The 55,628-nt window shown below is 71.3% G+C and carries 53 protein-coding genes (2 of these 53 cut by a window edge); 30 read left to right on the forward strand and 23 right to left on the reverse strand.

Translation table 11 applies throughout. From position 1 onward, the window contains the following. Positions 1–537, reverse strand: the 5' portion of a protein-coding gene (locus ACH4TV_RS11680; protein ID WP_398396804.1) for a DUF305 domain-containing protein. It extends 123 nt beyond the left edge of the window; the window shows 537 of its 660 coding nt (coding positions 1–537); the start codon lies at positions 535–537; its stop codon lies beyond the left edge, outside the window. Positions 538–729: 192 nt separating this feature from the next. On the opposite strand from ACH4TV_RS11680, the gene ACH4TV_RS11685 reads away from it, so the two are divergent. After that, the gene (locus ACH4TV_RS11685; RefSeq protein WP_398396806.1) at positions 730–2,232 is read left to right on the forward strand and encodes an LVIVD repeat-containing protein; all 1,503 of its coding nucleotides are present in this window, start codon (positions 730–732) and stop codon (positions 2,230–2,232) included. Between the two features lie 233 nt (positions 2,233–2,465). Here the strand turns inward: ACH4TV_RS11685 and ACH4TV_RS11690 are convergent, their stop codons facing one another. From ACH4TV_RS11690 to ACH4TV_RS11705, 4 genes are all read right to left on the reverse strand, one after another. Beyond that, a complete protein-coding gene (locus ACH4TV_RS11690; RefSeq protein WP_398396808.1) occupies positions 2,466–3,176 on the reverse strand; it encodes an HAD family hydrolase in 711 nt (236 codons plus the stop codon). A gap of 10 nt (positions 3,177–3,186) precedes the next feature. Continuing rightward, on the reverse strand, positions 3,187–3,897 hold the full coding sequence (locus ACH4TV_RS11695) for a phosphatase PAP2 family protein (protein WP_398396810.1): 711 nt from the start codon (positions 3,895–3,897) through the stop codon (positions 3,187–3,189). Between the two features lie 69 nt (positions 3,898–3,966). Continuing rightward, positions 3,967–4,902: a M56 family metallopeptidase gene (locus ACH4TV_RS11700; RefSeq protein ID WP_398396812.1), complete on the reverse strand. Its 936-nt coding sequence runs from the start codon at positions 4,900–4,902 to the stop codon at positions 3,967–3,969. 104 nt (positions 4,903–5,006) lie between these two features. Then, positions 5,007–5,582, reverse strand: coding sequence for a DUF5134 domain-containing protein (locus ACH4TV_RS11705; protein ID WP_398396814.1), 576 nt, complete (start codon positions 5,580–5,582; stop codon positions 5,007–5,009). A gap of 431 nt (positions 5,583–6,013) precedes the next feature. Between ACH4TV_RS11705 and ACH4TV_RS11710 the strand changes: the two genes are divergently transcribed. After that, positions 6,014–6,583: a MarR family winged helix-turn-helix transcriptional regulator gene (locus ACH4TV_RS11710; RefSeq protein WP_398396816.1), complete on the forward strand. Its 570-nt coding sequence runs from the start codon at positions 6,014–6,016 to the stop codon at positions 6,581–6,583. A gap of 39 nt (positions 6,584–6,622) precedes the next feature. Here ACH4TV_RS11710 and ACH4TV_RS11715 read toward each other — a convergent pair whose 3' ends face one another. After that, entirely contained in the window at positions 6,623–7,384 is a 762-nt protein-coding gene (locus ACH4TV_RS11715; protein WP_398396818.1) for a VOC family protein, read from the reverse strand. Positions 7,385–7,816: 432 nt separating this feature from the next. Here ACH4TV_RS11715 and ACH4TV_RS11720 point away from each other — a divergent pair, with 432 nt between their 5' ends. Beyond that, the gene (locus ACH4TV_RS11720; protein WP_398396820.1) at positions 7,817–8,356 is read left to right on the forward strand and encodes a GNAT family N-acetyltransferase; all 540 of its coding nucleotides are present in this window, start codon (positions 7,817–7,819) and stop codon (positions 8,354–8,356) included. Between the two features lie 27 nt (positions 8,357–8,383). On the opposite strand, the gene ACH4TV_RS11725 is transcribed toward ACH4TV_RS11720, so the two are convergent. Continuing rightward, on the reverse strand, positions 8,384–9,067 hold the full coding sequence (locus ACH4TV_RS11725; protein WP_398397755.1) for a glycerophosphodiester phosphodiesterase: 684 nt from the start codon (positions 9,065–9,067) through the stop codon (positions 8,384–8,386). 289 nt (positions 9,068–9,356) lie between these two features. Here ACH4TV_RS11725 and ACH4TV_RS11730 point away from each other — a divergent pair, with 289 nt between their 5' ends. The 5 genes from ACH4TV_RS11730 (at position 9,357) to ACH4TV_RS11750 (ending at position 13,989) form a co-directional block, all read left to right on the forward strand. Beyond that, complete coding sequence (locus ACH4TV_RS11730; RefSeq protein ID WP_398396822.1) at positions 9,357–10,754, forward strand: DUF6421 family protein; 1,398 nt, start codon at positions 9,357–9,359, stop codon at positions 10,752–10,754. Positions 10,755–10,795: 41 nt separating this feature from the next. Continuing rightward, entirely contained in the window at positions 10,796–11,551 is a 756-nt protein-coding gene (locus ACH4TV_RS11735; protein WP_398396824.1) for an SDR family NAD(P)-dependent oxidoreductase, read from the forward strand. Further along, entirely contained in the window at positions 11,548–12,618 is a 1,071-nt protein-coding gene (locus ACH4TV_RS11740; protein ID WP_398396826.1) for a threonine aldolase family protein, read from the forward strand. The genes ACH4TV_RS11735 and ACH4TV_RS11740 overlap by 4 nt, the downstream gene beginning before the upstream one ends. A 78-nt stretch (positions 12,619–12,696) precedes the next feature. Next, positions 12,697–13,290 carry a transglutaminase domain-containing protein gene (locus ACH4TV_RS11745; RefSeq protein ID WP_398396828.1) on the forward strand — a complete coding sequence of 198 codons (594 nt, stop codon included), beginning with the start codon at positions 12,697–12,699 and terminating at the stop codon, positions 13,288–13,290. Between the two features lie 9 nt (positions 13,291–13,299). Next, positions 13,300–13,989, forward strand: coding sequence for a B3/4 domain-containing protein (locus ACH4TV_RS11750; protein ID WP_398396830.1), 690 nt, complete (start codon positions 13,300–13,302; stop codon positions 13,987–13,989). A 133-nt stretch (positions 13,990–14,122) separates the two neighbouring features. Here the strand turns inward: ACH4TV_RS11750 and ACH4TV_RS11755 are convergent, their stop codons facing one another. Next, positions 14,123–14,851, reverse strand: coding sequence for a lysophospholipid acyltransferase family protein (locus ACH4TV_RS11755; protein WP_398396832.1), 729 nt, complete (start codon positions 14,849–14,851; stop codon positions 14,123–14,125). A 190-nt stretch (positions 14,852–15,041) separates the two neighbouring features. Then, complete coding sequence (locus tag ACH4TV_RS11760; protein ID WP_398396834.1) at positions 15,042–15,458, reverse strand: DUF4395 domain-containing protein; 417 nt, start codon at positions 15,456–15,458, stop codon at positions 15,042–15,044. A 75-nt stretch (positions 15,459–15,533) separates the two neighbouring features. On the opposite strand from ACH4TV_RS11760, the gene ACH4TV_RS11765 reads away from it, so the two are divergent. The 4 genes from ACH4TV_RS11765 to ACH4TV_RS11780 all read left to right on the forward strand — a co-directional run bounded on the left by ACH4TV_RS11765 (position 15,534) and on the right by ACH4TV_RS11780 (position 18,755). Then, positions 15,534–15,947: a TlpA family protein disulfide reductase gene (locus ACH4TV_RS11765; protein ID WP_398396836.1), complete on the forward strand. Its 414-nt coding sequence runs from the start codon at positions 15,534–15,536 to the stop codon at positions 15,945–15,947. Between the two features lie 232 nt (positions 15,948–16,179). After that, entirely contained in the window at positions 16,180–16,698 is a 519-nt protein-coding gene (locus ACH4TV_RS11770; protein WP_398396838.1) for a flavin reductase family protein, read from the forward strand. Positions 16,699–16,930: 232 nt separating this feature from the next. Further along, complete coding sequence (locus ACH4TV_RS11775) at positions 16,931–17,716, forward strand: electron transfer flavoprotein subunit beta/FixA family protein (protein ID WP_398396840.1); 786 nt, start codon at positions 16,931–16,933, stop codon at positions 17,714–17,716. A gap of 76 nt (positions 17,717–17,792) precedes the next feature. Next, positions 17,793–18,755, forward strand: a complete 963-nt coding sequence (locus ACH4TV_RS11780; RefSeq protein WP_398396842.1) for an electron transfer flavoprotein subunit alpha/FixB family protein — start codon at positions 17,793–17,795, stop codon at positions 18,753–18,755. Positions 18,756–18,811: 56 nt separating this feature from the next. Here ACH4TV_RS11780 and ACH4TV_RS11785 read toward each other — a convergent pair whose 3' ends face one another. Next, a complete protein-coding gene (locus ACH4TV_RS11785; RefSeq protein WP_398396844.1) occupies positions 18,812–19,717 on the reverse strand; it encodes an endonuclease/exonuclease/phosphatase family protein in 906 nt (301 codons plus the stop codon). A 216-nt stretch (positions 19,718–19,933) separates the two neighbouring features. Between ACH4TV_RS11785 and ACH4TV_RS11790 the strand changes: the two genes are divergently transcribed. Both ACH4TV_RS11790 and ACH4TV_RS11795 read left to right on the forward strand, forming a co-directional pair. Further along, a complete protein-coding gene (locus ACH4TV_RS11790; protein ID WP_398396846.1) occupies positions 19,934–21,223 on the forward strand; it encodes a DUF6986 family protein in 1,290 nt (429 codons plus the stop codon). A gap of 111 nt (positions 21,224–21,334) precedes the next feature. Next, on the forward strand, positions 21,335–23,287 hold the full coding sequence (locus ACH4TV_RS11795; protein ID WP_398397757.1) for a protein kinase: 1,953 nt from the start codon (positions 21,335–21,337) through the stop codon (positions 23,285–23,287). Here the strand turns inward: ACH4TV_RS11795 and ACH4TV_RS11800 are convergent. Together ACH4TV_RS11800 and ACH4TV_RS11805 are read right to left on the reverse strand one after the other, a co-directional pair. Then, the gene (locus tag ACH4TV_RS11800) at positions 23,233–24,027 is read right to left on the reverse strand and encodes a hypothetical protein (RefSeq protein ID WP_398396848.1); all 795 of its coding nucleotides are present in this window, start codon (positions 24,025–24,027) and stop codon (positions 23,233–23,235) included. The two genes, ACH4TV_RS11795 and ACH4TV_RS11800, sit on opposite strands and share 55 nt — an antisense overlap. Positions 24,028–24,034: 7 nt before the next feature. Continuing rightward, on the reverse strand, positions 24,035–25,099 hold the full coding sequence (locus tag ACH4TV_RS11805) for a LacI family DNA-binding transcriptional regulator (protein WP_398396850.1): 1,065 nt from the start codon (positions 25,097–25,099) through the stop codon (positions 24,035–24,037). 230 nt (positions 25,100–25,329) lie between these two features. Between ACH4TV_RS11805 and ACH4TV_RS11810 the strand changes: the two genes are divergently transcribed. The 3 genes from ACH4TV_RS11810 (at position 25,330) to ACH4TV_RS11820 (ending at position 27,802) form a co-directional block, all read left to right on the forward strand. Next, positions 25,330–26,283: an ROK family protein gene (locus tag ACH4TV_RS11810; RefSeq protein WP_398396852.1), complete on the forward strand. Its 954-nt coding sequence runs from the start codon at positions 25,330–25,332 to the stop codon at positions 26,281–26,283. 114 nt (positions 26,284–26,397) lie between these two features. Next, on the forward strand, positions 26,398–26,601 hold the full coding sequence (locus ACH4TV_RS11815) for a hypothetical protein (RefSeq protein WP_398396854.1): 204 nt from the start codon (positions 26,398–26,400) through the stop codon (positions 26,599–26,601). Between the two features lie 142 nt (positions 26,602–26,743). Further along, positions 26,744–27,802 (forward strand): NUDIX domain-containing protein, encoded by a 1,059-nt coding sequence (locus tag ACH4TV_RS11820; protein ID WP_398396856.1) that lies wholly within the window; start codon positions 26,744–26,746, stop codon positions 27,800–27,802. 13 nt (positions 27,803–27,815) lie between these two features. Here the strand turns inward: ACH4TV_RS11820 and ACH4TV_RS11825 are convergent, their stop codons facing one another. Further along, positions 27,816–29,171, reverse strand: a complete 1,356-nt coding sequence (locus tag ACH4TV_RS11825; RefSeq protein ID WP_398396858.1) for a dipeptidase — start codon at positions 29,169–29,171, stop codon at positions 27,816–27,818. Between the two features lie 135 nt (positions 29,172–29,306). On the opposite strand from ACH4TV_RS11825, the gene ACH4TV_RS11830 reads away from it, so the two are divergent. Beyond that, complete coding sequence (locus tag ACH4TV_RS11830; protein ID WP_398396860.1) at positions 29,307–30,512, forward strand: geranylgeranyl reductase family protein; 1,206 nt, start codon at positions 29,307–29,309, stop codon at positions 30,510–30,512. A 22-nt stretch (positions 30,513–30,534) separates the two neighbouring features. On the opposite strand, the gene ACH4TV_RS11835 is transcribed toward ACH4TV_RS11830, so the two are convergent. Continuing rightward, a complete protein-coding gene (locus tag ACH4TV_RS11835) occupies positions 30,535–30,990 on the reverse strand; it encodes a nitroreductase family deazaflavin-dependent oxidoreductase (protein ID WP_398396861.1) in 456 nt (151 codons plus the stop codon). Between the two features lie 155 nt (positions 30,991–31,145). Here ACH4TV_RS11835 and ACH4TV_RS11840 point away from each other — a divergent pair, with 155 nt between their 5' ends. The 3 genes from ACH4TV_RS11840 (at position 31,146) to ACH4TV_RS11850 (ending at position 33,868) form a co-directional block, all read left to right on the forward strand. Beyond that, on the forward strand, positions 31,146–31,865 hold the full coding sequence (locus ACH4TV_RS11840) for a TetR/AcrR family transcriptional regulator (RefSeq protein ID WP_398396863.1): 720 nt from the start codon (positions 31,146–31,148) through the stop codon (positions 31,863–31,865). A gap of 96 nt (positions 31,866–31,961) precedes the next feature. After that, positions 31,962–33,206 (forward strand): sensor histidine kinase, encoded by a 1,245-nt coding sequence (locus tag ACH4TV_RS11845; protein ID WP_398396865.1) that lies wholly within the window; start codon positions 31,962–31,964, stop codon positions 33,204–33,206. Continuing rightward, the gene (locus ACH4TV_RS11850) at positions 33,203–33,868 is read left to right on the forward strand and encodes a response regulator (protein ID WP_398396867.1); all 666 of its coding nucleotides are present in this window, start codon (positions 33,203–33,205) and stop codon (positions 33,866–33,868) included. Before ACH4TV_RS11845 ends, ACH4TV_RS11850 begins: the two co-directional genes overlap by 4 nt. On the opposite strand, the gene ACH4TV_RS11855 is transcribed toward ACH4TV_RS11850, so the two are convergent. Together ACH4TV_RS11855 and ACH4TV_RS11860 are read right to left on the reverse strand one after the other, a co-directional pair. Next, complete coding sequence (locus tag ACH4TV_RS11855) at positions 33,829–34,152, reverse strand: DUF6332 family protein (RefSeq protein WP_398396869.1); 324 nt, start codon at positions 34,150–34,152, stop codon at positions 33,829–33,831. The two genes, ACH4TV_RS11850 and ACH4TV_RS11855, sit on opposite strands and share 40 nt — an antisense overlap. A gap of 72 nt (positions 34,153–34,224) precedes the next feature. After that, entirely contained in the window at positions 34,225–35,715 is a 1,491-nt protein-coding gene (locus ACH4TV_RS11860; protein ID WP_398396871.1) for an MFS transporter, read from the reverse strand. Positions 35,716–35,800: 85 nt separating this feature from the next. On the opposite strand from ACH4TV_RS11860, the gene ACH4TV_RS11865 reads away from it, so the two are divergent. Continuing rightward, entirely contained in the window at positions 35,801–36,226 is a 426-nt protein-coding gene (locus ACH4TV_RS11865; RefSeq protein ID WP_398396873.1) for a MarR family winged helix-turn-helix transcriptional regulator, read from the forward strand. A gap of 21 nt (positions 36,227–36,247) precedes the next feature. Here the strand turns inward: ACH4TV_RS11865 and ACH4TV_RS11870 are convergent, their stop codons facing one another. Together ACH4TV_RS11870 and ACH4TV_RS11875 are read right to left on the reverse strand one after the other, a co-directional pair. Continuing rightward, positions 36,248–37,006 (reverse strand): maleylpyruvate isomerase family mycothiol-dependent enzyme, encoded by a 759-nt coding sequence (locus ACH4TV_RS11870; protein WP_398396875.1) that lies wholly within the window; start codon positions 37,004–37,006, stop codon positions 36,248–36,250. Positions 37,007–37,134: 128 nt separating this feature from the next. Continuing rightward, on the reverse strand, positions 37,135–38,034 hold the full coding sequence (locus tag ACH4TV_RS11875; RefSeq protein ID WP_398396878.1) for an alpha/beta fold hydrolase: 900 nt from the start codon (positions 38,032–38,034) through the stop codon (positions 37,135–37,137). A 229-nt stretch (positions 38,035–38,263) separates the two neighbouring features. Here ACH4TV_RS11875 and ACH4TV_RS11880 point away from each other — a divergent pair, with 229 nt between their 5' ends. Together ACH4TV_RS11880 and ACH4TV_RS11885 are read left to right on the forward strand one after the other, a co-directional pair. Beyond that, positions 38,264–39,898, forward strand: coding sequence for a family 43 glycosylhydrolase (locus tag ACH4TV_RS11880; RefSeq protein WP_398396880.1), 1,635 nt, complete (start codon positions 38,264–38,266; stop codon positions 39,896–39,898). Between the two features lie 485 nt (positions 39,899–40,383). Continuing rightward, positions 40,384–41,184: a VOC family protein gene (locus ACH4TV_RS11885; protein WP_398396882.1), complete on the forward strand. Its 801-nt coding sequence runs from the start codon at positions 40,384–40,386 to the stop codon at positions 41,182–41,184. A 50-nt stretch (positions 41,185–41,234) separates the two neighbouring features. On the opposite strand, the gene ACH4TV_RS11890 is transcribed toward ACH4TV_RS11885, so the two are convergent. After that, positions 41,235–42,398, reverse strand: a complete 1,164-nt coding sequence (locus ACH4TV_RS11890; protein ID WP_398396884.1) for an MFS transporter — start codon at positions 42,396–42,398, stop codon at positions 41,235–41,237. Positions 42,399–42,667: 269 nt separating this feature from the next. Here ACH4TV_RS11890 and ACH4TV_RS11895 point away from each other — a divergent pair, with 269 nt between their 5' ends. Continuing rightward, positions 42,668–43,594, forward strand: coding sequence for an expansin EXLX1 family cellulose-binding protein (locus tag ACH4TV_RS11895; RefSeq protein ID WP_398396885.1), 927 nt, complete (start codon positions 42,668–42,670; stop codon positions 43,592–43,594). Between the two features lie 16 nt (positions 43,595–43,610). On the opposite strand, the gene ACH4TV_RS11900 is transcribed toward ACH4TV_RS11895, so the two are convergent. The 4 genes from ACH4TV_RS11900 to ACH4TV_RS11915 all read right to left on the reverse strand — a co-directional run bounded on the left by ACH4TV_RS11900 (position 43,611) and on the right by ACH4TV_RS11915 (position 47,441). Further along, positions 43,611–44,753: a hypothetical protein gene (locus ACH4TV_RS11900; RefSeq protein ID WP_398396887.1), complete on the reverse strand. Its 1,143-nt coding sequence runs from the start codon at positions 44,751–44,753 to the stop codon at positions 43,611–43,613. A gap of 137 nt (positions 44,754–44,890) precedes the next feature. Further along, positions 44,891–45,247, reverse strand: coding sequence for a hypothetical protein (locus ACH4TV_RS11905; protein WP_398396889.1), 357 nt, complete (start codon positions 45,245–45,247; stop codon positions 44,891–44,893). Then, positions 45,244–45,882 (reverse strand): sigma-70 family RNA polymerase sigma factor, encoded by a 639-nt coding sequence (locus tag ACH4TV_RS11910; protein ID WP_398396891.1) that lies wholly within the window; start codon positions 45,880–45,882, stop codon positions 45,244–45,246. Before ACH4TV_RS11910 ends, ACH4TV_RS11905 begins: the two co-directional genes overlap by 4 nt. Continuing rightward, positions 45,879–47,441, reverse strand: coding sequence for a sodium:solute symporter (locus ACH4TV_RS11915; protein ID WP_398396893.1), 1,563 nt, complete (start codon positions 47,439–47,441; stop codon positions 45,879–45,881). Before ACH4TV_RS11915 ends, ACH4TV_RS11910 begins: the two co-directional genes overlap by 4 nt. A 169-nt stretch (positions 47,442–47,610) precedes the next feature. Here ACH4TV_RS11915 and ACH4TV_RS11920 point away from each other — a divergent pair, with 169 nt between their 5' ends. From ACH4TV_RS11920 to ACH4TV_RS11940, 5 genes are all read left to right on the forward strand, one after another. After that, a complete protein-coding gene (locus tag ACH4TV_RS11920; RefSeq protein ID WP_398396895.1) occupies positions 47,611–47,832 on the forward strand; it encodes a DUF3311 domain-containing protein in 222 nt (73 codons plus the stop codon). A gap of 103 nt (positions 47,833–47,935) precedes the next feature. Further along, entirely contained in the window at positions 47,936–50,122 is a 2,187-nt protein-coding gene (locus ACH4TV_RS11925; protein ID WP_398396897.1) for a carbon starvation CstA family protein, read from the forward strand. Further along, positions 50,119–50,319: a YbdD/YjiX family protein gene (locus tag ACH4TV_RS11930; protein WP_398396899.1), complete on the forward strand. Its 201-nt coding sequence runs from the start codon at positions 50,119–50,121 to the stop codon at positions 50,317–50,319. The genes ACH4TV_RS11925 and ACH4TV_RS11930 overlap by 4 nt, the downstream gene beginning before the upstream one ends. 143 nt (positions 50,320–50,462) lie before the next feature. After that, positions 50,463–53,651, forward strand: a complete 3,189-nt coding sequence (locus tag ACH4TV_RS11935; RefSeq protein WP_398396901.1) for an amidohydrolase family protein — start codon at positions 50,463–50,465, stop codon at positions 53,649–53,651. A 41-nt stretch (positions 53,652–53,692) separates the two neighbouring features. Beyond that, on the forward strand, positions 53,693–55,628 hold the 5' portion of the coding sequence (locus tag ACH4TV_RS11940) for a tetratricopeptide repeat protein (protein WP_398396903.1). It continues 356 nt past the right edge of the window; 1,936 of the gene's 2,292 nt are visible here — the first part of the coding sequence; its start codon is at positions 53,693–53,695; its stop codon lies off the right edge, out of view.

The following is a 55,628-nucleotide window of genomic DNA, read 5'->3' on the forward strand; positions in this document are numbered from 1 at the left end:
CTCGTGATGCGTGATCATCAGCGTCAGGAACAGCTCGTCGAACGCCTTCCCCTTCGCCGCGCGCAACTTCGTGAGCTGCGCCTCGGTCGCCATCCCCGGCATCACCTCGTGCGCGTGCCCGGTGGCCTCGCCGTCACGGTCGTTCTCCTTCAACCAGCCCTGCATGGCGGAGATCTCCGGGCCCTGCGCGGCGGCGATGCGCTCGGCGAGGAGCTTCACCGGCGTCGACTCGGCGCGTTTCGGGACGAGTTCGGTGATCTCGATCGCCTGCGCGTGATGCTCGATCATCATGCGGGCGTACGCGACGTCCGCCGAGTTGGGCGAGTCGTCCGGCAGTTCGGCCTTCGCCTCCTCCGGGGAGAGCGTCCGGGCCGCCTCGCCGGGCAGCCCGGGCGCGATCACCGAAGACCCGGTCGCCTTCACGGACTTGGCGTCCGCGTCGGAGGACGAGCCCGAGTCGCAGGCCGCCAGCGCGAGGGTGAGCGCGAGCACGGCCAGCACCGGGCGGAAGGTTCGGGACGTGCGGCGGACGGGCACAACGACCTCCTGTGTCAGGTGGGTTGACGGACACCTCGTGAGTGCTGTGTCCGTCCTAGCACGCTTCCATACGCCGCTGATCAGAAACTTTCATGACGAATGCGTTGCCGACTGTTGATCGGTGCATGATGAAGACGATACTTCGGAGGACCGTGAACCGTTCTGACCCGAACGGATACCAGGGAGGACGCAGTGACCCTGTTGAACGAATCCCGAACGCGGCGCAGACGCATGGGAGTCGCCGCCGCCGCGGCCGGACTCCTGGCCGCGCTCTTGACCGCAGGACCCGCAGCCGCGACCCCCGACCCGGGGGACGGCCCGACGGTGCCGGAGAAGATCTCCAACAGCGTGCAGACCCAGGTCAAGGAAGCCCTGGCCGCGGGTGAGATACCCGGGGTGGACGAGATCGTCCACTCCGACAACATCACGCACCTCACCAACATCCCCAAGGACGCGCTGCCCGGCACCAACTCGGACCTCGCCTTCCAGGGGAAGTACGCCTTCTCCGGCAACTACGACGGCTTCCGCGTCTTCGACATCAGCAACCCGAAGTCCCCGAAGACCGTCTCGCAGGTGCTGTGCCCCGGCAGTCAGAACGACATCTCCGTCTCCGGGAACCTGCTCTTCCTGTCCACCGACTCCTCGCGCAGCGACAGCAGTTGCAGCAGCGTCTCGCAGCCCGCGACCGAGAAGTCGTCGTGGGAGGGCATGAAGATCTTCGACATCTCGAACAAGGCGAACCCGAAGTACGTCGCCGCGGTGGAGACGCCCTGCGGCTCGCACACCCACACGCTGGTGCCCGAGCGCAAGAACGTCTACGTGTACGTCTCCTCGTACTCGCCGAACGCCGCTTTCCCCGACTGCCAGCCGCCCCACGACGGCATCTCGATCATCAAGGTGCCGCGAAAGGCCCCGGCGAAGGCGGCAGTTGTCGGCTTCCCGGTGCTGTTCCCCGGCGCGGGCCCCGACGGCGGCGGCAACCCCGGCTCGCCCACCAACCCGGGCGTGTCCAAGACCACCGGCTGCCACGACATCACCGTGCTGCCCTCCAAGGACCTCGCGGCGGGCGCCTGCATGGGCGACGGCATCCTGTTCTCCATCAAGGACCCGGAGCACCCGAAGGTCATCGACCAGGTCCAGGACAACGTGAACTTCGCGTTCTGGCACTCGGCGTCCTTCAACCTGAAGGCCAACAAGGTCGTCTTCACCGACGAGTTGGGCGGCGGTGGCGCGGCCACCTGCAACGCGGCCATCGGGCCGAACCGCGGGGCCGACGGCATCTACGACATCGTCGGCAAGGGTGACAACCGCAAGCTGGTCTTCAAGAGCTACTTCAAGATCCCGCGCCACCAGGCGGACACCGAGAACTGCGTCGCCCACAACGGCTCGCTGATCCCGGTCAAGGGCAAGGACCTCATGGTCCAGGCCTGGTACCAGGGCGGCGTCTCCGTCTGGGACTTCACCAACTCGTCGAAGCCCAAGGAGATCGCCTACTTCGAGCGCGGCCCGCTGTCCACGGACACCATGGTGGGCGGCGGTTCCTGGTCGGCGTACTACTACAACGGCTACATCTACTCGAACGACATGGCGAAGGGCTTCGACGTCCTGAAGCTCAACGACCGGCGCACGGACCCGGCCAAGTGGGTCCGCATGGGCGAGCTCAACGTCCAGACGCAGCCGGACTACTTCGACTGACGTTCGCCGGCAGATCCCTGTCACACGTCCCGCCGGGCACCTCGGTGTCCGGCGGGACGCCCATGTCCGGCAACGAGTCGCCGGAGGCGCCCCGGCATTGACCGAGGCGCCGTGCGGGGACATGCTGTACCCCTGTGTTGACTTTTTGTCAGTCAACTATAGTCAACGCAGCCGGATCAGTCCCTGTGGGCAGGTCCGGGAGCCGCCTGTCTGGGGTGACGCGGGGGATCACCTCAGACCGGCGTGCCCTTTTCCCGGCCGGCCAGGTCCAGCACCGGCCGCAGCCCGTCCGGCCGTTCCGCCACCGGCAGATGGTCCACGAAGTGCACCGCGCAGCCCAGAGCCGCCGCGCCACCGTCCGCGCGCCGGTCGTCGCCGACCATGAGCACCTCCTGCGGGGCCACGGCGAGATCGTCGCAGGCGACCTTGAACAGGCGTGGGTCGGGCTTCTGGATGCCGTGCTCGTACGACAGGACGTACGCGTCGACGTAGGGGTCCACCCCGTGTGCGCGGAAGATCGGACGCAGGTCCCAGCCGATGTTGCTGACCACGCCGACGGAGATCCCGCGCTCCCGCAGCCCGCGCAGCACCTCGACGGCGTCGGGGTACGGGGCCCACGCGGCCGGGTCCATGTGCCGGTCGTACAGCGCCTCGTACAACGCCGGGTCGGGGAGCGGTACTTGACGGGCGAGCCCGGTGTACGCGGCCCGGTGCAGCTCGGCGCTCTGATCGCGGATCTCCCACACGGCGGCCAACTCCTCGGGCAACCGCTGCGGAAAGGCGCCGCCCGGCAGCGCTCCCGCCGCCTCCAGGGCCAGGGCCGTCGCCGCCAACTCCGGTTCGGGCAGGACGAGACCGGACCCGGCGAGCACCGCGCGCAGCCAGGAGTCGGTGGACTCGGTACGGAAGAGGGTCCCGGAGAAGTCGAACAGCACGGCAGCCATGCGCTGGACCCTACCGGGGCGCGGTGGCAGGCCGGCGCGGCTCGGGTCCTCGTCCGAACCGCTCGTACGACATCACTGCCAGCGCCACCATGAGCGCCCCCAACAGCCATCCGGCGACCACGTCCGTCGGCCAGTGGACGCCGAGCCAGATCCGGGTCAGGCCGACACCCACGACCGAGACCACCGACACGGTGACCGCGATGCGCCACACGACGGGTCCGGCGCCGTACCGGCGCAGCAGCCACAGCAGGAGGCCGCACACCACCGTGGCGGTCATGGCGTGGCCCGAGGGGAAGGCCGCGTAGTGGGCCGAGTCGACGGGGTCGGGCCACACGGGGCGGGCGCGGCCGACCGCGGCCTTGAGGGTCTGCTGGAGAGCCGTGCCCAGCGCACAGGTCGCCACCAGCCACAGCGCGAGCCACCACGCGGAGTGCCGCCACACCAGCCACACCGTCACGACCGCGCACAGCAGGCGCATCGTCACAGGGTCCCACACCCAGTCCGTCAGGATGCGGAACGCGTGCGTGAGCCCGGGTTCGTCGACCGCCCAGCGGTGGGTGGCGCGGGCGATGTCGCCGTCGAGGGTGATCAGCGGATGCCAGTCGGCCGCGACGAGCGCGAGGAGCAGCACGGATGCGATGACCAGGGCTGCCGTGGTGCGCAGGGCGCTGGGCGGGGCCGGGCGGCGCAGGGGCGGGGAGTCGGCGTGCGGGGGGCGCATGGTGCGATCCTCGCCGACCGGTGGGGCAGGAGGCCAATTCCGGCGCCGGAGTGCGGGGTGGCCGGCCGGTTATCCGAGTGCCCGCAGCCCCGGTACGAACGCCACCAGCACCGGGACCACCGGTACCAGGGACGCGGCGGCCGTCAGCCGCAGCCGGCGGGCCGCCGTCAGCCGGTCCGGTGCGGTGAGGAGCCTGCGTACCCGCTGCGGGACATGTGCCTGCGGGGCCGGGGACGGCCCGAACACGCCCCGGTCCTCGTTGAGTTCGACGAGTGCGAGAGCGGTCGTCAGGCGGCCGAAGCGGCGCGAGGCCATGTCGTCGGCGGCGAGTTCCACCAGCCGGTGCATCTCGGCCCGGAACGAGGCGAAGACCGGCACCTGCGGAAACCCGTTGGCCAGCGCCCCCGAACAGTGCAGCAGCCAGTCGTGGCGGGCCCGCGCGTGCCCCTGCTCGTGCGCGAGCACGGCGTCCAGCTGCCGCCCCTTGAGGCGGCGCAGCGCGCCCGTGGTGACGACGAGCCCGGGTGCGGTGCCGGACAGCCACCAGGCGTCCGATCGCTCGCCCTCCAGGACCACGAGCCGGTCGGGCTCCGGCTTCTCGCCGGGCAACAGCGGGGCGCGGACGAGGAGTTCGGCCTGCCGCAGCCTGCCCCGGCGGCGCGCCCGCACGACCTCACGGACCAGCATCGCCGCGGTCCACACGGCGCCGCACGCCAGTGCCACGGCCGTCGTCGCGGCCCACGTGGGGGAGGCCCCGAGGGCGTACGCCTCCACGACCGCGTGCGGAGCCGGGGCGAACACATGACCGCGCACGGCCTGCCAGGCGGCCGCCGCGCTCAACGTCATCGACAGCGCGCAGCACATGAGTACGGCCGCCACCACGCACTGCCACACCCACAGCGCGACCACCGGTTCGCGGTCCGGCCAGTCGGCGCGGGCGAGCAGCCGCGGAGCGACGACGGCGGTCAGCGCGCCGAGCAGCAACAGTGCTGCGGGGACCATCATGGGTGCAGCCTATGAGCGGGGCGCCGCTCAGACCTACGGTCCGTCGCGGCAAAGTGACGCAGACCACGGATTCGTACAGTCGGCATACGGTCGGACGCGTCCGGTCAGAGCGTGAGCAGCATGGCGACCATCGCGATGCCCATGGACAGACGGCAGGCGCGCGCCAGTTCGGGCCGGTCCCCCCAGCCGAGCGCCCCCGACTCCGTCCCACTCCCACCCCTCCCGCCGCCGACGGCCAGGACCGGTACGGAGAGCAACCGGACACCGGACAGCAGCACGTACCCGGCGAAGTAGAGAAGCAACGCCGTGGTGAGCAGCGGGACTCCGGAGCCGCCGGAACCGTGGTGGTGACCGGGGGCGGTGGCCATCGCGCCCGCCATGTAGGCCATGGCGAACGCGCCCATCAGATGGTGCAGATGATGCGGCTCGGTCCGGGCGTCCCACAGGGCGCGCAGGGCGGCCGTGCCGAACACGGCCGCGTAGACCAGCCAGGCCCAGCGCGGCGGAGTGAGTACGACGGCGGGCACGGCCATCGCGGCCATGCCGAAGCCCATCAGCGCCTCGCCGCCCGCCGCCCGGCGCTGTTCCTCGACGGTGCTGCGCATCCGCAGCAGGCAGTACATCCCGGTCGCCGCGCACAGCGCTACCAGCAGCCACCCGGGCGAAGCCGGACCGTGCACACGCACCTCCCCCTCGCCCCCGAGACCTCCGCTGAAGGGATGCCCGCGCCGGGCGGTGCGCATACGAGCGCAAGGGTGTACGCGGGGGAGCGTAGGCCGGAGCACCGCAGGTGAGAGGGCATGTCCTCCGGGCGAGGCACTGGCTGACCCCGAAACGGGAGCTCTGAGCGCGACCAGCCGCCCCGAACGCGCTCAGACGGACGTACATCCTGTTACCCGCGGCACCGGGACTCCGCCCACCGCGGCCTCGCCGACCTGCGCGGCACCGCCGATCCGGCGGTCGGCGAGAGGCGGCGGCGCACCCGCCCCCGGGAGCGGCTGGTGCTCGCCGAACGGTTCGGACACCGTACGCTCGCCGCGACGGTACGACGGCGGGGGCCGCGGCCCCCGGCCGGCGCGGGCACGGACAGGACGACGGAGGACGTACGGCCATGACGGCAGCGAACGGGGGGACGGCCCCCGGGGGAGGGGCGCCGGCCGAGAAGACGGTCACCGGGGCGCGGGACACCGTGGCCGGAGTGGTACGGCAGTGGCAGGCCGTTCATCCCGGCCTCGACACCGGCCCCATCGAGATCATCGGCCGTATCAACCGCTGCGCCGCCCTCCTCCAGCAGGCCGAGGACGCTCCGCTGCGCCGGGTCGGGCTCACCCGTCCCGAGTTCGATCTGCTCGGCGCGCTCCGGCGCACCGGCCACGAGCTGACCCCGAGCGAGCTCGTCCGCGAGACCTTCTCCTCCGGGGCCGCCGTCACCAAGCGGCTCAAGCAGCTGACCGAACGGGGCCTGGTCGAGCGGCGTGGCGACACCCGGGACCGGCGGGTCGCCCACGTCCGCCTCACCGACGCCGGACGCGACCTCGTCGACGGGGTGCTGCCCGAGCAACTCGCGTACGAGAGAGCCGTGTTGTCCGGGCTCAACCCGACCGGGCAACAGGAACTCGGGGGACTGCTGGGCGAGTTGCTCGGCCGACTGGAAGGCCGGCTGGGCGCGCTGCGGGTCTGAGCCGATGCCGGGCGTCATCCTGTGGGGAGTCGACCCGGGTCAGCCCTTCTCGCGCTCCCGGTGAACACCGAACACCGCACCCTGCGGATCCCGCAGCACCGCGATGCGCGGGCCGTTCGGCACAGTCGTCGGCTCCATGGCGATGGCGGCCCCCGCCCCGGCCGCCGCGTCCGCGGAGGCGTCCACGTCCTCGACGGCGAAGTACGGCAGCCAGTGCGGCGGCACCTCGGGCGGGTACATGTCGTTCATCGCGAGCATCCCGCCGAACTCGGCGCCTTCGACGCCGAAGTGCGTGTACTGCGGGGACGAGGTGACGGACCAGCCGAAGACCGCGGTGGAGAACGTCCGAGCCCGCTCGGTGTCGCGCATCGCCAGCTCCACCCAGCCGAGCGTCCCCGGGGCGTTGAGCAGACCCGCACCCGCGAACCCCCGGTCCTGCCAGAGATGGAAGGGCGCGCCGTCGGGATCGGCGGCGGACGCGAACCGTCCCATGCCCGGCACGTCCCCGGGTTCCCTCACCACCGAGCCGCCCGCCGCCCTCAGTTTCGCCAGCGCCGCGTCCAGGTCGGCGACGGCGAACGTCACGTACCCAGGCGACGGGCTGCTTCTCCTCGCCCAGCGGCACGAACGCGGCGACCGGCGCGTCCCCGAGGCGGGCCGTCGTGCAACCGCCCATCTCCTCGCTCGCGTCCGTCTCCGGCCGCCAGCCGAAGAGGCCGGTGTAGAAGCGGTCGCCTCCAGATCGGTGGTGCCCAACTCGGCCCAGCAGGGTCCGCCGGTCACGGGCTTGTCGAACTTCATGGCGTCACGGCCTTCCTCAGGGCGTGTGCGGTCCACTGTTCTCCACGCAGCACGCCAGGGCCTGTCCGGCGGATCGGGCCGCAGGGTGTCAACGGCGCCTCATCAGCGCAGGTGAGCGGGGTCTGGTGCGTTGAGCTGCAAGGCGGAGGAGGGCGTCGACGCGATGGGGGTCCCCCCGCGCGAGCGCAGCCGAGCGTGGGGGAGTCGGCAACCGACGACAACGCCGCAGATCGGCGTGCCAGACCTCGCGTCTGCGGAATGATCCGCCGGACAGGCCCTGGCCGCGGCCGTCCGGCGGCGCACCCCACGAGCACGGCCAAGGCCCCACCGGCCCGCGGCAGACGAACCGCATATCCCGCGGAGCGCTTGGTGGGACCGGCGTTACCCTCGTGGGTGCCGCAGCAGAGACCGAGAAACCGGAGAACCGCCGCCATGGACCCCGCCACCACCGGACCGACCTTCCGTGACGCCACCGAGGCCGACATCGACACCCTGGTCGCGCTGATCGAGTCGGCGTACCGGGGGGACAGCAGCCGGACCGGCTGGACCACTGAGGCGGACATCCTCGAAGGGCAGCGGAGCGATCCGCAGGGCGTGCTCGACGTCATCAAGTCGGCCGACAGCCGGCTGCTGGTCGTCGAACAGGACGGCCAAGTGGTCGCCTGCTGCCAGCTCGAACACCGCGGCGACCACGCCTACTTCGGGATGTTCGCGGTCAGCCCGGCCATGCAGGGCGCCGGCCTCGGCAAGGTGATCATCGCGGAGGCGGAACGGTCGGCGCGCGAGACCTGGGGCGCGCGGGCGATGCACATGACCGTGATCTCCGTACGCGACGACCTGATCGCCTGGTACGAGCGGCGCGGCTACCGCCGTACGGGAGAGATGAGCCCCTTCCCGTACGGCGACGAGCGCTTCGGCATCCCGCAGCGGGACGATCTCCAGTTCGAGCTGCTGGTCAAGGAACTGGACTGATCACCGGCGTGATCCGCCGGGCAGGCCCTACGCCGTGAACCGGCCCGTGCGTTTGATCTGCGGGTAGTCGGTGGTCGCGCCGTCCAGCTCCAGGGCCCGTACGAGGCGCAGCTGGTCCTGGGTGTTCACCACCCAGCCGATGATCCGCAGGTCCGCCTTTCTCGCCCGCTCGACGATCTCCAGGGTGAGGCGGCGGATGTTGAGGCAGACGGTCGAGGCGCCGGAGCGGGTGGCGCGGTCCACGACGTCGGTGCCGTACCGGCTGGCGATGAGCGCCGTGCGTACCCCGGGCACCAGGTGGGCGATCTCGGCGATCGCCTCCTCGTGGAAGGAGGACACCTCGACCCGCCCGGTCAGGTCCCGCTGCTGCATCACCTCGGCCAGTGCCCGCGCCGCCGCCGTGTTCTTGATCTCGGCCTGGAGCGGTGCGCCGACGGCGTCCAGGACCTCCTCGAAGACCGGCACGCGTTCGTCACGGCCCGCGTCGAGGGCGCGCAGTTCGGCCAGGGTCTTCTCGGCGATGGCGCCGGTGCCGTCGGTCGTGCGGCCCACGTCGCTGTCGTGCATGACGACGAGGGCGCCGTCCTTGCTGAGATGCAGATCGAGTTCGATCATGTCGAGGCCCGCCTGCTCGGCGGCCACGAACGAACGCAGCGTGTTCTCGGGCTCCACGCCCATGATTCCGCGGTGCCCGATGGTCAGGAAGTTCAAGGTCAACTCGCTTCCGTCGACGGCGGCTCGGCTGCCGCAGCCTAACGGCCCGGCCCAGCATTGAACCCGTACAGACGCGCCGGAACGGACGGCCGGATGCGGTGAATTCGGAAGGGGTGTGAACTAGGCACTGCCGGGTAGCGGAAGTGACCGTGCTCATGGTTTCCGGCAGGAAAAAATACGGTGACCATGGGGTGTCACAGGATAATCTCTCCTGTCCGGCCTTGCGGTCGGGAATCGCGGACACATACGGTGTCCTTACGCGAGGTTCTCCCGTGGAGGATGGGACATGACGGAAATTCTTGTGCAGGCGATTGCTGAGGAGCGGGTTTCTCCGCTCGGCAGGGTGGTGGAGCACCCGGCATGGCCCGTGCTCAAGGATGCCGTGGAGCAGATCCGGCCATGGCAGGCCAAGGACGGGGCGATCGACTTCGACCGGGAGGACGCCCCGGACCCCGCGGACGTCGATCTCGCGGTACGGCGGGTCGTGGACGCCGTGGCCGAACTCTCCCCGCTGCTCCCGCACGACACCGCCTACCACCAGGCCCTCGCCAAGGACCTGCGGCGCTGGTCCGACAGCGGCTTCAGGGTGCCCGACTTCCTCGACTCGCTGCTGGCCTTCCAGCCCGCCGCGAGCCGCGCGGACGGCCTCCAGCACCTGGTGGTCTTCCCGATGTACACGCAGAACGGCAACCCCGACCGCAACCTCGAAGCGGTCGTCCTGCGCATGGTCTGGCCCGACTGGCTGGCCGAACTGGAGCGCACCCGCTACGACAACCCGCTGTTCTGCGGCATCACCTTCGAGGACTTCACGGCCGGGTACGACACCAACTCCGCCGTCCTCTTCCCGGAGACCATCGCCGTGCGCGAGGCGCCGGAACGGTTCACCTGGGGTGGCATCTTCTGCGACCGCGAGGCCGCCCGCTTCCGCCGCGTCACCGATGCGGCCGTCGACATCCTCGGTCTCCAACTGCCCGAGGACGTCGCCGCGATGGTCCACGACCAGAAGCGTTGCGAGGAGGCCTTCGTCCTGTGGGACATGGTCCACGACCGCACCCACAGCCACGGCGACCTGCCCTTCGACCCGTTCATGATCAAGCAGCGCCAGCCGTTCTGGATGTACGGCCTGGAGGAGCTGCGCTGCGACCTCACCGCCTTCAGGGAGGCCGTGAAGCTGGAGGCGGAAGGCGTCCCGCAGGCCCGTGACGTGCAGTTCGCCGTGCTGTTCGACCGGATGTTCCGCTTCCCGGTCACCGGCGAGCGCGTCCGCAACTACGACGGCCTCGGCGGCCAGCTCCTCTTCGCCTACCTGCACCAGCACGACGTCGTCCGCTGGACCGACAACAAGCTGCACATCGACTGGCAGCGCGCCCCGCAGGTCACCAACCAGCTCTGCGCCGAGATCGAGACCCTCTACCGCGAGGGCATCGACCGCCCCAAACTCGTCCACTGGTTCAAGGCGTACGAGCTGGTCTCCGCCTATCTCGCCCCGCACCCGGGCTCCCGCTGGGCCAAGGGCTCCGACGCCCTGGACCTGAGCCAGCCACCCCGCAAACTCGTCGACGACGTGCTTCCGGACGAGTTTCCGCTGAGCATGTTCTATGAGGCCCTCTCCAAGAAGCTGAAGAACGTGATCGCCTCCACCAAGGGGATCACCGCGGAGAGCGCCGAGCGGGTCGCCGCATGAGCGACCGCGCCACCGAAAACACTGCTCAGGAGGCGATGAACATGGGGAACGGGGCTCTCAGCGGTGCGGTGATCGCGGTCGCGGGCGCCGGCGGACCGGCCGGCCGGGCGGCGCTGCTCAGGCTCGCCGAGGCGGGCGCGACCGTCGTCGGCTCGGACAACGATCCGGAGCGGCTGGCCGAGGCCGTCGACGCGGCGAGCTACGCGCACGGCGGCGCCACCGTCGTCGGTGACACCGTCGACCTGCTGGACCTTCAGTCGACCCGTGACTGGGCCACCCGCATCGAGAAGGACTTCGGGCGCGTCGACGGCCTGGTCCACCTGGTCGGCGGCTGGCGCGGCAGCGAGACGTTCACCAAGACCGTCCTGGACGACTGGGACCTGCTGGAACTGCTGCTCATCCGCACCGTCCAGCACACCTCCCTCGCCTTCCACGAGGCGCTCCAGCGCAGCGAACGCGGCCGGTATGTCCTGATCAGCGCCGCCGGCGCGAGCAACCCCACGGCGGGCAACGCCGCGTACTCCGCCGCCAAGGCCGCCGCCGAGGCGTGGACGCTGGCCATGGCCGACTACTTCCGCAAGGCCGGGAAGTCGGAGGGTGCGGACGGGCCGACGTCGGCGGCTGCGATCCTGGTCGTGAAGGCGTTGGTGCACGACGCGATGCGCGCCGAGCGCCCCAACGCGAAGTTCGCGGGCTTCACCGATGTCACGGAGCTGGCCGAGGCCATCACCGGCGTCTGGGAGCGGCCCGCCGCCGAAGTGAACGGGAAACGTCTGTGGCTGACCGAGAAGCCGTGAACCCTCCGAAGACCGACGCACGCCGTCATCACGACCCGGAGACCCGCGGTTTCGCCAGTGACAACTACGCGGGGGCCCACCCCGAGGTGCTCGCCGCCCTGGCCCTGGCCAACGGCGGGCACCAGGTCGCGTACGGCGAGGACGCGTACACGGAGAACCTCCAGCGGATCGTCCGCAGCCACTTCGGCGCCACGGCGGAGGCGTTCCCCGTCTTCAACGGCACCGGCGCCAACGTCGTCGCGCTCCAGGCGGTCACCGACCGCTGGGGCGCGGTGATCTGCGCGGAGAGCGCGCACATCAACGTCGACGAGGGCGGCGCCCCCGAGCGCATGGGCGGCCTCAAGCTGCTCACGGTGCCCACCCCGGACGGCAAGCTGACCCCCGACCTGATCGACCGGCAGGCGTACGGCTGGGACGACGAGCACCGGGCGATGCCGCAGGTCGTCTCCCTCACCCAGAGCACGGAACTGGGGACCCTCTACACCCCGGACGAGATCCGCGCGATCTGCGACCACGCCCACGCGCACGGCATGAAGGTCCACCTGGACGGCTCCCGCATAGCCAACGCGGCGGCCTCGCTCGACGTCCCGATGCGGACGTTCACCAACGCGGCCGGCGTCGACATCCTCTCCCTGGGCGGGACGAAGAACGGCGCGATCTTCGGTGAGGCGGTCGTCGTCATCAACCAGGACGCGGTCAGCCATATGAAGCATCTGCGCAAGCTGTCCATGCAGCTCGCCTCCAAGATGCGCTTCGTCTCGGTGCAGTTGGAGGCGCTCCTCGCCAAGGACCTGTGGCTGCGCAACGCCCGCCACTCCAACGCGATGGCCCAGCGGCTCGCGGAGGGCGTGCGTGCGGTGCACGGTGTGGAGATCCTCCACCCGGTCCAGGCGAACGCGGTCTTCGCCCGCCTGCCGCACGACGTGAGCGAGCGCCTCCAGAAGCGCTTCCGCTTCTACTTCTGGGACGAGAAGGCGGGCGACGTCCGCTGGATGTGCGCCTTCGACACCACCGAGGACGACGTGGACGCGTTCGTGGCCGCCCTCAAGGAAGAGATGGCGCGGTAGTCCGCATCCATGCATAGATATGCGTTCACCTGAAAAGTCATTGACTGTCGGGTGATCCCTTTCCTATGCTCTGGCGGCATGGAGCTGATCCAGAACACCCCCGACCTGTCCGCCTATTTGGCCGCCGACGAGGTCATAGACCACCACCACCCCGTGGTACGGGAGACTGTGGCGCGTCTCGCCAGGCGGGCCGCGGACTCGTATGCCTATGCGCAGGCCGCGTACGAGTTCGTGCGCGACACCATCCCGCACTCCGCCGACAGCGGTGACCCGCGGGTCACCTGGCGTGCCTCCGTCGTCCTGGAGCAGCGCACCGGCATCTGCTACGCCAAGGCCCACGCGCTGGCCGCGCTGCTGCGAGCGGAGGACATCCCCACGGCGCTGTGCTATCAGCGGCTCGCGCAGGACGACGGGGACGGCCATGTCGTGCACGGTCTGGTCGCCGTGCGGTTCAACGGCGCCTGGCACCGCCAGGATCCCCGGGGCAACAAGCCGGGCGTGGACGCGCGGTTCTCCCTCGACGGGGAGCGGCTGGCATGGGTCCCCGACGAAAAGTCCAATGAGGTGGACTATCCGGTCCTGTACGCTGAACCTCATCCGGCTGTGCTGGGCGCACTGAAAGCCGCGCCCGACCGGCCGTACCTGTGGAAGACGCTCCCCACCGCACTCTGAGGCAAGACGATGACACTCACCCTGACCGTGTCCAACGAGGTCCGCGCGCTCGCGCCCGGCTTCACCCACGTGGCGATCGAGGCCCACGGCCTGGTCAACGGGCCCAGCACCGACGCCAGTTCGGCGCTCCTGGACGAGGCGGCCCGCCGGCTCGCCGTACGCTTGGACGGCAAGGCTCCGCACGAGGACCCGCACATGGCCGCCTGGCGGGACACGTACACGGCGTTCGGCTCCAAGCCGTCGCGCACCCGCAACTCGGCCGAGGCACTGGCCAAGCGGGCACTGTCGGACGCCGGCCTGCCCCGGATCAACGTCCTGGTCGACCTCTACAACGCGATCAGCGTGGCCCATCTGATCCCGGTCGGCGGCGAGGACCTCGACCACATCCAGGGCGGCATGCGGCTCGTACGCGCCACCGGTACCGAGGACTTCGTGACCGTGGCCGGGGGCGAGGAGACCGTCGAACACCCCGACGCGGGCGAGGTGCTGTGGCGGGACGAGGCCGGCGTGACGTGCCGCCGCTGGAACTGGCGCCAGGGCCCCCGCACCAGGCTCACCGAACAGACGACGTCCGCGATCTTCCTCCTGGAGTGCCTGCCCCCGCTACCGACAACCGAGGCGGAGGCGGCGGGCGCGGAACTCGCCGAACTGCTGGAGAAGTTCAGCCCCGGCGCACGGATCACGGTCCGGGACGAGTGAAGCTTGGGGGTGTGGGGGCTGCGCCCCCACAGGGGCGCGAGGCTGTATCGATCTGCGGCTCCGCCGCGTGGGCGCGACAAGCCCCCACCGCCCCGCAGCAAACGAACTACCTAACCGCGCGCCTCCGAAGGGCCTACCGGGCCTCGGCCTCGCGGACCTGTTCCGGCGTCGGGGCCGTGCCGCCGAGGTGGGCCGGCATCCACCAGGTGTCGTCCGGGCCCTTGGGGCGTACGGGGTAGGCGCGCTGGGCGGCTTCCAGGAGCTCGTTGACGCGCTCGCGCACCTGGCGGGTGATCGCGCCCGCGTACTTGTCGCGGGACGCCTCGATGGCCTCGCCGACCCGGATCGTGATCGGGGTGTGGCTGCGCTTGAAGTTGCGCGGGTGCCCCTTGGTCCACAGGCGCTGCGTGCCCCACACGGCCATCGGGATCAGCGGGACGCCCGCCTCCTGGGCCATGCGGGCGGCGCCCGACTTGAAGCTCTTCAGCGTGAACGACTGCGAGATCGTGGCCTCGGGGAAGACGCCGACGATCTCGCCGGAACGCAGGGAGTCCAGGGCGTGCGCGTAAGCCGTCTCGCCGTTCTTGCGGTCCACCGGGATGTGCTTCATGTTGCGCATCAGCGGACCGGACACCTTGTGCCGGAACACCGCGTCCTTCGCCATGAAGCGCACCAGCCGCTTCTGCGGGAGAGCGGCCAGACCGTCGAAGATGAAGTCCAGGTAGCTGATGTGGTTGCTCACCAGCACCGCACCACCCGAGCGCGGAATGTTCTCCGACCCCTTCAAGTCGATCTTCAGGTCCCAGGCCTTGAACAACGTCTGGGCGAGACCGATGGCGGGACGGTAGACAAACTCAGCCATGGACGGGGTGGACCCTTCTTCTGTTCTGCCTGGGAAGGGGGTTCCCGGCGGGAAACTTACGCAGCCGTAGGTTTTACAGCATTGCGCAGATCGTGCCCCAAGAACGGACGAGTGACCAGCCCTCGTGCCGGTGTACAGCGAGATTCTTGTCACGTGGTCCCTTGATCCACCTCGTGCTTTTAACCCCCCTTTACTCCGCGCGAACCGTCACCCGTCGTACGACCAGGTACATCTCGCACCCCAGGCAGTACCCGAACGCGGCGTTCAAAAACGCCGCCGCCAGTGCCGCCCCGGTAGCCGCGAGGCCCAGCCACTCCACACCCAGCGCGAACCCGGCGAGTCCCACGCCCGCGAAGACGAGCCCGACCGCCTGCGCGAACCGCGGCGGCTGAGGCGCCTCGAACTCCGTCGGCGGGCCGAGCCGGGGCCGGACCACCGTGCGGAACAGCCAGCCGTACGGGGAGCGCCCCACCCCGCCCGCCGCGCCCAGTGCGAACGCCAGCGTCTGCCAGGCCAGCAGCCACGTGCTCCCGGTGACCAGCACGACCGCCAGGACGGCGGTCGTCACGGCGGCCCCGAAACGGGGCCCTCTTGCATCGATGTCCATGAACCGATCATTCCGCAGCAGAAACGATTCGAGCAGGCGGGAATCTTTGCAGTCTGATGAACGCTGGAGCCGGGGATGACCGGAATCGTGGTGTGCGTGGCGGTGCTCGCGGCGGCGAGCGCCTTCGGGGTGCTGCATCGGCGGCGGAGCGGGAGAGTGCGCGTGCGCGGGCGTGACGACGGAAAGCGGCTCGGCGCGGCCGAGTTGGGGGAGAGCCTCGGAGAGCGGGCGACGCTCGTCCAGTTCTCCAGTGCCTTCTGCGCACCCTGCCGGGCCACCCGCCGCGTCCTCGACGAGGTGGCCGGCATCGTCCCCGGCGTCACTCACGTCGAGATCGACGCCGAGGAACACCTGGACCTCGTACGCGACCTCGACATCCTCAAGACGCCCACCGTGCTGGTGCTGGACGCCGATGGACGGATCGTGCGGCGGGCGACCGGGCAGCCGCGCAAGGCGGATGTGATCGCCGCACTGGGGGAGGCGGTTTGAGGCGTGCCGGGTATCCGATACCACCGCTGATGGTGTGTTCGGTGACGCATCTCCCAGATGCCGGAAGCCACTTGACTGCGCCCGCCATCTATCGTCAGCCTGACCCTATGCCTCCGGAACTCCTTCTCCACGCACGGGTCCACGTGGACCTTCTGCGCACCGCGAGCGCGTGCTGTCCGGGCCGTTGAGCAGCCGCCCGTCCGCTCATCGCCTCCCGCAGAAGGACAACTCCATGACGGCCACGCCCGGCCTCGGTGCCCCTCAGTCCATCGCCATCGCCTCTCCCGACCTCCTGCGCTCCGTCTTCCGGCAGCACGCGGCCGGCGTCGCAGTGATCACCGCGCAGGGGGGCTCCGGCCCCGTCGGATTCACCGCCACCTCCCTGACCTCCGTCTCCGCCGAACCCCCACTCGTCTCCTTCGGCATCAGCACCGGCGCCTCCAGCTGGCCCGCGATATCCGGGACCACTTATGTCGGCGTCCACATACTCGGCGAGCACCAGCGCGAGCTGGCGGCGACCTTCGCCCGCAGCGGCGCCGACCGGTTCGGTGCGCCCACTGTCTGGCGCGAGGGCCCGGAAGGAGTGCCCCTCCTCGACGGGGTGCTGGCCTGGCTGGTGTGCCGGGTCGTCGCGCGGGTGCCGGCCGGGGACCACCGGATCGTGCTGGCCGAGGTCGTCCTCGGCGATCCCGCGGGTCCCGGACGGCCGCTGCTCTACCACCAGGGCCGCTTCAACGGTTTGAGGGACTGACCGGTCGGTGCAAGGTGATGTCGGCAACACTGCATGACCGCCGAGTTCCGGTTACGCTGCGTTGCGAAGGTCACACACCAAAGCGCTTGCTCAGTGGGTGCGGAGCGGGTGTACTGGCGAGTAATATTTCGTTCGGGGCGCGGGCCGCCCCGACCGGGATCGGCCGCCTTGAGGTGCCTATGCTGCCTTCAGGAAGGCAGCCCGGAACAGACGATGCAGTAGGAGAGCCGGCGTGAGCTTGAGGATCGTTGTCACTGTGAAGTACGTGCCCGACGCCACTGGCGACCGGCACTTCGCCGATGACCTGACCGTCGACCGTGACGACGTGGACGGTCTGCTCTCGGAGCTCGACGAGTACGCGGTCGAGCAGGCGCTGCAGATCGCCGACGAGGCCGACGACGCGGAGATCACGGTCCTGACCGTCGGCCCCGAGGACGCCAAGGACGCACTGCGCAAGGCCCTTTCGATGGGCGCCGACAAGGCGATCCACGTCGAGGACGACGACCTGCACGGCACCGACGCCATCGGCACCTCCCTGGTGCTCGCGAAGGCGATCGAGAAGGCCGGCTACGACCTGGTCATCTCCGGCATGGCCTCCACCGACGGCACCATGGGTGTCGTACCGGCGCTGCTCGCCGAGCGGCTGGGCGTTCCGCAGGTCACCCTGCTCTCCGAGGTCTCCGTCGAGGACGGTGTCGTCAAGGGCCGCCGTGACGGCGACTCCGCGTCCGAGCAGCTGGAGGCCTCCCTGCCTGCGGTCGTCTCGGTCACCGACCAGTCGGGCGAGGCGCGTTACCCGTCCTTCAAGGGCATCATGGCCGCCAAGAAGAAGCCGGTGGCGGCCTGGGACCTGTCCGACCTCGGTCTGGAGGCCGAGGAGGTCGGTCTGGAGGGCGCGTACACCGTGGTCGACTCCGCCACCGAGCGCCCGGCCCGCACCGCGGGCACGATCGTCAAGGACGAGGGCGAGGGCGGCAAGCAGCTCGCCGAGTTCCTCGCGGGCCAGAAGTTCATCTAGGCCCCGTTCGAGGCTCGTTGAGCCTGTTCTCGTTGACCGCCCCCTCATCTTCCGCAAGCAGGAGAGTAGAAGTCCCATGGCTGAAGTTCTCGTCTACGTCGATCACGTGGACGGTGCCGTCCGCAAGCCCACCCTGGAGCTGCTGACCCTGGCCCGTCGCATCGGCGAGCCCGTCGCCGTCGCGCTGGGCGCCGGCGCCGCGGACACCGCCGCCGTGCTCGCCGAGCACGGCGCCGTCAAGGTCCTCACGCACGATGCGTCGGAGTACGTCGACTACCTGGTCGTCCCGAAGGTCGACGCCCTCCAGGCCGCCTACGACTCCGTGTCCCCGGCCGCCGTCCTGGTCCCGTCCTCCGCCGAGGGCAAGGAGATCGCCGCCCGTCTCGCGCTGCGCATCGGCTCCGGCATCATCACCGACGCCGTCGACCTGGAGGCCGGCGACGAGGGCCCGGTGGCCACGCAGTCCGCGTTCGCGGCCTCGTTCTCCACCAAGTCCCGCATCGCCAAGGGCACCCCGGTCATCACGGTCAAGCCGAACTCGGCCGCCGTGGAGGCCGCCCCGGCCGCCGGCGCGGTCGAGGCGCTCGCCGTCACCTTCTCCGCCCAGGCCACCGGCACCAAGGTCACCGCGCGCACCCCGCGTGAGTCGACCGGCCGCCCGGAGCTGACCGAGGCCGCGATCGTCGTCTCCGGCGGCCGTGGCGTCAACGGCGCGGAGAACTTCCCGATCATCGAGGCGCTCGCCGACTCCCTCGGCGCGGCCGTCGGCGCCTCCCGCGCCGCCGTGGACGCCGGCTGGTACCCGCACACCAACCAGGTCGGCCAGACCGGCAAGTCGGTGTCGCCGCAGCTGTACATCGCCAACGGCATCTCCGGCGCGATCCAGCACCGCGCCGGTATGCAGACCTCGAAGACGATTGTCGCCGTCAACAAGGACGCCGAGGCCCCGATCTTCGACCTCGTCGACTACGGCGTCGTCGGCGACCTCTTCGACGTCGTCCCGCAGCTCACCGAGGAGATCAACGCCCGCAAGGGCTGAGCCTCCTGAGCCGTCCGAGGCCCCCGTGACCGCACGACCGGTCACGGGGGCCTTGCTCATCCCAGGGTCAGCGAGGCCTGCACCGGCAGATGGTCGCTCGGGTACACCCCGTCGACGGAGAACGTGTCCATCGCCGCCCAGTGCGTGGTCACCCCGGGCGAGGTCAGGATCCAGTCGATGCGCCGGCCGTCGGGTCTGGGCGCTCGGTAGGCGGGGGCCGTCCCGTACGCCGGGCTCCGGGAGGCCGCCGCGTCCCAACTGTCCACGAGCCCGATGTCCAGCATCAGGTCGTACACCCGGTTGTCGTGGGCGGCGGCATTGAAGTCGCCGGTGACGATGACCGGCGTCGACGGGTCCCACCCGGCGATCGTCTTGCCGATGAGCTCCGCGGAGCGCTCCCGGGCGTACTGGCTGACGTTGTCCAGATGGGTGTTGAGGACGTAGAACTCCCGCCCCCCGTCGGTGAGATCGGCGAATTTCACCCAGGTCACCATGCGCAGCCAGTCCGCGCCCCAGGTGTTGGAGGCGATCGTGTACGGGGTGTCGGACAGCCAGTAGTGATCGAACTCGAGCGGGTCGAGTCTGCGGGTGTCGTAGAAGACCGCCATGAACTCGTCCTTGCTGCCGCCCCCTCGGCCGGTGCCGATCCAGTCGTAGTGCTCGCCGAGATCCTTCTCGATCATGCGCACCTGCTGGTAGAGCCCCTCCTGGATGCCGATGATGTGGGGCCGTGTGCGGCGCAGCAACTGCCGCATCACCGGGCGGCGCACGGACCAGGGCGGGGTCTTGTCGACGACGGTCGCGAAGCGCACGTTGAACGTCATGACGTTCAGGGCGCCCGGGTGCTCGCCGGCGGACGCCGGTTTCGACGAGCCCGCCGTGGTCAGCAGCGGCACGGCGATGGCGGCGGCCGCCGCGGACTTGAGCCCTTGGCGACGCGTCACTCCGACCTCTTTCGGCACGCGATCTCCTCTTCCTCGGAGCCAGGATGAACCTTGGACCTTGCTTACTCTGCCTACTCTGCCGACTGAATACGGAAGAAGATGCCGGGTCGGCAGTGACCAGGGGGACCGCATGGGGAATCCCACGTCGAGTCGGTGTTGACCGAGCTGAAGATCGGCAGCTAGCTTCGTTATACGGATTGTTGATTCCGTAGTGCGGAAAATGGAGGACTTGGAATGGGGCAGGGCCGGCAGGAGAACGTGGCGACGAGTCTCGCGGGCGCCGTCAGCGAGGAGATCAGCGCCTCCCTCGCGCCGGTCGACGCGGAGCTGGAGCGCCGCTACCCCGGAGACCCCGGCACCCGCCAGCCCGTCCACACCGTGTACGTCCCCGGGGACGCGTTCGCCGCGGACACCATCCGCTCCTGGGGCGACCAGGCCCTCGCCGCCCTCGATGAACACGCCCCGGACGCCGCCTCGTTCGCCGCAGTCCTCGGCCTGTCCGACGACCTCGCCGGACCCGTCCACGACCGCGTCCGCGCCAAACTCGAACGCGAGCCCATCGAAGACCTGCGCGTCGACTTCGAGGACGGCTACGGCCCGCGCCCGGACGCCGAGGAGGACGAGGCGGCGGCCCGCGCGGCCCGACTGATCGCCGAGGCGTACGAGAACGGCACGGCGGCCCCGTGCATGGGCATCCGGATGAAGTGCATGGAGGCGCCGGTGCGCGACCGGGGCATCCGCACGCTCGACATCTTCCTGACGGGCCTGATGGAGGCCGGCGGACTGCCCGAGGGGCTGGTCCTCACGCTCCCCAAGGTGACCTACGCCGAGCAGGTCACCGCGATGGTCCGGCTCCTGGAGGAGTTCGAGAAGGCGCGCGGTCTCACGGTCGGCCGGATCGGTTTCGAGATCCAGATCGAGACCAGCCAGTCCATCCTCGCCACCGACGGCACGGCCACGGTCGCCCGGATGATCCAGGCCGCGGAGGGGCGCGCCACCGGACTGCACTACGGCACCTTCGACTACAGTGCCTGCCTCGGCGTCTCCGCCGCGTACCAGGCCAGCGACCACCCGGCCGCCGACCACGCCAAGGCGATCATGCAGGTCGCGGCGGCGGGCACCGGCGTACGTGTCTCGGACGGCTCCACCAACGTCCTGCCGGTCGGCCCGACCGAACAGGTCCACGCGGCCTGGCGGCTGCACTACGGCCTCACCCGCCGCGCCCTGTCCCGCGCCTACTACCAGGGCTGGGACATGCACCCCCGGCACATCCCGACCCGCTACGCGGCCGTCTTCGCCTTCTACCGCGAGGGCTACGAACAGGCGGCGGCCCGTCTCTCCCGCTACGCCAACCGCGCCGGCGGCGAAGTCATGGACGAGCCCGCCACCGCCAAGGCCCTCAGCGGCTACCTGCTGCGCGGCCTGGACTGCGGCGCCCTCGACGTCACGGAGGTCACCCGCGCGACCGGCGGCCTGACCAGGACCGACCTGGAGGGCTTCGCGAGTCCGACGCGGCGGACCTGACGGCGGCGCCCGGGTTGCACCCCTGTCACAACAGCGGCCACGGCCTCCCGCTGTCACACCCGCCCCGTAATCTGTACGGACGCACGGGTGGGTCACACGAACGGGGCAGCGGTGTCTTCGGCGGAACACGGACAGACGGCCGGACAGCCGGAAGAGCGGCCGGAGGAACCGGCGGCGGACGGCACCGGTCGTCTGCTGGCCGGCCGTTACCGGGTCGTGGACCGGCTCGGGCGTGGCGGCATGGGCATTGTCTGGCGTGCCGTCGACGAGGTCCTCGGCCGCGAGGTCGCGGTCAAGGAACTGCGGACGTTCACGGACGCCGCCGCCCCCGAACTGGCCGCCCTGCGGCTACGGATGCAGCGCGAGGCCCGCGCGGCGGCCCGGATACGGCACCCCGGAGTGGTCGCCGTGCACGACGTCACGGAGGTCGACGGCCGCCCGCTGATCGTCATGGAACTGGTGGACGGCCCCTCCCTGGACGACGTCCTGAGCGAGCGCGGCACCCTGGACCCGCGCGAGGCCGCCGGGATCGGCGCCCAGGTCATGGACGCGCTGGCCGCCGCCCACCGCGTCGGCGTCCTGCACCGTGACGTGAAGCCCGGCAACATCCTGCTGGACGCCTCGGGCCGGGTCGTCCTGACGGACTTCGGCATCGCCACGATGGAGGACCCGGGCGACGGCTCGACCACTAATCTGACCCGCAGCGGTGAACTCGTGGGCTCCCTGGACTACTTGGCCCCCGAACGGGCCCAGGGCAGCGACCCCGGCCCCGCCTCCGACATCTGGGCCCTGGGCGCCACGCTGTACGCGGCCGTCGAAGGCGCCTCGCCCTTCCGCCGTACGTCGACCTGGTCCACGCTCACCGCGATCGTGGCCGAACCTCTCCCGGAGCCCCGCCAGGCCGGCGCCCTGGGCCCCGTCCTGCGGCAACTGATGGCCAAGCGACCGGAGGAACGCCCGGACGCAGAGACCGCGCGCGGCCTGCTGGAGGCGGCGGCGTCACCCCCGAGCGGTGTGAAGGACACGCCCACGACGGGCCTGCGACGGTACGAGGCGCCTGCGACCGGAGTGTCCGAGGATCCCGAGGCACACGCGGGGGAACCGGCCGAGCCGAGTGTCCCGGCGCCGTCGCCGGGGTTCGGGCCTCCCGAGCAGGTGTCGCCCGCCCCCGCACCCGCACCCGCCCCCGCACAGCAGGTGCCGCCCGGCTTCGGCCCGCCCGAGCCCGTGGCATCCGGAACGCCCGGTTTCGGCCCCGGGCCCATGTCCGCGCCCGGTGCGCAGGACCCCGGCCACCGCGCGGCCCCGACCACGTTCTCCACCCAGGATCCCGCCTCCGCCCAACCCCGCCGCAGGGGACGTGTGTTGCTCGCCGCCGCGGCCGTCACCGTTGTCCTCGTCGGTGGCGGAACAGCCGCCGCCCTGATCAGCAGCGCGGACGACAGCGAGGCGAACGCCCGGCCCGAGGTGTCGCAGGACACCGGTGCCGTCACGCCCTCCACCGGCACCGGCCGGGCCGACCTGGGCCTGTCCGGCCGCCCCACGCCCACCGGCAAGGGCGCCGACAAGTCCCCGACCCCGCCGACGGCACCCGGCGGAAAGGACAACACCGAGGCCGGGGACACCGCCCCCTCGGCCCCGTCGCAGACCTCAGGAAGCGGCACGACAGCCGGCGGCACCTCGGGCGGCACTTCCGGTGACGGCGGAACGACCGGCACGACCGGCGGAACGGGCACGACCGGCGGGACCAGTACGAGCGGCGGCGCGCCCTCCAGCCCCGCCCCCGCGTGCGAGCCCATAGGAGCCGGCAAGTACAACTGCACGGTCTGGGCCGAGGCCAAGTCGTACACCGCCTCCGGCACCGAGGTGGGTGTCCTCCACGCGGGCACCAACTACTTCTACTGCCAGCAGAACCTGGGCCGCCGCGAGACCTACGGCGAGTGGACGAACGTCTGGTGGGCGAAGACCGACGACGACAGCGGCAACGCCGGTGTCTACGTCAGCGACGTCTACGTACAGGGCGGCGACAACGACGCCCCGGTGCCCGGACTCCCGGTCTGCTGAGCGCGTACGTACGGCTCCAGACCGGAGGCGACGACCAGCCCCTCCGCCGCGAACAGCCGGGTACCCCGGTCGCACCGGTCGCGGTCGAAGCGGGCCCGGGTACAGAACTCCTCGGGTGTGACGCCGAACAGTTCCCTCAACCCCGGTGATCCGTCGAGGAGTTCGGTGAGCAGCCGGCGTTCTCCCAGATGCCGGCGCGGAGTTCCGGACCCGTCGTGCAACACCCCGCGCCGGTTGACGTAGGCGTACACGCCGGGCAGCCGCTCGCCGGAATCCAGCAACTTGACGCTCACCTCGGAGGAGGGGAGCCAGGCGCGGTCGTACGGGCCTGTCGGGGTCGTGACTCCCTCGCTGGCGTCGATGACGGCGAGCTGCTCCGCGTCGAGCCAGGTGACGAACAACTCCCGTACGTTTCCGGGGGCGTCGAAGGGCGACGCGGACACGTACCCCAGCAGGCTGACATGGGCCGAGACACCGACCTCGATCCCGGTGACCCGGGCCCGTGTCATCGGGAGCGGCGCGGAGATGCCGTACTCGGCCATCTTGTGCCGCAGTTGACCGGGGCTGGCATTCGAGCCGACGGCGAGGACCGGCACGCGGAAGGTGAGCGAGGGGGCGACGGGGAGGGGCAGGAAGTGGTCGCCGTCCAGGATTCCGGACACGGTCGGCCACACGCCCGGGTAGGTGAGCGGGTGATCGCGCGGTGCCTCGGCGAGGCCCAGGGACTCCAGGGTGCGCATGCCCGCCTCAGAGCGCCGGCGGGAGTTCGCCCGACCCGCGGGTGATCAGGCGGGTCGGGAGTTCGATGCGTTCCGGGGTCATCAGCGTGCCGTCCAGCTGGCGGAAGAGGCGTTCGGCGGCCGTGCGGCCGAGCTGGGCCGCGTCCTGGGCGACGACGGTGACGCCCGGCTGGAGCAGGTCGGCGAGTTCGAAGTCGTCGAAGCCCACGAGGGCGACGGGCCGGCGCTGCTCGTTGAGGACCCGGACGACCGTCACCGTCACCCGGTTGTTGCCCGCGAAGATCGCCGTGACCGGCGACGGCCCGGCGAGCATCTCCTCGGCCGCGAGGCGGACCCGCTCCGGGTCGGTGACGCCGAGCGACATCCACGCGTCCTCGACCGCTATGCCGACGTCCTCCATCGCGGCGCGATAGCCGCGAAGCCGCTCGGCGGAGGTGTGGATGCGGGGCATGTCGCCGATGAAGCCGATCCGGCGGTGGCCGTGCGAGATCAGGTGGGCGACGCCGTCGCGGGCGCCGCCGAAACTGTCCGACAGGACGACATCGGCGTCGATCTTCCCGGCCGGCCGGTCCACGAACACCGTGGCGACGCCCGCCTTCAGCTCGGGCTCCAGATACCGGTGGTCGTCACCGGCCGGGATGATCACCAGCCCGTCCACGCGCCGCGCGCACAACGCCAGCACCAACTCCTGCTCGCGGTCCGGGTCCTCGGCACTGGAACCGTTGATCAGCAGGGCGCCGTGGGCTCGGGCGATCTCCTCGACCGCCCGGCTCAGGGGGCCGTAGAACGGGTCCGCGAGGTCCTCCAGGACGAGGCCGATACTCGCCGTACTGCCCTTGCGCAGCACTCGCGCGCTGTCGTTGCGCCGGAAACCCAGCGCGTCGATGGCCTCCTGGACGCGGCGCTCGGTCTCCGGGGTGACCCCCGGTTCGGCGTTGACGACACGCGAGACCGTCTTCAGACCGACCCCGGCGCGTGCGGCCACGTCCTTCATGGTCGGACGGTTGCCGTAGCGGTTCTCCGGGCGGCGGGCGGTGTCGGCCACGATGCGCTGTCCTGTCCTGTCGTCCATGGGGATACGGCGATCCGCCGGGATTGTCGGTCCACGGTGATGCCCTGGACCATGGTGTGGTCCAGGGGAATGCGTCGTCCCTGGGTGTGTATGAGGATGTGGCGTCGAGCATAGGGCCTGGACAACGTTGTCAGAAGCGGGAGACACTGTCCACTGCTTATTCCGGCCTGCGCCCCCACCATCAGACCGGCCTGCCTTTTCGCCATGGTTGACAGGGAGATCCGACACTGATGCACACCGACCTCGTGGCCGCGCTCGACATCGGCGGCACCAAGATCGCCGGAGCGCTGGTGGACGGCCACGGCCGGATTCTGCTGCGCGCACAGCGCCCGACGCCCGCACGGGAGGGCGGCGAGACCGTGATGAGGGCCGTCGAGGAGGTCGTCGCCGAGCTGACCGGGTCGCCGCTGTGGGGACGCGCGACAGCTGTCGGCATCGGCAGCGCGGGGCCTGTGGACGCCTCCGCGGGCACGGTGAGCCCGGTGAACGTACCCGGCTGGCGCGGTTATCCGCTCGTCGAGCGGGTCCGGGCCGTGACCGGGGGCCTGCCCGTCGAACTGATCGGCGACGGTGTGGCGATCACGGCCGCCGAACACTGGCAGGGCGCCGCCCGCGGCCACGACAACGCGCTGTGCATGGTCGTCTCGACCGGGGTCGGCGGCGGCCTGGTCCTCAACGGGCGGCTCCACCCCGGTCCCACCGGCAACGCGGGCCACATCGGTCACATCAGCGTCGAACTCGACGGCGAACCCTGCGCCTGCGGCTCCCGAGGCTGTGTGGAGCGCATCGCCAGCGGCCCCAACATCGCGCGCCGCGCCCTGGCCAACGGCTGGCAGCCCGGGCCCGACGGTGACACCTCCGCCGCCGCGGTGGCGGAGGCGGCGCGCGGCGGCGATCCGGTGGCCGTCGCCTCCTTCGAACGCGCGGCGCAGGCACTCGCGGCGGGCATCGCCGCCACCGCGACCCTCGTGGAGATCGACGTCGCCGTGATCGGCGGGGGAGTGGGCAAGGCCGGAGACGTCCTGTTCACGCCCCTGCGCGCGGCTCTGAAGACCTACGCGACCCTGTCGTTCGTCCAGCGCCTGGAGATCGTACCGGCGCAGATGGGCACGGACGCCGGCCTGGTCGGCGCGGCCGCGGCGGCGCTGACGCGCAGTGCGGACGCGACGACGGCGGGCGTCTGACGCGGGTTCGTCGGCTCGGCATGGACGGCGTACCGGCGACCGCAGTGGCGAAAGTGAACCGATCCGGGTGATCCCGGGCGTGACCCCTGCCCCGGTTCCGCAGTTGAGCCGGGCATGAAGAAGCGCAGCATGCTCGCCATCGCCTCCCTCGCCACCGGGTTCGTCGTCGCGGCGATCACCCCCTCCCACGGTCTCGCCGGCGACGCCCTCGGTGACCTGAGCGTGGACGACACGCTCAGCGCCCTCGACCACACGGTCGCCAGCGACAGCCTGGCCGTGGACGAGAGCGCGCTGGGAGGCGACAGCACCAACGGCTGACGAGCCGGAAGGTGACCAAGTGGCGCCGGTGACCCGTGTGACGGGGCACCGGCGTCGCTGTGTGCGCGCCCTCAACTGGATCTGGTTTCCGTGGCAGGGTGAAGCGGGCAAGCCTCAGGGGTCCAACAGAAGAGGGGGAAATGTGATCGTCGTCTGGGTCAACGGCGCGTTCGGTGCGGGGAAGACCACCACCGCACGGGAGCTGATCGAACTGATCCCGAACAGCACGCTCTTCGACCCCGAGGTCATCGGCGGCACGCTCGCGCACCTGTTGCCGCCCAAGCGCCTCGCCGAGGTCGGCGACTTCCAGGACCTGCCGATCTGGCGGCGGCTCGTCGTGGACACGGCGGCCGCCATGCTCGCCGAGCTCGGAGGAACCCTTGTGGTGCCCATGACGCTGCTTCGCCAGGAGTACCGCGACGAGATCTTCGGTGGTCTCGCCGCCCGCCGGATCGTGGTCCGGCATGTGCTCCTCGCCCCGGCGGAAACGATCCTGCGCGAGCGAATAGCCACCCGGGAGGTTCCTTCGGACCTCCCCGACGGCGAGATACGGGTACGGCAGTGGTCGTACGACCAGATCGAGCCGTACCGGACGGCCCTCGCCTCCTGGCTCACCGCCGACGCCCACCCGGTCGACACCAGCGCCCTCACCCCGTACGAGACGGCCGTACGGATCGCCGACGCCGTCAGTACCGGGACGGCGTCCGTGTGCGACATCGTGCAGACCCCGGAGCCCACCGGTGAGACGGTGGCCGCCGGGGTCCTGCTGTTCGACGAGCAGGACCGGGTCCTGCTCGTCGACCCCACCTACAAGGCGGGCTGGGAGTTCCCCGGCGGGGTCGTCGAGCGGGGCGAGGCGCCCGCGCGCGCGGGCATCCGGGAGGTCGCCGAGGAGACAGGCATCCACCTCACCGATGTACCCCCGCTCCTCGTCATCGACTGGGAGCCGCCCGCGCCGCCCGGCTACGGCGGACTGCGCCTCCTCTTCGACGGCGGCCGTCTCGACAGCGCCGAGGCCGGGCGGCTGCTGCTGCCCGGCCCCGAACTGCGCGGCTGGCGCTTCGTCACCGAAGAGGAGGCCGCCGGTCTGCTCCCGCCCGTACGGTACGAGCGCCTGCGGGGGGCGCTGCGGGCGCGCGAGCGGGGCGCCGCGCTCTATCTGGAGGCGGGCGTGCCGGTGGGGCAGGCGGAAGCGGAGTAACCGGGAGCGGGGCTCAGGACGCGGCGTAGTTCCGGAGGAACAGGGCCTCTGTCACCGACAGGCGCTCCAGTTCCTCCGGGGACACGCTCTCGTTCACGGCGTGGATCTGCGCCTCCGGCTCGCTCAGGCCGATCAGCAGGATCTCGGCCCGCGGGTAGAGCGACGCGAGCGTGTTGCACAGGGGGATCGACCCGCCCTGGCCCGCGTACTGCATCTCCTGGCCCGGATACGCGACCGCCATGGCCTCGGCCATCGCCGCGTACGCCGGGCTGGCGGTGTCGGCGCGGAACGCCTGGCCCTGGCCGATGTGCTCCGTGCTCACCCGGGCGCCCCACGGCGTGTGCGCCGTCAGATGCGCCTCCAGGAGCTTGGTCGCCGCCGCCGCGTCCACGCCCGGCGGCACCCGCAGGCTGACCAGCGCGCGGGCGCTCGCCTGCACGGACGGGGTGGCGCCGACGACCGGCGGGCAGTCGATGCCGAGGACGGTGACCGCGGGGCGCGCCCAGATCCGGTCGGCGACCGAGCCGGAGCCGATCAGTTCCACGCCGTCGAGGACCTTGGCGTCCGTGCGGAACTGCTCCTCGTCGTACCGGAGTCCGTCCCACGACGCCTCGTCGGCGAGCCCGTCGACCGTCGTCGAACCGTCCTCGGCACGAAGGGAGTCGAGTACGCGGATCAGCGCGCCCAGCGCGTCGGGCGCGGCCCCGCCGAACTGGCCCGAGTGGAGGTTGCCTTCGAGGGTGTCGATCCGGACGCGGACGAGGGTCATCCCGCGCAGCGTCGAGGTGACCGTCGGCAGTCCGACCCGGAAGTTGCCGGCGTCGCCGATGACGATCGTGTCGGCGGCGAGCAGCTCCGGGTGGTCCTCGGCGTACCGTTCCAGACCGCCCGTGCCCATTTCCTCCGAACCCTCGGCGATCACCTTGACGTTGACCGGGACGCCGCCGTTCGCCTTGAGGGCGCGCAGCGCGAGCAGGTGCATGACGATGCCGCCCTTGCAGTCGGCGGCCCCGCGTCCGTACCAGCGGCCGTCGCGCTCGGTCAGCTCGAACGGCGGGGTCGCCCAGGCGGCCTCGTCGAGGGGCGGCTGCACGTCGTAGTGGGCGTAGAGGAGGACGGTCTTCGCACCCTCGGGGCCGGGCAGGAAGCCGTACACCGACTGTGTGCCGTCCGGGGTGTCGAGCAGGGCCACGTCCTGGAAACCGTCGGCGCGCAGGGCGTCGGCGACCCAGTTCGCGGCGGCCTCGCTCTCGCTCTTCGGGAACTGCTCGAAGTCCGCCACCGACTTGAACGCCACCAGTTCGGTGAGTTCCACCCGTGCCCTCGGCATGAGGGAGGCGACGGTCTCGGCGACCGGATTCGAGGACATGGGCACGCTCCTTGTGGGTGCGACGTTGTACGAGAGAAGTCCTGTGATCCTCCCACAGCGGACTGTGGCGACGCCCGCCGTAGTATGCGGAGGAACAGGTGCGTGAGGCGGATGGATCGGGAGCAGTAGACCATCGTGAGCAGCGAGAACTCGTCGGCGGACGACATGGCACGGGTGTGGGACGTCGTCGTGGTGGGGGCGGGCCCCGCGGGGGCTTCGGCCGCGTATGCGGCGGCGGTCGCGGGCCGCAGTGTGCTGTTGCTGGAGAAAGCGGAACTGCCGCGCTACAAGACGTGCGGCGGTGGCATCATCGGCCCTTCGCGCGACTCGCTGCCGCCCGGTTTCGAACTGCCCTTCCAGGATCGGGTGCACGCGGTCACGTTCTCCAACAACGGCCGCTTCACCCGCACCCGCCGCTCCAAGCAGATGCTGTTCGGCCTGATCAACCGGCCCGAGTTCGATCAGCAGCTCGTCGAGCACGCCCAGAAGGCGGGTGCCGAACTGCGTACGGGCGCCACGGTGTCGCGGGTCGAGCAGCACGGCTCGGCGGTGCCGGACCGGCGGACGGTCGCCCTCGTGCTGCAGGGCGGCGAGACCGTGCTCGCCCGGGCCGTCGTCGGTGCGGACGGCAGCGCGGGCCGCATAGGAGCACACGTCGGGGTGAAACTCGACCAGGTGGATCTCGGCCTGGAGTCGGAGATCCCGGTGCCCCGGACCGTCGCCGAGGACTGGCAGGGGCGGGTGCTCATCGACTGGGGCCCTATGCCCGGCAGCTACGGCTGGGTGTTCCCCAAAGGGGACACGCTGACGGTGGGGGTGATCTCCGCGCGCGGTGAAGGCGCGGCCACCAAGCGGTACTTGGAGGACTTCATCGCCCGGCTGGGGCTGGCCGGCTTCGAACCGAGCATCTCCTCCGGCCACCTGACGCGCTGCCGCGCCGACGACTCGCCGCTCTCGCGCGGCCGGGTACTGGTCTGCGGGGACGCGGCGGGCCTGTTGGAGCCGTGGACCCGCGAGGGCATCTCGTTCGCGCTGCGCTCCGGGCGGCTCGCGGGGGAGTGGGCGGTACGGATCGCGGAGGCGCACGACGCGGTGGACACGCGCCGCCAGGCCCTGAACTACGCGTTCGCGATCAAGGCGGGCCTCGGGGTGGAGATGAGCGTCGGGCGGACCATGCTCAAGGCGTTCGAGCGGCGCCCCGGTCTCTTCCACGCGGCTCTGACCGGCTTCCGGCCCGCCTGGAACGCCTTCAGGGACATCACCCGCGGCTCCACCTCGCTGGGTGAGCTGGTGCGCACCCACCCCATGGCCGGGCGCGCCCTGACCGTGCTCGACCGGTAGGCGTGCACGGTCCTGACCGTGTTCACGGCTTGACGGTGATCCGGAAGACGGGGTGCTTGGGCGCGGCGGCGAGCAGTTCCTCGTCGGTGGAGTTCGCGTCGACGTCGCCGAAGAAGCGCCCCACTTCCCAGCCCCACTTCTTGAGGTAGGTGCGCAGCACGGTCGGCTTCTCCGCGTCGGGCAGTTCGACCGCGGTGAACTCCTGTACCCGGCGGCCGACTTTGAGGCGTCCGCCGCCGGCGGCGCGCATGTTCCGCACCCACTCGGAGTGGCCGCGCGCCGAGACGAGGTACGGGCCGCCCTCGTACGGCAGCGGGTTGACGGGCACTCGGCGCCATTCGCCGCTCTTGCGGCCGAGGACGGAGAGCTCGGCGGTGCCCATGACGCTCACGCCGTGGCGGGTGAGCCAGCCGATGAGGTTGTTCAGGGCCCGGTCGAAGGGCTTGGGCTTGATGTAGTGGGCTGATGACGACGACATGGTGTCCTCCTGGAGTCAGAGAAAGTGAGAGCACTGCTCTCGCTTGAGAGCAGTGTGCCGGAGATCGGCGATCCAAAGCAAGAGCAGTGCTCTCTTTTTAGTTCGGTGCTCTTGTTTGTGTGCACCGCTCCGAAAAACATGGAAAACTCGCGCGTATGAGCACCGCACAAGGAGCCCGCGCCCGAGCCCGGACCGAAGTCACCTCGGCCATCAAGGACGAGGCGCGCAGACAGCTCGCGGCGGACGGTGCCGCCAAGCTCTCGCTGCGGGCCGTCGCCCGTGAGCTCGGCATGGTCTCCTCCGCGCTGTACCGCTACTTCCCCAGCCGTGACGACCTGCTGACCGCTCTCATCATCGACGCCTACGATTCGTTGGGCGAGGCCGCCGAGGCCGCCCACACCACCGTCGCGGACGCCGGCCCGCTGCGGCGGTGGGTCGCGGTCTGCGAGGCGGTACGGGGCTGGGCGCTCGGCCATCCCCACGAGTACGCGCTGATCTACGGTTCGCCGGTCCCCGGCTACATCGCGCCCGCCGCGACCGTGCCGTCCGCCGCCCGCGTCGGACTGCTGCTGATCGGCATCGCGGGGGACGCCCATCGGGGCCTCGGCGTGGCGCGTACCCCGATCCCCGCCGAACTGCGCCCCGAGGCCGAGCGGTTGGCCGCCGACCTCGCCCCCGACCTGCCGCCGGAGGTGGCGACGGCGCTCGTCGCGGCCTGGGCCCAGCTGCACGGGCTGGTCGGCTTCGAGCTGTTCGGCCAGTTCAACCGGGTCGTGGAGGACCGGGAGACGTTCTTCCGGCATGCCGTGAGCCGGCTCGCCCATGAGGTGGGGCTGGTGTTCCCGGAGAAGAAGCAGGAGAAGAAGCAGAAGTAGGCCTGGGGCGCCCGGCCTCGTACTTCCCGGGGAGTACGGGCGATCACCTCGTCAGGCGGACGCCGTCGGCGGGCGCCGACGTCTAGCGTTGCGGACATGGACGAGCAGCGTGTGGGCGGACGCGGGGGAGGCCCGCCTCAGTGGTGGGGGCACGGGCCCTCGTGGTGGAACCGCTGGGACGGGGGCGACCGGGGCGCCGGCGGGTGGCCCTGGCGTTCCACCGTGCTGTTGACCCTCTTCGTGCTCGCCGGCTCGAAGTACGCCGCCGACCAACAGGTGGCTGAGCGCGCTCAGCTGGACCTCTTCGCACGTCTCCTGCTCGTCGCCGGTTCGGGACTGCTGCTGTGGCGCCGGCGCCACCCGGTGCTCGTCGCCTTCGGCACGGCCACGGCCGCCATGGTCTATCTCGGCGCCGGATACCCGTACGGGCCGGTCTTCCTGACCGTGGCCCTGGGCTGCTTCAGTGCCGTCGTCGCGGGGTACCGCACGGCCGCGTGGGCGGCCGTCGGGATGCTCTGGGCCGGGCACGTCCTGATCGCGCACTGGCTGTACCGGTGGCTGCCGCCGTCGAGGGACGACTCCGCCTCCTGGGGCCAGGAGATCGTCGTCGCCGCCTGGGTGGTGGCCATCGTGGCCGTCGCCGAGCTGGTCCGGGCGCGGCGGGAGCAATGGGACCGGGAGCGGGCCGAGCGTGCCCAGGCCGCCCGACGGCGCGCCGACGAGGAGAGGCTGCGGATCGCGCGCGAGCTGCACGACGTCCTCGCGCACAGTATTTCGGTCATCAACGTGCAGGCCGGGGTCGGACTCGCGCTGCTCGACTCCGACCCCGAGCAGGCGCGCACCGCCCTCACCACCATCAAGGCGGCCAGCAAGGAGGCGCTCGGCGAGGTGCGCCAGGTGCTGGACACCCTGCGTACGCCGGGTGACGCGCCGCGCGCTCCGGCGCCGGGGCTCGACCGGCTGCCCGAGCTGGTGGAGCAGGCGGCGGGAGCGGGACTGACCGTCGAGGTATGGGGCACGGCGCCGAAGCTGCCGCCGGGTACGGATCTGGCCGCCTTCCGTATCGTCCAGGAGGCCCTCACCAATGTCGTACGGCATTCCGGTTCGCGGCACGCACGGGTGCGGGTCGATGAGGACGAGGCGGACGGCGGCGCCCTGCGGCTGTGCGTTGACGACGACGGGCCCGCTACCGGCGCCGCCGCGGGCGGCAGCGGGAACGGGCTGGCCGGTATGCGGGAACGGGCCGCCGCCCTGGGTGGCACGATCGAGGCGGGGCCGCGCGACGACGGGGGTTTCCGGGTGCTGGCGTCGCTGCCGCTCAAGGTGAAGGAGGACCGGTGATCCGCGTACTGCTCGCTGACGACCAGTCGCTCGTCCGTGCCGGGTTCAAGGCGCTGCTCGACGCACAGCCGGACATCGAGGTGGCCGGGGAGGCCGCCGACGGGGAGGAGGCGCTGCGGGGCGTACGCGAACTGCGGCCCGATGTCGTCCTGATGGACATCCGCATGCCCCGGCTGGACGGGCTCGCCGCCACCCGCCGTATCACCGATGACGCGGCGCTGAACGACGTCAAGGTGGTCATGCTCACCACCTTCGAACTCGACGAGTACGTCTTCGAGGCGATCCGCTGCGGTGCCTCCGGGTTTCTGGTGAAGGACACCGAGCCGGAGGAACTCCTGCGCGCGGTACGGGCGGTGGTCGCGGGCGACGCGCTGCTCTCGCCGGGGGTCACGCGGCGCCTGATCGGCGAGTTCGCCGCCCGTTCGAAGGAACCGGCCGCCGCCGACGCCCTCTCCCGACTCACCGAGCGGGAACGGGAGGTGATGGCCCTGGTCGGGATCGGCCTGTCCAACGAGGAGATCGCCCGGCGACTGGTCGTCAGCCCGCTCACCGCGAAGACCCATGTGAGCCGCACAATGGTGAAGCTGGGGGCCCGTGACCGGGCCCAACTGGTCGTGCTGGCCTACGAGTCGGGGTTGGTGAGGCCGGGCTGGCTCGGCTGAGCACCGTCCTTGCCGTCGCTCTCGCGGGCGAATCGGTTCAGCACGCTCACCACGCGCGCGACGAACAGGACGGTTCCCAGGGTCGCCCCCGAGGCGACGAGCGTGCGCTGTGCGGCGTCCGACAGGTCGAAGACCCACGCCGGTCCGGCGACGACCGCGAAGACGATGACGGCTACGAACAGCGCGCTGCACAGGGCGTATCCGATCTCCACGGTGACCGCGTCCCGCCGCGCCTGGGAGCCTCGACCGCGGCCCTGCCCTATGTGTCCCCCGTAGTTGTCCATCCGTCGAGTCAAACAGGCGCCGCCCGGCCGGGCAAGCCACCCCGGCCGGGCACGGACGCTGGAGAGACGCTCCTACTCACGGACCGCGACGCGTTCCGTCGCCGCTTCCTCCTCCGGCTGCTGAAGGGACTTCGTGACCACGACGGACCGCGCCGGACGCCGGGTACGCAGACCGGGGAGCGTGACGAGCAGGCCGGCGAGGGCGATGCCGGTCACCACGATCAGCCCGGGCCGGTAGGCGTCGAGGACGGCCTGCGGCGAGGGGTTCTCGGGGGTGCCCGCGGTGACCACCGCCGTCACGACGGCCAGGAAGATCGCGCCGCCCACCTGGACGGAGGTGTTCAACAGGCCGGAGACCATGCCCTGTTCGTCGTCGTCGACGCCGTTCGTGGCCTGGATGTTGAGCGAGGGGAAGATCAGCGCGAAGGCCCCGCCGATCAGCAGCATCGAGGGCAGGATCAGGGTGGCGTAGCTCGGGTCGAGGCTGACGCGCAGGAACAGCGCGTACCCGGTGATCATCAGGGCGAAGCCCGCCACGATCAGCCGCTGGGTGCCGAACCGGTCGACGATCGCGCCCATCTTCGTGGCGGACAGTGCGACGATCGCGCCGGCGGGCAGGAAGGCGAGTGCCGTGTGCAGCGCCGACCAGCCGAGCAGCGACTGCATGTAGATGGTCACCAGGAACTGGAATCCGACATACGAGCCGAAGAGCGTCAGCGCGCCGAGTTGGGCGCGGATCTGGTTGCCGGAGCGCAGCACACCGAGCCGGATGAGCGGCCCGGCCGAGCGCCGTTCGACGCGGACGAAGACGGTCAGCAGGACGGCGACGGCGAGGAAGGACAGCAGCGTGCGGGCCGATGCCCAGCCGACTTCCGGGGCCTGGACGACGGTGAAGACCAGCAGCAGCATCGAGGCGGTACCGAGGATCGCGCCGGGGATGTCGTAGCCGTTGTGGTCCTTCTCGCGTTCGCTGCGCGGCAGCAGCTTCAGGCCCGCGAGCAGGGCGAGCACCGCGATCGGCGCGGGCAGCAGCATGGTCAGGCGCCAACTCGCCTCGGTGAGCAGGCCGGAGAGGACCAGGCCCATCGAGAAGCCGGTGGCGGCGCAGGTGGTGTAGATGGACAGCGCCCGGTTGCGCAGCGGCCCCTCGGCGAAGGTCGTGGTGATGATGGACAGACCGGCGGGGGCGGTGAAGGCGGCGCTGAGCCCCTTGATGAAGCGGCTGGCGATCAGCAGCGGACCCGAGTCGACGAGCCCGCCGAGCAGTGAGGCGAGTGCGAAGACGCCGAGGGCCACCAGGAACACCTGACGGCGGCCGAGCAGGTCGGCGGTCCTGCCGCCGAGGAGCAGGAGCCCGCCGTATCCCAGGATGTAGCCGCTGACGATCCATTGCAACGTCGAGGTGGAGAGGCCGAGTTCGGAACCGATGGACGGCAGAGCGACGCCGACCATCGACACGTCCAGCGCGTCCAGGAACATTGCTGCGCAGAGCACCAGCAGGGTGCCCCACAGACGGGGAGTCCAGCGTCCCTCGGACGCGGGGGTGGTGAGCGGAGAGGTCATGGCGACGACAGTACATGCGCATGCATTGAATGCAACGGCATTTAATTCTGATGCAACAAAAGGCATTCCTTGCTACGGTGCGGCCATGGCGGCGGCAGAGCGGGCTGAGCAGGCGGGGAAGACCGAGCAGGCGCTCGTGAGCGAGTGGCGGGACATCCTCGCGGTGCACGCCCGCACGCTGTGCGAACTCGACCGTGAACTGCACGAACACGGCTTGTGCGCCAGCGACTTCGAGGTGCTGGACGTCCTGGCCGGATCGGGCGGCTCGGTCGCGAAGGGCGGCGGCTGTGCGTACCGCGTGCAGGAGATCTCCGAGCGCGTCCACCTGAGTCAGAGCGCGCTGTCCAGGCTGGTCGCCCGCCTGGAGAAGGACGGTCTCGTCGAGCGCGGCCTGTGTGCGGAGGACCGGCGGGGCGTCCGGGTGTCGCTCACGCCCAAGGGGCGCACGCTGCACGGCGAGGTACTGCCCGTGCAGCGTGCGGTACTGACCCGGATGCTGGCCGACGGCTGAGCCGGTGCCGTTCGGCCGGCATCAGACGACGGCGGACTTCTCCTGCCACAGGGCGGCCAGCGCGGCATCGCCGGTCACGGCAGGGAACGGCTGCCGGTTCCACAGCGCCAGGTAGAGAGCGGCGGCCGGTCCGGCCACCTCGCAGTCGGCTTCCTGATCGGCCCGACCCGTGACCCGCTCGGTCACCGGCGGCTGCGACGACAGTCGTACGGTCCACAGCGCGTCGTCCGTGTCGGTCACCCGCACCCGCAGTACCCGGGGCACGTCCGTGCGGACCTGGCTCTTGGCGCGGGCGTGGAAGCCGGACAGCAACTCGTCGATTCCGTCCACGGCGAAGTCCGGGGCGAGCGGCGTGGGCGTACCGCCGAGGGCCGACTCGGCGTCCACTCGGTGGACGGCCGTCTCATGGGCCTGGCGCCGGGCCCAGAACGCGAGCGGTGAAGGGGCGGGCAGGAAGGTCCAGCACTCGACGTCGGGCCGGGCCGAGGTGAGCGTGTCGACGAGGGTGCGATGGCCCTCCCGGAACCAGGCGAGCAGCGCGGCGCCGTCGAGGTCGGGCAGGCCCCCGTCGGGGTGGTACGACAGGTGTCCCTCGGCGACGAACGCGGTGGCCCAGCGGTGCACCATCCCCGTGTGCCGCACCAGGTCGCGCACCTGCCAGCCCGGGCAGGTCGGCACCTTGGCGTCGGTCCCCGCCCGTTCGGCGGCAGCGGCCAGCAACTGGCCCTCCGCGTCCAGGATCTCCATGAATCGAGCGGTTTCCGTCGGGTCGGTTTCCATCAGGGCGGTCTCCAGGTGAGAGGTGTCCAAGTGGTCCGTGCGGTGGTTCCAGGGCGCTTCTGATGGATCTCCGGGGGAGAAGGAGCGGCGTTCGGTGCGTGCGCCGAGTGGGGGCACCTCCCACGCCCTTAAGGCAGTGGGGGAGCGTGCCGGGCGTCGCGACGCCGCGGAGATCCATCAGAAGCGCCCTGGCCCAGGAACGCTTCGGTGGTCGCTGTGAACCGGGCCGGGTCGTCGAGCCACGGGAAGTGCCCGGCGCCGGGCTGGACGACCAGCTCGGCATGCGGGAAGAGTCCCGCGAACTCGGCCGTCGCGGGCGGCGGCGAGTTCAGGTCGACCTCGCCGGCCAGTACGAGGACCGGCGCGGCGAAACGGGCGAGCGCCGCGCGGGTGGCGGCCGGATCGAAGGCACCCTCCGAGGCGTAGACGGCCGCGGCTTTGTCGTTGCGCTGCCCGTCTTCGGCGGCCCGGTGAGCGCGGGCGGCCGCGTCCCAACGGCCGTACCAGAAAGGGGCGATGATCTGGAAGGTGTCGGCGCCCGCCCGGCCGGCGACGAGCGCCTCCAGGGCCGCGAACGCCTCCGGGAACCACGGCTCGTCCCGGCGCAGCCGTGCCGTCCCGATCCGGACGTCACCCGGGATGTCGATGCCGACGGCGAACACGCTCGGGGTGATCAGCGCGAGCCTGCCGACGCGCTCGGGGTGGCGGGCCGCGTACAGCACGGCCAGATTCGTGCCGGCGGAGTGGCCGAGCAGGTCCATCCGGTCGAGTCCCAGGTGTTCGCGCAGCGCCTCCACGTCGTCGATGAGCCGGTCGCACCGGTAGGAGGCCGGGTCCTCCGGCGCGGCCGACCGGCCGGTGCCCCGGAGGTCCAGCATGATCAGGCGCCGGTGCGCGGACAGACCGCCGAGGTCCCCGAGATAGACGGAGTCCTGCATCGGCCCGCCGGGCAGACAGACCAGCGGCGGGCCGTCCCCGAGCACTCGACAGGCCAGCTCGGTGCCGTCGTACGCGGAGAAGGCAGACATGGCCACGACTCTCGCAGTGGTGTTCCGGCCGGGCAACCGGGTTTCGCGGTGGCCGTGGCTGATCGGGGCGCGGCTACAGAAAGTAGCGGTCCGGCCGCGGACGGAGCGTTGCTTGCGAACGTGTTCGACACTACGGTCCCTCTTGATCACCTGATGTCTTGATCATTCGATCGCCGGTCCGCCGCCAGGCAGGGCTGTACGGGCGTGGGCCAGGGGGAGTTGAGCGCTGATGCGGCAGTCGACCGCGCGGGTCATCCGCAATCCGGTACTGACCGGCTCGCACCCCGATCCGTCCATCGTCCGGGTGGGACCCGACTTCTACGTGGCGACCTCGACGTTCGAGTGGTATCCGGGCGTACGCCTGCACCACTCCAGGGACCTCGTGCGGTGGCGGTCCCTCGGAGGAGCGCTCGACAGCACCCGGCTGCTGGAACTGACCGGACGGCCGGACTCCGGCGGGGTGTGGGCGCCGAATCTGAGCCATGTGGACGGCCTGTTCCACCTGGTCTACAGCAACGTGTCGACGTACACGGGCGGCTTCACCGACAGCCCCAACTACCTGACGACCGCCCCGTCCATCAACGGACCGTGGTCCGACCCGGTGTTGCTGCACGCGCGCGGCTTCGACGCGTCCCTGTTCCACGACGGGGCCGAGAGTTGGCTGGTGAACCTCGTTCACGACTGGCGCCCGGGGCACGGCGGTTCGGCGGGCCTGGAGGCGACGGTGTACGACCGCGTCGCGCGCCGCCCGGTCGGCGATCCCGTGAAGATCGTGCTGCCGCCGCAGGTCGGCTGGATCGAGGGTCCCAACATCTACCGGCGGGGCGCCTGGTACTACCTGCTGACCGCCGACGGCGGCACAGGCTACGACCACCAGGTCACCGTGGCCCGTTCGCAGGCCCTGACCGGCCCCTACGAGCGCGACCCGTTCGGCCCGCTGATCACCGCCCGCGACCACCCGGACCTGCCCCTCCAGAAGGCCGGGCACGGCAGCCTGGTGGAGACGCCGGACGGCGAGTGGTACATGGCGTATCTCGTCGCCCGACCGCATGGCCGCCACGGGCCGTGCATCCTGGGCCGCGAGACCGCGCTCACCCCCGTCACCTGGACGGCCGAGGGCTGGCCACGCACCCCGACCGGCCTGCCCTCCGTCGAGATCCCCGCCCCGGCCCTGCCGCCCGCCGACCCCGAGGACGCACCCCACGGTAACGGCGACCCGCGCCCGAGGGAGTACGACGGCTTCGACCGGCCGGCCCTCGGCCCAGACTGGTCCACCCTGCGCCGCCCCGCCGCCCCCGACTGGCTCTCCCTCACCGAGCGCCCCTCCCATCTGCGGCTGCGCGGCGGACGCTCACCGCAGAGCCTGACCGGCGCGAGTCTGGTCGCCCGCCGGGTGACCGCCGCGCGCTGCGCGTTCGAGGCGACGGTGGAGTACCGGCCGTACGGCGTCCAGCAGTTGGCCGGGATCACCGCCTACTACAACTCCGCCAACTGGTACTACCTGCATCTCACCGCCGACGACCGCGGCCGGGCGGTGCTCCGCGTGGCGAGCTGCGACCGGGGCGCGGTGAGCGTCGACGAAGCGGGCGAGGTACACCTCGGCGACACCACCAGGCTCCGGCTCGGCCTCGACCTCGACGGCGCCGCCCTCCGCTTCCGCTACGACACCGGCCCCGGCTGGCGCCCCCTCGGCCCGTCCCTCGATGCCACCGTGCTGTCCGACGAGCACGCCGAGGACATCGTGGACGGACAGATCCGGTCCCTTGGATTCACCGGCGCGTTCGTCGGCCTGTGGGCCTGGGACCTGACCGGCGCGGGACTGCCCGCCGACTTCGACGAGACCATGTACCGCGTCGCCGAGTGAATCGTCCGGGGCTCGGGAGGGGCGCAACGGACTGTTAGGGCCGCCCAGTTGCGACCTTCCCAGGTCAGGCGCACGTGCGACCGTCCGGGGCCGCTCACCGGCGGGTGGGTCGCGTAGGTCCGCCCGGTTTCCCCACTACCGCGCCGAGGTCCTGTACGGCGGACGTGCCGTGGCCCGGCCCTGGGTCGAGGAACCCCTCGTCGGCCCCTTGCCGCGGTCACACTTCGGCCGGCTCCCTCCGGGCGGGGCCTTCGACCCCGCAGCCGGCGGAGAGGCCGCCTACCTGCCCCTGAGCACCTTCACGCGACGACGAGCACGACGCGCTGCTGGACCTGATCAGCCGCGTGCCGCATGGCGTTCTCACCGCCACAGCGGAGGTGACGTCGGACTGACAGCACCACCGGGCGGCCGGTGCGACTCCGACGCGCGATTGTCAGTGCCGGGTGTCAGGCTGAGGTGACAAAGATCTGCGAAAGGGAATCGCCGTGATCACCACTGACCTCGCTCCTGGCTCCCCCTGTTGGCTCGACCTCGGTGCCCCGGACGTCCGGGCGGCCGCCGCCTTCTACGGCGCGGTGCTGGGCTGGGAGTACGAGTCCATGGGCGCGGGGGAGGACATGGACGGCGGGATGTTCCGGAGGGACGGAAAGGTCGTCGCCGGGCTGGGCAGACTCACCGAGGAGGGTGCGCGTTCGGCCTGGATGATCTATTACAGCGTCACCGACGCGGACGCCACGACCCAGGCCGTGGAGCGCGCGGGCGGCACGGTGCGGGTGGCACCGAGAGACCTCGACGACTGGGGTCGGATGGCGCAGTACACCGACCCGACGGGAAGCCAGTTCGCGGTCTGGCAGGCGGGGACGAACTCGGGCTTCGAGCTGGCGGACGAGCCGGGCTCCCTGTCCTGGACCGAGCTGTACACGAGCGACGCCGAGGCCGCCAAGGCGTTCTACGGCGGTGTCTTCGACTGGCGTTTCAGCGACATGGAGATGCCGGGCGGCGCCGGGGGCACGTACACCCTCATCACCCCTGCCGGGCTTCCCGAGGAGCGTATGCAGGGCGGCCTCATGGAGCTCGGCACGGAGGACCTCGCCGTGGCGGGCGGGCGGTCGTACTGGCATCCGGTCTTCGCCGTGGCCGACTGCGACGCCGCGGTCGCCGCGGTCACCGAGAACGGCGGCAGTGTGCAGATGGGACCGGTGGACGCGGAGGGGGTCGGCCGGCTGGCCGTCTGCCTCGACCCGTCGAACGCGGACTTCGTGGTGCTCACCCCGGCCGAGAGCTGAGCCCGCGAACCGACAGGCGCCGTCAAGGACCGTCTCACCAGGGCGTGGCGTCAGTGCTCTGCCGCGCGTCGGGTGACGAGTCCGATGACGGCTGCCGTGGCGGCCAGTGCGGCAACACTCGTGAGGGCGGCGGGAAGTGAGAACCAGTCCGCCATGAAGCCGATGGCGGGCGGCCCCAGAAGCATGCCGCCGTAACCGAGCGTGGAGGCGATCGCGACTCCCTCGGGGCCGGCCAGTGCGCCCGCCCGTTCGACGGCGATGGGGAAGAGGTTGGCGAGACCGAGCCCGGTGACAACGAAGCCGAGGAGCGCCGCCCACAGCGATGGAGCGAGCGCGCCGACGAGCATGCCGACTGCGGCGGTCGCGCCGCCGGAGACCAAGGTGCGGGTCTGGCCCAGTCGTTCGAGCATCCTCGTGCCGGTGAACCGGCCGATGGCCATGGCGAGCGCGAAGCAGGAGAAGCCGGCCGCCGCGACGCCCGGTGAGGCGTGCAGGTCCTGCTCCAGGTGCAGGGCACTCCAGTCGGCCAGGGCTCCTTCGCCGTAAGCCGTGCACAGGGCGATCAGGCCGAAGACGATGACGAGCCGGCGTGTGTGAGTGTCCAGGCGGCGTGGCCGGGACTTCGTCTGTGAGGCGCTCTCCGATGGTGTCGGGGGCTGGACGTCCAGCAGGGTGCGGCCTGCCAGGACGGTGACGAGCAGCCCGATCACCGTGAGGCCGAACAGGTGTTGCGTGGGGGACAGGACCCCGGCGACCAGTCCGCCGAGTCCGGCGCCGACCATGCCGCCGAGGCTGAACGCGGCGTGGAAGCTGGGCATGACGGGCCGCCGCAGGGCCCTCACCAGGTCGACGGCGGCGCTGTTGAAGGCGACGTTGATGCCCCCGTACGCCATGCCGAACACGAACAGGACGACACCGAGTGTCACCGGCGAGTGGGTGAGCGGTGGCAGCGAGACGCTGAGCGAGAGCAGGATGCCGCAGATCACCGTCATCGGGTGGTTGCCGTAGCGGCGGCAGAGGCGGCCGGTGAGCATCATCGTGATCACCGCACCGGCGGAGACGCCGAGGAGGGCGAGTCCCAGCGCGGTGGCGGAGGCGTCGGTCTGTTCCTTGATGGCGGGGATGCGGACGACCCAGCCGGCGAAGACGAAGCCGTCGAGGGCGAAGAAGACGCTGAGGGCGATACGGAGCCGGGTGAGGGGGTTGGCCTGCACGGCGTTGTGCGTTCGGGCTTTGTTTATCAACGGCACAAATTGAGGCTAGGGCGACGACGGAGATCGGGGCAAGGGCGAGGGTCCATGGCAGCGACGGCGGCCCCCATACCCACTCGTCGTTGGCTGCCGGTTCGGAGAAGAAGGGCGGGATGCGTCCCCGCGGCTCCGACCGCGCCCCGATCCCGGGCTTGTCGCCGTGCTCCCTGGTCTGACACGATCGCCGCTCCCTGTCGCCCACGACAACGTGTGGCGGCCGTCAAGGAGGTCCGGTGCGTAGACGGTGGCTGTTCCTGTCCGCGGCAGCGGCGCTCATCGTCGTCTCCCTGGCTCTCGTGCTCCTGCCCGACCGCGATGACGACGACGATCGCACCGCGGCCAAACCCGTCGCCGGTACGGGGGCGAACATCCCGCCCGCGTCGGGGTCCCCGACCGCGTCGCCGACTCCGTCTCCCCGCCCTACCGGCGCATCGCCGAAGCCGTCGCCCAAGGCCACCCCGCCCAAGGCGTCCCCGCGTGCGGGTGCCGCGTCGGCGAAGCCCGCGGCCACGCCGACCCCGCAACCGGCGCCCGCCGCCGGGTCGTTGGCGGGGCGCATACGCCCCGGCGTCACCTACGAGGGCGTCGCCACCTTCTACGACACGGACGGCACCGGCGCCTGTCTGTACGACGCGAGCGGTGACGTCATGACCGCCGCGATGAACTCCACCGACTACGAGACGGCCAAGGCGTGCGGGGCGTACGTGCGCGTCCGCGCCGCCGACGGGACCTCTATCACGGTCCGCATCACCAACGAGTGCCCGGGGGACTGCGCGCCGGGCCAGATCGACCTCAGCGCACAGGCCTTCGCCAAGCTCGCCGACCCCGTGCGCGGCCGGATCCCGATCACCTGGACGCTGGTGAGCCCCGACTCGGCCGGCACGATGTCGATCCGGTACAAGACCGGCTCCTCTCCCTACTGGTGCGGTATCCAGGTGATCGGTCACCGGAATCCGGTGGCCCGGCTGGAGGTCCAGGTCGGCGGCGACTGGCGCCAGTTGGCCCGTACCGAGTACAACTACTTCCTCTCCGAGGACGGCACCGGGTGCGGCGGCGCGATCAGGGTCACCGACATCTTCGGGGAACGGCTCACCGTCGACGGGATCGCGATCCGGCCGGACGCCGTGCAGCCCACCCGGGTCCAGTTCGCCGGACGCTGACTCCGCGGGCCCGGGTTCAGCAGATCGACTGGGAGCTGTTGACCAACGTGTTGGCGCGGAACGTCGTGTTCGTGCCGCAGGGGCTTTCCCGGATCGAGGAGTTGGTCACCGTCAGGTTCTGGACGGTGATGTCCGCGTTGTTCGGGAACTCCGAGCGTGCCGCAAGCCGGATCTCGCCGCCGCCCGTGACCGTGCCGCTCTGTGCGGCGAGGTTCACGTTGTAGCAGTTCTCGATCAGGACCGCGTTGTTGCCGGTGTTGGAGAGGGTCACCCTGTCGATGACCGCGCCGCCGCTCTCCGAGACACAGAAGACGCCGCGTCCGCCGCCGCGCGCGACGACCTCGCCGACGCGGATGTTGGTCGGGTAGCCGCTCCCGACGCGGCCGTTGCGGTTGGCCATGCGGAAGGCCGCGTATCCGGTTCCGGTACCGGCGTTCTCCGCGTCGACCTTCGTGACGGTGGCGTTGATCGTCTGGTTGAGGAGCAGCCCGGACTCGCCCACGTTACGGGCCGTCACCGTGCCGATGGTGATGCCGTCGACGCCGTACGTCTCGACCGCGTGGCTGGAGGCGCCGGAGACGTACGCGTTGTCGATGCGGACGTTCCTCGTCCACTGACTGGTGTCGCCGCGGTTGTCGATGCGTACGCCGAGCCCTGCCGACAGGCGCATGTCGAGCTGGCCGAGGACCACGTTCTGCACGTTGCGCAGGAAAATGCCGTACAGCGGGGCACCGGTGAGGTTCAGATGCTGGACCTCGATGTCGCGGGTGCCGCGGGAGTAGACCGGGGCCTGGTCCCCGGAACCGGTGCCGGTGACGTTGATGGTGCCGCAGACGTCGAGGGTGGTGTAGCTGGGCAGCGAGATGCGTGAGCCCGCCGACATCGAGCCCGAACCGCGGACCACGACCCGCTCCTTGGCGGTGCGGCCCGCGGTGAGGCTGTTGACGGCCGCCTGGACGGCGGCGCGCAGGTCGGTGCCGGTGTAGACGGTGCTGCTGCCCCGGCGGGCTGTCCAGGTGCTGCCGTTGAGTACGGCCTCGGCCTGGTAGGAGCCCTCGCCGCAGGCGGCGGCAACGGCAGTGGTGGCGGTGGCCGGTGCGGTGAGGGCACCGGCGGCGGTCAGGAGGGCGGTGGCAAGGAGAGCGGCTCTGCGTCCCATGGGGGAGTCCGTCCTGTCTCGGAATCGATTCGATGCAATTCGACTGAATCGATTCACGCTGTGGGGGACGGCGAGTTTGGCAAAGGGCGAGCAAAGCGTCAATGGGTCTGACGGTTCTTGTGTGCCGGCGGCGACGATCAGGGTGAGAAGCCGGAAACCCCGTCCGAGGCGGCCGTGCCCCCGGCGCCCGAGAAGATGACCCCGGGGTCGGACGGTGCCTGGTTGAGGACCCACAGGCCGATCAGCGTGGCGAGCGTGAAGACCACGGCGATCAGGACCGCGAGGACGAGCCGGCGGCGTCGCTCGCGGCGCAGCCAGTCACCGCGCGCCGTGCGGTAGGCGTCGGGCGAGGCGCTCACTCCGCCCGCCAGCGTCTCCAGGGCGGCCCGCAACTCCCGTTCCGTGCGGTCCCGTTCGTTGAAGTCCGCCGAGTCCGCCAACTGCTCGGAGTTTTCGAGGTCCTTGTCGGCCCGGTCCGGGCTGGTGTCGTTCATCGCCGGGTCTCCATCGCCTGGGTCAGGGCGGCGATGCCGCGTGCGGTGTGCGTCTTGACGGAGCCGCAGGAGATCCCCATGGCGGCGGCGATCTCGCTCTCCTTGAGGCCGAGCCAGTGGCGCAGGACGAGCGCCTCGCGCTGCCGGGCGGGCAACTGCTGGAGCGCGTTGATCAGTACACGCTGGTCGTCGTGGAGGATCGCGGTGTTCTCGGCGGAGGTGACCACGTCGTCCGGCGGGGGCGGGTTCTCCACGTGTCTGCGGGCGACCTGGAGGTGGCGTATGCGCATCCGGGTCAGATTGCACACGGTGGAGCGCAGATACGCCTCCGCCGCCTCGGTCTCCCGCAGCCGCCGCCACTTCCGGTAGAGCTGGTAGTAGGCCTCGGCCACCACGTTCTCCGGGTCGTCGGCGCCGAGCAGGACGGCCAGCCGCAGCATCGAGGCGTAGTGCAGCTCGAAGAGGCCGGCGAGGGCGGCCTCCCGTTCGGCCTCGGCCGGATCGCCGGGCACAGGGGCGAGGGCCTCGCTCGGGGCGGCGGGCCGTGGCACGGTCGGCGCGGTGACGGCCGGCTCGGCCAGGGCCGCGGCCACCGGTGGCATCACCGGCAAGGGCGTGTGCTGTCTGCGTCTCACGGGTGGTTCGCTCCCGTCTCGGGGCGTCGCCTGACGGTCAGGCGGGACGGCAGGTCGGTCGCATCGGCGCCGCGCGGGACGCCGAGACGTTCGAGGGCCGCCGTGCCGAGGACGGCGACGGCCAGGTTGAGCAGGAGGGCGGCCAGACCGGCGTAGATCTGGAGGGGCTGGTCGGCGGGGCCGAAGGGCACGATGGACGAGAAGCCCTCGCGCACCACCATGAAGGTGCCGGCCGCCATACCGGTGGCCCACCCGGCGAGCAGCGCACGCGGATGCAGCCGGCCGGTGAACAGCCCGACCGCGACGGCCGGGAAGATCTGCAGGATCCAGACACCGCCGAGCAGTTGGAGGTTGACGGCGTCCTGGTCGCGCAGTCCGAACACGAACGCGACCGCGCCCACCTTCGCGGTGAGCGACACCGCCTTGGCGATGCGCACCTGCCGCTTGGGCGTGGCCGTCGGATGCACGTACTCGACATACACATTGCGTACGAAGCTGGTGGCGGCCGCGATCGACATCACGGCGGCAGGGACCAGCGCCCCCACGACGATCGCGCCGAACACCAGACCGGCCAGCGGCCCCGGCATCAACCGGTCGACCAGCATCGGCACCGCTGCCTCCGCGCCGCCCTCCGGCGCTCGTACGCCCGCCGCCAGGGCCGCGATGCCGAGGAAGCCGAACAGCGCGAGCAGCGCCGTCCACGCGGGCAGCGCCACGGTGACCTTGCGGACGGTGCGGGTGCTGTCGGCGGCGAAACCGGCGGTGAGCACGTGCGGATACATCAGCAGGGCCAGGGCCGAGCCCAGGGCGAGCGTGGCGTAGGCCGGCTGCTGGCCGGGGGAGAGGAGCAGAGAGGAGTTCGCGGCGTCTGTGCCGCCGAGCCTGCGCGCCGCCCCGTCGAAGACCGCGCCGGGCCCGCCGAGCCGGTCGAGGACCAGCCAGCAGACGGCGGTGAGCGACACGAAGACGGCCACCGCCTTCAGCGCCGAGATGACGGCGGGCGCGCGCAGCCCGTGCCGGTACGTCGCCACCGCGAGGCCGGCGAAGAGGGCCACCATGACCAGGTCCCCGGCCGCACCCTGCGGATAGAGGCCTCCGGCGGTCAACACCGCCCGTATGCCCAGGAGTTGCAGCGCCAGATACGGCATCGTCGCGAGGATCCCGGTCAGCGCGACCACCAGGGCCAGCGGCGGCGAACCGTACCGCCCGCGCACGAAGTCGGCGACGGTGATGTAACCGTGCCGCCGGGCCACCGCCCACAGCCGGGTCAGCAGCACGAAGGCGAGCGGGCAGACGATCACCGTGTACGGCACCGCGAAGAAGGCGGGCGCGCCGTTGCCGTACGCCAGTCCGGGGACGGCGGTGAAGGTGTACGCGGTGAAGATCGTGCCGCCGAGCAGCATCCAGGTCCACCCGGGGCCGAGGCTCCGGTCGGCCAGTGCCCAGCCTTCCAGGGAGGGCAGCCGGTCGTTCGGGCGCAGGCGGCGGGCGGTGACGGCGAGCAGCGACGCTCCGCCGATCACGGCGAGGAATGTCGCGGTCATCGCGGCATCCGCCATGGGTCACCGTCCTTGGTGTGCCTGTAGCCCTTGCCCGAGAGTTGCGCGGCGGGCCCGTTCGGAGGACAGACAACCGGCGGGAAATCTTCTGGAAATTCGCTGTCAACCACTTCCGGCGGGTGCGCAACTCTTGCACAGACCCACAGCGAGCGGGAGAGGAGCGCAGGTCATGGCACGGACCGGACACCAACGGCTACGGCACGTCACGGCCGCCGTACTGCTCCTCGCGCCCGCGGCGGGGCTGTTGTGGGTCCCCTGGTACGCCGGTGAGGGCCCGCATCTCGCGGGGACACCGTTCTTCTACTGGTACCAGCTCGCCTGGGTGCCGGGGAGCGGACTGTGCCTGCTCGCCGCGTACGCGCTGACCAGGAAGGAAAACCGCGACCCCTGACCGGGTCGGTCAGCCACCCACGTCACCCTCGCTCAACTCTCACTGAGCCGCGCGCACCCGTCGCACCCAGCCATCAACGTCACCGTCCAGGTGAGGAGCCGCCATGCCCAAGTCAGCCATGCCCGAATCCGCTCTGCCCACGCCAGAAGACCCGCTGTCCGCCCCGTCCCCGCAGTCGCCGCCCTCCCGGATGACCCCGCGCTCGATCCTGCTGTGGACCACCGTCGCCCTGGTCGGCGCGGTCGGCTGGGGCGTTCTCGCGCTGGCCAGGGGCGAGGAGATCTCCGCGGTCTGGCTGGTGGTGGCCGCCCTCGGCTCGTACGCCATCGCCTACCGCTTCTACTCCCGCTTCGTCGTCCGGCGCGTGCTGAAGCCGGACGACAGCCGGGCCACCCCCGCCGAACGCCTGGACGACGGCGTCGACTTCCAGCCGACCGACCGCCGGGTGCTCCTCGGCCACCACTTCGCCGCGATCGCGGGCGCCGGACCACTGGTGGGGCCGGTACTCGCGGCCCAGATGGGGTACCTGCCCGGCACCCTGTGGATCGTCGCCGGGGTGATCTTCGCCGGAGCGGTGCAGGACATGATCGTGCTGTTCCTGTCCATGCGGCGGGACGGCAAGTCGCTCGGGCAGATGGCCCGGGACGAGATCGGCAGGGCGGGCGGCGCGGCGGCGCTGATCGCGGTGTTCGCCATCATGATCATCCTGCTCGGGGTGCTGGCCCTGGTCGTGGTCAACGCCCTCGCCCACTCCCCGTGGGGCACCTTCTCCGTCGCCATGACCATCCCCATCGCCCTGTTCATGGGCTTCTGGATGCACATCGTCCGCCCCGGCCGGGTCGTCGAGACCAGCCTCATCGGGGTCGCACTGCTGCTGCTCGCGATCGTCGGCGGCAGCTGGATCCAGAACTCCTCCCTCGCCGACACGTTCACCCTCAGCCCGACGACTCTGGTCTTCTGTCTCGTCGGATACGGCTTCGTCGCCTCCGTCCTCCCGGTGTGGATGCTGCTCGCTCCCCGCGACTACCTCTCCACCTTCATGAAGATCGGCACCATCGCGCTCCTCGCGGTCGGCGTCATCGTGGCCGCGCCGGTCATGCGCGCCGACGCGGTGAGCGACTTCGCCTCCTCGGGCGCCGGACCGGTCTTCGCCGGGTCGCTCTTCCCGTTCCTCTTCATCACCATCGCCTGCGGCGCCCTGTCGGGCTTCCACGCGCTGGTCGCCTCCGGGACCACTCCGAAGCTGATCCAGAAGGAGTCGCAGGTCCGGATGATCGGCTACGGCGCCATGCTGATGGAGTCGTTCGTCGCGATCATGGCGCTGATCGCCGCGGCCACCCTCGAACCCGGCCTGTACTACGCGATGAACGCCCCCGCCGGACTGCTCGGCACCACCGCCGAGTCCGCCTCCCAGGCGGTCGCGGGACTCGGCTTCACCATCACCCCCGACCAGCTGACGCAGGCGGCGAAGGCCGTGGAGGAACAGACTCTGATCGCCCGCTCAGGCGGCGCGCCGACCCTCGCGGTCGGCATGTCGGAGATCTTCTCCGGCATCTTCGGCGGCGCGGCCCTCAAGGCCTTCTGGTACCACTTTGCGATCATGTTCGAGGCACTGTTCATCCTGACGACGGTCGACGCGGGCACCCGGGTCGGACGCTTCATGCTCCAGGACATGCTCGGCAACGTCTGGAAGCCCATCGGCCGGGTCAACTGGAAGCCCGGCATCTGGCTGTGCAGCGGGCTCGTCGTGGCCGCCTGGGGCTACTTCCTCCACTCCGGCGCCACCGACCCGCTCGGCGGAATCAACCAGCTCTTCCCGCTCTTCGGCATCGCCAACCAGCTGCTGGCCGCCATCGCCCTCACCGTCTGCACGACGGTCCTGATCAAGTCCGGACGGCTGCGCTGGGCCTGGGTCACTGGCGTTCCGCTCGCCTGGGTGGTCGCGATCACCTTCACCGCCGGCTGGCAGAAGATCTTCTCCGACGACCCCCGGGTCGGTTTCTTCGCCCAGCGCGCCAAGTACGCCGACGGCATCGACGCCGGCCAGGTCCTGCCGCCTGCCAAGAGCCTCGACGACATGCACACCGTGGTCACCAACTCCACGGTCGACGGCGTCCTGATCGCCCTGTTCCTGCTGCTGGTCACGGTGGTCATCGCCAACGCGGCCGTGGTGTGCGTACGGGCCGTACGCTCGCCCGTCCCGCTCCCGACGACCGAGACGCCGTACGTCGAGTCCCGCATCGACCTGACGAAGGAGGCCGCCGAACCGCTGGTGGGGGCCCGCTCATGACCGTCCGGCGCTGGGCACGAGGCGTGTTCCGGCACGTGCGCTGGTACCTGCGTGAACTGACCGGAGAGGCGGAGTACGACCGCCACTGCGAGCGTCACCGAGGCCACCACCCGCACACCCCCGTGCCGACCCGGCGCGAGTACGAGGTGCTGCGCACCCGGCACCGGGAGACCCACCCGCAGAGCCGCTGCTGCTGACACCCTGCCCGCAGCGTCCGGGGATCGGGTGACGACCGGCCGAGAAGCATCGGGGCAGAACCCGGAAACGGGCTCTGCCCCGTACATTTTTTCCCACTGGCCGTTTCCTGCCGATACGTCAACTCCTCGCACCGGGAGCTCACTTGGACGCCCAAGACACCTCCAGTACCTCGGACGACACCCGGTTCGGCCCGCTCTCCCGCCGCAGATTCCTCCAGGCCACCGCCGGCGCCACGGCTCTCGCCGGCGTCGGTACGCCGATCGCGTCCGCCGAGCCCGGTCAGGCGACCATCCTCACCTTCACCGCCGCCACGGGCGGTTCCGCGACCCTCGCTCCCGCCGGTGACCGGCTGGTCGCCGAGGTGCAGAACGTGCTGTGGTCCGTGCCGCGCGGCGGAGGCACCGCCGTCGCGCTGACCTCGCCCGGCCTCGAACCCGCCCGCCCGCAGTTCTCGCCCGACGGCAGCCGTCTCGTCGTCTGCGCCTACCGGGGCGGGGGCTTCCACCTCTGGACGCTGCGGTCCGACGGCACCGGGCTGCGGCAGCTCACCGACGGGCCGTGGGACGACCGAGGGCCGGCCTGGTCGCCGGACGGCACCCGGATCGCGTTCGCCTCCGAGCGCGGCGGCGACACCGTGACCGGTGCCCCGTACCGCGTCTGGGTCGTGGACGTGCGCACCGGTGCGCTGACGCGGCTCACCGGGCGTCCCGGCCAGCCGGGTCCCGGGCAGGGCGGCGCCTGGGAGGACTTCGACCCGACCTGGTCGCCCGACGGTGAGCGGGTGCTGTTCGTGCGCGCGACCGTCCCCGTGCCGGGCACCCTGCGCGCGACCACCATCGCGTCGGTGGCCGCCGACGGCTCGGGCCAGGTCACCACCGAGCACACCGACGGCTCCGGCGCCCAGGTCATGACGCCCGCCGTGTCGCCCGCCGGGCGCCTGGCCTATCTGCGCACCACGGCAGCGCCGGCCGCCTCCTGCACCCTCGTCGTCGACGGCACCCCGGTCGCCGTCGCGGGTGACGTCCTCCCGGCGCCGCCCCGCTGGGCGGACGGCGAGCGCCTGCTGCTGAACATCGACGGCCACTTCCGGCTGACCGACCCGGACGCGCCGGACGACGGCGAGGAGATCCCGTTCACGGCCACGCTGCCCGTCAGCCGCTCCGACTACCGGGTCAAGGCGTACGACTTCGCGGGCACCGGAGCCCGTCCCGTCCGCGCGTTCCATCTGCCCGCCCTGTCACCGGACGGCCGCTCCGTCGCCTTCGCCGCGCTCAACGCGCTGTGGATCGCCGGCACGTCAGGCGGGCGCCCACCCCGCAAGGTGCTCCAAGTCCCCACGACGCGCTATGTGTCGGCGCCGACCTGGACACCCGACGGTACGGCGCTGGTGTACGCCGACGACCGCGACGGCCTGTTCGCCGTACGGCGCCGCGACCTCGGCTCCGGTGCGGAGACCGTGCTCGCCGAGGGCGGCCGGGTCTTTCCCGCACTCTCCCCGGACGGGACACGGCTGGCCTGCCTGGACATGTCCGGCAACCTCCTGGTGCGTGACCTGCCCGACGGCGCCGAACGTGTCCTCGCCGCACCGCTCGGCGCGGGCGGGCTGCCCGGTCGCCCCAGCTGGTCGCCCGACGGCCGGTACGTGGCCCTGTGCGACCGCAACCGCCTCAACCAGCGCTTCCGTGAGGGCTACAACCTCATCCGGGTCGTCGACACGACGACCGGTACCGCCGCCCTGCACGCCCTCGCTCCGCACACCTCCCTCGCCGACCGCTACGATTCCGGACCCGTCTGGTCCCCGGACGGCCGCTGGATGGCCGTCGTCGCAGAGTCCGCGCTGTGGCTGCTGCCCGTGCGCGCCGACGGCACCCCCGAGGGCGAGCCCCGCCCGCTCACCACCGAACCCGCCGACCACCCGTCCTGGTCCGCCGACGCCCGCACCCTGCTCTACCTCTCCGCGGGCACCTTGCGCCTGATCGACATCGCCGGCGGCAAGGCCCGTACCGTCCGCGTCCCTCTGGACTACCGCAGACCGCGCCCCGCCGACACGGTCGTGCACGCGGGCCGCTTCTGGGACGGCACCGGGCCGGACGTCCGCGAGGACATCGATGTCGTCGTCCGCGGCGGCCGCATCGCCGAGGTCGCCCCGCACCGGGCCGGCCGCCCGGCCGTACGCCGGGTCGACGCGAGCGACCGCACCGTGATCCCGGGCCTGTGGGACGCGCACACCCACCCCTGGCAGTCCACCTACGGAGGACGCCAGACCGCGCTGCAAGTCGCGTACGGCATCACCACGGCCGTCTCGCTCGGCGGTTTCGCCTACGAGCAGGCCCGCATCCGGGAGGCGGTCGCCGCCGGCGCCCTCGTCGGACCGCGGCTGCTGGCCACCGGCGAGATGCTCGACGGCGCGCGCGTCGCCTACAGCATGGGCCGCGCCCACCGCACCCCCGAGGGCCTGCGCCGCTCGCTGGCCCGGGCGAAGGCCCTGGACTGGGACTTCGTGAAGACGTACGTACGGGCCCCCGGCTGGGTGATGAAGGAGGCCGCCGACTTCGCGCACGACCGGCTCGGGGTGCGCAGCGGCAGCCACCTGTGCAGCCCGGGCGTACAGCTCGGCCAGGATCTGACGACCCATCTGCAGGCCACCCAGCGACTGGAGTTCGGGCACGCCACCTCCGCCTCCGGACGGGCCTACCAGGACCTGACGGAGATCTACACCCGTACCGACTTCCACCTGGTCGCCACCCCGTTCACGGCGCTTCCCCTGCTCGGCGCCGACCCCGCGCTCGCCGACGACCCGCGCGTCACCACACTCATGCCGCCGTGGGACACCGCGCTCGTCAGGCAACAGGCCGGACTGCCGCCCACCGGAGCCCAACTGGCGACACTGGACCGGGAGTTGGATGTCTACCGGCGGATCCTCGCCGCCGGTGGACTGGTCGCGCTCGGCACGGACCAGCCGCTCGTCCCGGTCGGACTGCACCTGCACCTGTCTCTGCGCGCGCTGCACCGCGCCGGCCTGTCACCGGCCGAGGCGCTGCGCACCGCCACCCTGATGCCCGCACAGGTCTTCGGTGCGGACGCCGACCTGGGCACGCTGGAGGAGGGCAAGCTCGCCGACCTCACGGTGGTGGACGGCGACCCGTTCACCGACTTCTCCACCCTGATCCGCACGTCGGCGGTCCTGCGCGGCGGTATCCCCTTCGAACAGGCGGACCTGGTCGACGCCTTCGGGTCCCCTTCCGTACGGCGCCGCCCACCGCAGGACTGGCTGGAGGTCAGCCGCCAGATGCGGCGCGAGGGATGCTGCGATCCGGAGAGCGAGGGCTGAGGAGGAGTCATTTGGCGGCCCCGGGCCTACTCTGGGGAGGCATGGCGGGGGATGCGAGCAAAAGCGTGTCCGGTGAAGTGCCGGACTCCGAGTGGTCGTTGGGGCGGCTCGTGGTCGCCGGGGATCCGATGTCGCCGAGGGCCGCGCGCGTCGAACTCCCCGAGGAGAACCCCGACCCGACCGTGCTGCCCACGATCACGCTGCTGGAGCGCGCGGTGTCCCGGGGGATCGACCCCGAGGAACTGCCCCTGCCACCAGGGCAGTTGCTCGCCGGGCAGTACCTGCTGATCCGGCCGCTCGGCTACGGCGGGATGGGTAAGGTCTACCTCGCGCTCGACACGAAGGTCGACGACCGGGAGGTCGCCATCAAGATCCTGCGCCCCGAGCAGGCGGCGGGCGCCGCGGGCGCCCTGGTCCGGGAACGGCGGGCCCTGGTCGACCTCAGCCACGACGACATCATCCGCGTCTTCAACTACGGGCATCACCCCGACGTCGGCGACTTCCTCGTGCTCCAGTACGTGGACGGGCTGACCCTGGAGGAGGTACGGGCGCGGGCGCGGCTGAACCCGCACGAGTTCGGCGGCGCCCGCTTCCACGAGTTCGTGCTCGCGTACGGCGTACGGATCCTGTCCGCGCTCGGGCATCTGCACGCCGACCTGCCCGGCAAGGTCTACGGCGATCTCAAGCCGGACAACGTCATGCACGACGGCACCGCGACGAAGATCATCGACGTCGGGAGCGTTCGTGCCACTGGGCTGCCCGGTCTGACGACGGTGGGCTTCCAGGCGCCGACGGTGGGACCCAACGGCGAGTCCACCGGCCAGGACGACCTGTTCAGCCTGGGGGAGACACTGCGGCGGCTGAGCGGTCTCGGTGCCTCGCCCGAGGACCTGGCCCGGCTCGCCGGACCCGGTGCCGCGGACGGCCCGGCGGCTGCGGCGACCGAGGGGACGACCACTCCCGCTCCCCGCGGACTCGGGCTGGTCTCGCTCGCCCGTGTGCTGCATCGTGCGACCCGGAGCGAGCGCAACGAGAGGTTCGCCGACGCGCGCGAGATGGCGGAGCAATTACGCGGTGTCTTCCGGGAGTTGAGATCCCTGCGGACCGGCATCGAGACCTTCGAACCCTCACCGCTCTTCCTCCGGTCGGCCTACGCCCTCGACGGCGCCCTCGGATCCGCGCCGCCCCTCGCCCACTGGGCCGCGCCGGGCGCCCCCTCGCCGTACGCGCCACCGTCACCCGACGAGGTCGCGTACCGGTTGCCCGTCCCGCGCCCCGATCGCCACGACAGCCACCACGCCGAGCTGAGCAGACTGGCCGACGCCGCCCCCGAGGCGCTCCTCCAGCACACCGGGGACTGGCGGGACTCCACCGAGGTCCATCTGCTGCGCTGCCGCCTGCGCCTCAGGACAGGCGACGGACCCGACGCCGCCGAACGGGAACTGTGGGCCGCCGAGGAGTCCGTCGGGCCCGAACACGCCCCGTACGACTGGCGACTTGACTGGCACCGCGGACTGCTCGCGCTCGCCCGGGACCAAGTGGCCGTCGCCAGGCGGCACTTCGACCGGGTGTACGCCGCGATCCCCGGCGAGTACGCGCCGAAACTGGCCCTCGGGTACTGCGCCGAGCGCCTCGGGCGATGGCACGAGGCACTGACGTTCTACGAGGCGGTGCGGCTGCGCAACCCGTCGTTGGGCAGCGCGGCCTTCGGCGCCGCACGGTCCCGCCTCGCGCTGGGCGGCGAGCGGTCGCGGGAACAGGCCGTGCGAGAACTGGACGCGGTGCCGCAGCACTCCCGGCATCGAACTGCCGCCCGCACGGCGGCCGTTCGCATCGGCATCGAGCAGGTGCGGACCGCCGAGCGGAGCGGAGAACTCCCGGAGCGGCTGCGCGAGGTGCTGCGACGACTGGCCCTGCTCTTCCACGCGCACGGGCTGACCGGTGAGGAGGCCCGGACCCGGTTGACCCTCGAAGTGT

The organism is Streptomyces sp. NPDC020898, assembly GCF_044333925.1.
GTDB lineage: Bacteria > Actinomycetota > Actinomycetes > Streptomycetales > Streptomycetaceae > Streptomyces.

Excerpts from the sequence above, each read along its gene's own strand:
- ACH4TV_RS11805 (WP_398396850.1), bottom strand. The coding sequence starts at position 25,099 with ATGGACGACAGGACAGGACAGCGCATCGTGGCCGACACCGCCCGCCGC.
- ACH4TV_RS11755 (WP_398396832.1), bottom strand. The coding sequence starts at position 14,851 with ATGGCTGAGTTTGTCTACCGTCCCGCCATCGGTCTCGCCCAGACGTTG.
- ACH4TV_RS11690 (WP_398396808.1), bottom strand. The coding sequence starts at position 3,176 with ATGGCTGCCGTGCTGTTCGACTTCTCCGGGACCCTCTTCCGTACCGAG.
- ACH4TV_RS11770 (WP_398396838.1), top strand. The coding sequence starts at position 16,180 with ATGACGGCCACGCCCGGCCTCGGTGCCCCTCAGTCCATCGCCATCGCC.
- ACH4TV_RS11905 (WP_398396889.1), bottom strand. The coding sequence starts at position 45,247 with ATGAACGACACCAGCCCGGACCGGGCCGACAAGGACCTCGAAAACTCC.
- ACH4TV_RS11870 (WP_398396875.1), bottom strand. The coding sequence starts at position 37,006 with ATGGAAACCGACCCGACGGAAACCGCTCGATTCATGGAGATCCTGGAC.
- ACH4TV_RS11875 (WP_398396878.1), bottom strand. The coding sequence starts at position 38,034 with ATGTCTGCCTTCTCCGCGTACGACGGCACCGAGCTGGCCTGTCGAGTG.
- ACH4TV_RS11800 (WP_398396848.1), bottom strand. The coding sequence starts at position 24,027 with ATGCGCACCCTGGAGTCCCTGGGCCTCGCCGAGGCACCGCGCGATCAC.
- ACH4TV_RS11900 (WP_398396887.1), bottom strand. The coding sequence starts at position 44,753 with ATGGGACGCAGAGCCGCTCTCCTTGCCACCGCCCTCCTGACCGCCGCC.
- ACH4TV_RS11825 (WP_398396858.1), bottom strand. The coding sequence starts at position 29,171 with ATGTCCTCGAATCCGGTCGCCGAGACCGTCGCCTCCCTCATGCCGAGG.
- ACH4TV_RS11840 (WP_398396863.1), top strand. The coding sequence starts at position 31,146 with ATGAGCACCGCACAAGGAGCCCGCGCCCGAGCCCGGACCGAAGTCACC.
- ACH4TV_RS11810 (WP_398396852.1), top strand. The coding sequence starts at position 25,330 with ATGCACACCGACCTCGTGGCCGCGCTCGACATCGGCGGCACCAAGATC.
- ACH4TV_RS11715 (WP_398396818.1), bottom strand. The coding sequence starts at position 7,384 with ATGAAGTTCGACAAGCCCGTGACCGGCGGACCCTGCTGGGCCGAGTTG.
- ACH4TV_RS11760 (WP_398396834.1), bottom strand. The coding sequence starts at position 15,458 with ATGGACATCGATGCAAGAGGGCCCCGTTTCGGGGCCGCCGTGACGACC.
- ACH4TV_RS11780 (WP_398396842.1), top strand. The coding sequence starts at position 17,793 with ATGGCTGAAGTTCTCGTCTACGTCGATCACGTGGACGGTGCCGTCCGC.
- ACH4TV_RS11710 (WP_398396816.1), top strand. The coding sequence starts at position 6,014 with ATGACGGCAGCGAACGGGGGGACGGCCCCCGGGGGAGGGGCGCCGGCC.
- ACH4TV_RS11880 (WP_398396880.1), top strand. The coding sequence starts at position 38,264 with ATGCGGCAGTCGACCGCGCGGGTCATCCGCAATCCGGTACTGACCGGC.
- ACH4TV_RS11915 (WP_398396893.1), bottom strand. The coding sequence starts at position 47,441 with ATGGCGGATGCCGCGATGACCGCGACATTCCTCGCCGTGATCGGCGGA.
- ACH4TV_RS11930 (WP_398396899.1), top strand. The coding sequence starts at position 50,119 with ATGACCGTCCGGCGCTGGGCACGAGGCGTGTTCCGGCACGTGCGCTGG.
- ACH4TV_RS11855 (WP_398396869.1), bottom strand. The coding sequence starts at position 34,152 with ATGGACAACTACGGGGGACACATAGGGCAGGGCCGCGGTCGAGGCTCC.
- ACH4TV_RS11745 (WP_398396828.1), top strand. The coding sequence starts at position 12,697 with ATGGAGCTGATCCAGAACACCCCCGACCTGTCCGCCTATTTGGCCGCC.
- ACH4TV_RS11845 (WP_398396865.1), top strand. The coding sequence starts at position 31,962 with ATGGACGAGCAGCGTGTGGGCGGACGCGGGGGAGGCCCGCCTCAGTGG.
- ACH4TV_RS11815 (WP_398396854.1), top strand. The coding sequence starts at position 26,398 with ATGAAGAAGCGCAGCATGCTCGCCATCGCCTCCCTCGCCACCGGGTTC.
- ACH4TV_RS11925 (WP_398396897.1), top strand. The coding sequence starts at position 47,936 with ATGCCCAAGTCAGCCATGCCCGAATCCGCTCTGCCCACGCCAGAAGAC.
- ACH4TV_RS11860 (WP_398396871.1), bottom strand. The coding sequence starts at position 35,715 with ATGACCTCTCCGCTCACCACCCCCGCGTCCGAGGGACGCTGGACTCCC.
- ACH4TV_RS11735 (WP_398396824.1), top strand. The coding sequence starts at position 10,796 with ATGGGGAACGGGGCTCTCAGCGGTGCGGTGATCGCGGTCGCGGGCGCC.
- ACH4TV_RS11765 (WP_398396836.1), top strand. The coding sequence starts at position 15,534 with ATGACCGGAATCGTGGTGTGCGTGGCGGTGCTCGCGGCGGCGAGCGCC.
- ACH4TV_RS11695 (WP_398396810.1), bottom strand. The coding sequence starts at position 3,897 with ATGCGCCCCCCGCACGCCGACTCCCCGCCCCTGCGCCGCCCGGCCCCG.
- ACH4TV_RS11865 (WP_398396873.1), top strand. The coding sequence starts at position 35,801 with ATGGCGGCGGCAGAGCGGGCTGAGCAGGCGGGGAAGACCGAGCAGGCG.
- ACH4TV_RS11720 (WP_398396820.1), top strand. The coding sequence starts at position 7,817 with ATGGACCCCGCCACCACCGGACCGACCTTCCGTGACGCCACCGAGGCC.
- ACH4TV_RS11790 (WP_398396846.1), top strand. The coding sequence starts at position 19,934 with ATGGGGCAGGGCCGGCAGGAGAACGTGGCGACGAGTCTCGCGGGCGCC.
- ACH4TV_RS11920 (WP_398396895.1), top strand. The coding sequence starts at position 47,611 with ATGGCACGGACCGGACACCAACGGCTACGGCACGTCACGGCCGCCGTA.
- ACH4TV_RS11750 (WP_398396830.1), top strand. The coding sequence starts at position 13,300 with ATGACACTCACCCTGACCGTGTCCAACGAGGTCCGCGCGCTCGCGCCC.
- ACH4TV_RS11835 (WP_398396861.1), bottom strand. The coding sequence starts at position 30,990 with ATGTCGTCGTCATCAGCCCACTACATCAAGCCCAAGCCCTTCGACCGG.
- ACH4TV_RS11730 (WP_398396822.1), top strand. The coding sequence starts at position 9,357 with ATGACGGAAATTCTTGTGCAGGCGATTGCTGAGGAGCGGGTTTCTCCG.
- ACH4TV_RS11700 (WP_398396812.1), bottom strand. The coding sequence starts at position 4,902 with ATGATGGTCCCCGCAGCACTGTTGCTGCTCGGCGCGCTGACCGCCGTC.